This is a genomic window from Rosenbergiella nectarea (genome assembly GCF_900111105.1).
Taxonomy (GTDB): Bacteria; Pseudomonadota; Gammaproteobacteria; order Enterobacterales; family Enterobacteriaceae; genus Rosenbergiella; species Rosenbergiella nectarea.
This window is the reverse complement of sequence record NZ_FOGC01000015.1, coordinates 1-53,026: the sequence shown is the minus strand read 5'-3', so window position 1 is coordinate 53,026 and position 53,026 is coordinate 1. Positions and strand designations below refer to the sequence as shown.

Annotated in this window: 40 protein-coding genes and 1 tRNA gene; 10 read left to right on the top strand and 31 right to left on the bottom strand. The window is 48.8% G+C overall.

What is annotated here, in order from left to right:
- Nucleotides 1–5: 5 nt before the first annotated feature.
- Nucleotides 6–82: transfer RNA gene (locus BMX14_RS15060), tRNA-Met, on the top strand.
- 41 nt (nt 83–123) lie between these two features.
- Here the strand turns inward: BMX14_RS15060 and argS are convergent.
- From argS to adiA, 3 genes are all read right to left on the bottom strand, one after another.
- The gene (argS, locus tag BMX14_RS15055; RefSeq protein WP_092678174.1) at nt 124–1,866 is read right to left on the bottom strand and encodes an arginine--tRNA ligase; all 1,743 of its coding nucleotides are present in this window, start codon (nt 1,864–1,866) and stop codon (nt 124–126) included.
- Nucleotides 1,867–1,898: 32 nt separating this feature from the next.
- A complete protein-coding gene (argR, locus tag BMX14_RS15050) occupies nt 1,899–2,372 on the bottom strand; it encodes a transcriptional regulator ArgR (protein ID WP_092678172.1) in 474 nt (157 codons plus the stop codon).
- A gap of 276 nt (nt 2,373–2,648) precedes the next feature.
- Nucleotides 2,649–4,931 (bottom strand): arginine decarboxylase, encoded by a 2,283-nt coding sequence (adiA, locus tag BMX14_RS15045; RefSeq protein ID WP_092678170.1) that lies wholly within the window; start codon nt 4,929–4,931, stop codon nt 2,649–2,651.
- Between the two features lie 450 nt (nt 4,932–5,381).
- Between adiA and potE the strand changes: the two genes are divergently transcribed.
- Nucleotides 5,382–6,704 carry a putrescine-ornithine antiporter gene (potE, locus tag BMX14_RS15040; RefSeq protein WP_092678168.1) on the top strand — a complete coding sequence of 441 codons (1,323 nt, stop codon included), beginning with the start codon at nt 5,382–5,384 and terminating at the stop codon, nt 6,702–6,704.
- 45 nt (nt 6,705–6,749) lie between these two features.
- On the opposite strand, the gene BMX14_RS16480 is transcribed toward potE, so the two are convergent.
- Nucleotides 6,750–7,967, bottom strand: a complete 1,218-nt coding sequence (locus BMX14_RS16480) for an N-acetylmuramoyl-L-alanine amidase (RefSeq protein ID WP_177173181.1) — start codon at nt 7,965–7,967, stop codon at nt 6,750–6,752.
- 54 nt (nt 7,968–8,021) lie between these two features.
- Here BMX14_RS16480 and argA point away from each other — a divergent pair, with 54 nt between their 5' ends.
- On the top strand, nt 8,022–9,410 hold the full coding sequence (gene argA / locus BMX14_RS15025) for an amino-acid N-acetyltransferase (RefSeq protein ID WP_092678183.1): 1,389 nt from the start codon (nt 8,022–8,024) through the stop codon (nt 9,408–9,410).
- Between the two features lie 17 nt (nt 9,411–9,427).
- Here the strand turns inward: argA and recD are convergent, their stop codons facing one another.
- From recD to rppH, 13 genes are all read right to left on the bottom strand, one after another.
- On the bottom strand, nt 9,428–11,263 hold the full coding sequence (gene recD, locus BMX14_RS15020; RefSeq protein WP_092678166.1) for an exodeoxyribonuclease V subunit alpha: 1,836 nt from the start codon (nt 11,261–11,263) through the stop codon (nt 9,428–9,430).
- Entirely contained in the window at nt 11,250–14,798 is a 3,549-nt protein-coding gene (gene recB / locus BMX14_RS15015) for an exodeoxyribonuclease V subunit beta (protein ID WP_230527526.1), read from the bottom strand. Before recB ends, recD begins: the two co-directional genes overlap by 14 nt.
- The gene (gene recC, locus BMX14_RS15010; RefSeq protein WP_092678164.1) at nt 14,795–18,223 is read right to left on the bottom strand and encodes an exodeoxyribonuclease V subunit gamma; all 3,429 of its coding nucleotides are present in this window, start codon (nt 18,221–18,223) and stop codon (nt 14,795–14,797) included. Before recC ends, recB begins: the two co-directional genes overlap by 4 nt.
- Nucleotides 18,224–18,298: 75 nt before the next feature.
- Nucleotides 18,299–18,562: a hypothetical protein gene (locus tag BMX14_RS15005; protein ID WP_230527527.1), complete on the bottom strand. Its 264-nt coding sequence runs from the start codon at nt 18,560–18,562 to the stop codon at nt 18,299–18,301.
- 1 nt (nt 18,563) lies between these two features.
- Entirely contained in the window at nt 18,564–19,022 is a 459-nt protein-coding gene (locus tag BMX14_RS15000; RefSeq protein WP_092678160.1) for a DUF2509 family protein, read from the bottom strand.
- Nucleotides 19,023–19,574: a prepilin peptidase-dependent protein gene (locus BMX14_RS14995; protein ID WP_092678159.1), complete on the bottom strand. Its 552-nt coding sequence runs from the start codon at nt 19,572–19,574 to the stop codon at nt 19,023–19,025.
- On the bottom strand, nt 19,571–20,047 hold the full coding sequence (locus BMX14_RS14990) for a prepilin-type N-terminal cleavage/methylation domain-containing protein (RefSeq protein ID WP_092678157.1): 477 nt from the start codon (nt 20,045–20,047) through the stop codon (nt 19,571–19,573). The genes BMX14_RS14995 and BMX14_RS14990 overlap by 4 nt, the downstream gene beginning before the upstream one ends.
- Before the next feature lie 270 nt (nt 20,048–20,317).
- On the bottom strand, nt 20,318–21,133 hold the full coding sequence (locus tag BMX14_RS14985; RefSeq protein ID WP_092678155.1) for a Brp/Blh family beta-carotene 15,15'-dioxygenase: 816 nt from the start codon (nt 21,131–21,133) through the stop codon (nt 20,318–20,320).
- Entirely contained in the window at nt 21,130–21,840 is a 711-nt protein-coding gene (locus BMX14_RS14980; protein WP_092678153.1) for a bacteriorhodopsin, read from the bottom strand. The genes BMX14_RS14985 and BMX14_RS14980 overlap by 4 nt, the downstream gene beginning before the upstream one ends.
- A 295-nt stretch (nt 21,841–22,135) precedes the next feature.
- Nucleotides 22,136–22,930 carry a thymidylate synthase gene (thyA, locus tag BMX14_RS14975; RefSeq protein WP_092678151.1) on the bottom strand — a complete coding sequence of 265 codons (795 nt, stop codon included), beginning with the start codon at nt 22,928–22,930 and terminating at the stop codon, nt 22,136–22,138.
- Nucleotides 22,927–23,808, bottom strand: coding sequence for a prolipoprotein diacylglyceryl transferase (lgt, locus tag BMX14_RS14970; RefSeq protein ID WP_092678149.1), 882 nt, complete (start codon nt 23,806–23,808; stop codon nt 22,927–22,929). Before lgt ends, thyA begins: the two co-directional genes overlap by 4 nt.
- Nucleotides 23,809–23,929: 121 nt before the next feature.
- Nucleotides 23,930–26,185, bottom strand: a complete 2,256-nt coding sequence (gene ptsP / locus BMX14_RS14965) for a phosphoenolpyruvate--protein phosphotransferase (protein WP_092678147.1) — start codon at nt 26,183–26,185, stop codon at nt 23,930–23,932.
- A gap of 3 nt (nt 26,186–26,188) precedes the next feature.
- Nucleotides 26,189–26,716: an RNA pyrophosphohydrolase gene (gene rppH, locus BMX14_RS14960; protein ID WP_092678145.1), complete on the bottom strand. Its 528-nt coding sequence runs from the start codon at nt 26,714–26,716 to the stop codon at nt 26,189–26,191.
- 680 nt (nt 26,717–27,396) lie between these two features.
- Between rppH and mutH the strand changes: the two genes are divergently transcribed.
- The 3 genes from mutH to BMX14_RS14945 all read left to right on the top strand — a co-directional run bounded on the left by mutH (nt 27,397) and on the right by BMX14_RS14945 (nt 29,673).
- Nucleotides 27,397–28,074: a DNA mismatch repair endonuclease MutH gene (gene mutH / locus BMX14_RS14955; RefSeq protein WP_092678143.1), complete on the top strand. Its 678-nt coding sequence runs from the start codon at nt 27,397–27,399 to the stop codon at nt 28,072–28,074.
- A 326-nt stretch (nt 28,075–28,400) separates the two neighbouring features.
- Entirely contained in the window at nt 28,401–28,619 is a 219-nt protein-coding gene (locus tag BMX14_RS14950; protein WP_092678179.1) for a YgdI/YgdR family lipoprotein, read from the top strand.
- A 13-nt stretch (nt 28,620–28,632) separates the two neighbouring features.
- Nucleotides 28,633–29,673 carry an NADP(H)-dependent aldo-keto reductase gene (locus BMX14_RS14945; RefSeq protein WP_092678141.1) on the top strand — a complete coding sequence of 347 codons (1,041 nt, stop codon included), beginning with the start codon at nt 28,633–28,635 and terminating at the stop codon, nt 29,671–29,673.
- 9 nt (nt 29,674–29,682) lie between these two features.
- Here BMX14_RS14945 and lplT read toward each other — a convergent pair whose 3' ends face one another.
- The 7 genes from lplT to BMX14_RS14910 all read right to left on the bottom strand — a co-directional run bounded on the left by lplT (nt 29,683) and on the right by BMX14_RS14910 (nt 44,015).
- Nucleotides 29,683–30,876 carry a lysophospholipid transporter LplT gene (gene lplT, locus BMX14_RS14940; protein WP_092678139.1) on the bottom strand — a complete coding sequence of 398 codons (1,194 nt, stop codon included), beginning with the start codon at nt 30,874–30,876 and terminating at the stop codon, nt 29,683–29,685.
- Nucleotides 30,877–30,878: 2 nt separating this feature from the next.
- Nucleotides 30,879–33,041, bottom strand: coding sequence for a bifunctional acyl-ACP--phospholipid O-acyltransferase/long-chain-fatty-acid--ACP ligase (aas, locus tag BMX14_RS14935; RefSeq protein WP_092678137.1), 2,163 nt, complete (start codon nt 33,039–33,041; stop codon nt 30,879–30,881).
- A 122-nt stretch (nt 33,042–33,163) separates the two neighbouring features.
- Nucleotides 33,164–34,561: an efflux transporter outer membrane subunit gene (locus tag BMX14_RS14930; protein ID WP_092678135.1), complete on the bottom strand. Its 1,398-nt coding sequence runs from the start codon at nt 34,559–34,561 to the stop codon at nt 33,164–33,166.
- A complete protein-coding gene (locus tag BMX14_RS14925; RefSeq protein ID WP_092678133.1) occupies nt 34,558–37,662 on the bottom strand; it encodes an efflux RND transporter permease subunit in 3,105 nt (1,034 codons plus the stop codon). The genes BMX14_RS14930 and BMX14_RS14925 overlap by 4 nt, the downstream gene beginning before the upstream one ends.
- Entirely contained in the window at nt 37,659–40,850 is a 3,192-nt protein-coding gene (locus BMX14_RS14920) for an efflux RND transporter permease subunit (protein WP_092678131.1), read from the bottom strand. The genes BMX14_RS14925 and BMX14_RS14920 overlap by 4 nt, the downstream gene beginning before the upstream one ends.
- On the bottom strand, nt 40,850–42,073 hold the full coding sequence (locus BMX14_RS14915; protein ID WP_092678129.1) for an efflux RND transporter periplasmic adaptor subunit: 1,224 nt from the start codon (nt 42,071–42,073) through the stop codon (nt 40,850–40,852). The genes BMX14_RS14920 and BMX14_RS14915 overlap by 1 nt, the downstream gene beginning before the upstream one ends.
- A gap of 208 nt (nt 42,074–42,281) precedes the next feature.
- Complete coding sequence (locus BMX14_RS14910; RefSeq protein WP_092678127.1) at nt 42,282–44,015, bottom strand: penicillin-binding transpeptidase domain-containing protein; 1,734 nt, start codon at nt 44,013–44,015, stop codon at nt 42,282–42,284.
- A gap of 438 nt (nt 44,016–44,453) precedes the next feature.
- On the opposite strand from BMX14_RS14910, the gene galR reads away from it, so the two are divergent.
- Nucleotides 44,454–45,461 carry an HTH-type transcriptional regulator GalR gene (gene galR, locus BMX14_RS14905; RefSeq protein ID WP_092678177.1) on the top strand — a complete coding sequence of 336 codons (1,008 nt, stop codon included), beginning with the start codon at nt 44,454–44,456 and terminating at the stop codon, nt 45,459–45,461.
- 9 nt (nt 45,462–45,470) lie between these two features.
- Here galR and lysA read toward each other — a convergent pair whose 3' ends face one another.
- Complete coding sequence (gene lysA, locus BMX14_RS14900) at nt 45,471–46,742, bottom strand: diaminopimelate decarboxylase (protein WP_092678125.1); 1,272 nt, start codon at nt 46,740–46,742, stop codon at nt 45,471–45,473.
- Between the two features lie 110 nt (nt 46,743–46,852).
- Between lysA and BMX14_RS14895 the strand changes: the two genes are divergently transcribed.
- From BMX14_RS14895 to ykgO, 3 genes are all read left to right on the top strand, one after another.
- Nucleotides 46,853–47,773, top strand: a complete 921-nt coding sequence (locus tag BMX14_RS14895; RefSeq protein ID WP_092678123.1) for a LysR family transcriptional regulator — start codon at nt 46,853–46,855, stop codon at nt 47,771–47,773.
- 85 nt (nt 47,774–47,858) lie between these two features.
- A complete protein-coding gene (locus BMX14_RS14890; protein WP_092678121.1) occupies nt 47,859–48,128 on the top strand; it encodes a type B 50S ribosomal protein L31 in 270 nt (89 codons plus the stop codon).
- Nucleotides 48,125–48,265: a type B 50S ribosomal protein L36 gene (gene ykgO, locus BMX14_RS14885; protein WP_048913566.1), complete on the top strand. Its 141-nt coding sequence runs from the start codon at nt 48,125–48,127 to the stop codon at nt 48,263–48,265. Before BMX14_RS14890 ends, ykgO begins: the two co-directional genes overlap by 4 nt.
- Before the next feature lie 136 nt (nt 48,266–48,401).
- On the opposite strand, the gene BMX14_RS14880 is transcribed toward ykgO, so the two are convergent.
- From BMX14_RS14880 to BMX14_RS14845, 6 genes are all read right to left on the bottom strand, one after another.
- Nucleotides 48,402–48,896: a DUF2569 domain-containing protein gene (locus BMX14_RS14880; protein WP_092678119.1), complete on the bottom strand. Its 495-nt coding sequence runs from the start codon at nt 48,894–48,896 to the stop codon at nt 48,402–48,404.
- A gap of 183 nt (nt 48,897–49,079) precedes the next feature.
- The gene (locus BMX14_RS16655; protein WP_177173180.1) at nt 49,080–49,589 is read right to left on the bottom strand and encodes a hypothetical protein; all 510 of its coding nucleotides are present in this window, start codon (nt 49,587–49,589) and stop codon (nt 49,080–49,082) included.
- A 249-nt stretch (nt 49,590–49,838) separates the two neighbouring features.
- On the bottom strand, nt 49,839–50,438 hold the full coding sequence (locus BMX14_RS14865; RefSeq protein WP_230527525.1) for an adhesin: 600 nt from the start codon (nt 50,436–50,438) through the stop codon (nt 49,839–49,841).
- A 74-nt stretch (nt 50,439–50,512) separates the two neighbouring features.
- On the bottom strand, nt 50,513–50,965 hold the full coding sequence (locus tag BMX14_RS14860; protein ID WP_092678113.1) for a hypothetical protein: 453 nt from the start codon (nt 50,963–50,965) through the stop codon (nt 50,513–50,515).
- Nucleotides 50,966–50,967: 2 nt separating this feature from the next.
- Nucleotides 50,968–51,810: a VENN motif pre-toxin domain-containing protein gene (locus tag BMX14_RS14855; RefSeq protein ID WP_268993461.1), complete on the bottom strand. Its 843-nt coding sequence runs from the start codon at nt 51,808–51,810 to the stop codon at nt 50,968–50,970.
- Nucleotides 51,811–52,050: 240 nt separating this feature from the next.
- On the bottom strand, nt 52,051–53,026 hold a 976-nt coding region (locus tag BMX14_RS14845), incomplete at its 5' end, for a VENN motif pre-toxin domain-containing protein (RefSeq protein WP_230527524.1).

Genomic DNA, 53,026 nt, shown 5'->3' with positions numbered 1-53,026 from the left:
TCGGACGCGGGGTGGAGCAGCCTGGTAGCTCGTCGGGCTCATAACCCGAAGGTCGTCGGTTCAAATCCGGCCCCCGCAACCAACATAAGAAAGCTTATCAAGTTGACTTGATAAGCTTTTTTTTTACATCCTTTCTGGTACCCGAATTCCTAAGGTCGATAAACCTAGTGCCAAGACTTGTCCGGTCAACTGAGTCAGGTAGAGTCGATTTCTTCTTTTCTCCCCATCCGCTTCGGCTAAAATCGGTGTATTCGCATAGAAGCGTGAGAACAGTGACGCCAACTCAAAAAGATACTGACACATCATATTAGGCATCCCTTCCCTCGCCACTAAGTTTAAGCGCTCTTCAAGCTGTAAAATAGCTAATACAATGGCGCGCTCCTCGGCAGTCATCACGCTCAGTCCTTGAGTCTCCTGCCAACTCAAGCCTTGCAGCCGAGCTTTTTCAAGTAAAGAATGAATACGCGCTCCGGCATACTGAATATAGGGAGCAGTATTGCCTTCAAAACTCAACATACTGTCCCAATCAAAGATGTAATCGGTGGTCCTATTTTTTGAGAGGTCCGCATATTTGACCGCACCAATCCCAATAATCGTGGCTAACTCATCTAAGTCTGCCCCCACAATATGTGGCGATTTCTGCTCGATGAGCCGCTTCGCTCGACTGACGGCCTCCGCTAATAGTTCCGATAATTTTATCGTTCCCCCTTCGCGAGTTTTGAAAGGCTGTCCTTGCTTGTCCAACATCATGCCAAACTTATGATGTTCCAGAGCAACGTCATGAGGGACATAACCGGCCTTACGTACAATTGCCCAGGCCATCATAAGATGCTGATGTTGACGCGCATCGATGTAGTACAGCACACGGTCTGCGTTGAGGGTTTCATACCGATATTTCGCGCACGCAATGTCCGTGGTGGTGTAGAGGTAGCCACCATCTTGCTTACGGATCACCACGCCCATCGGCTCTCCCTGCTTATTTTTATAAGCATCAAGATAGACGACAACTGACCCCTGCTCTTCTTGCGCGATATGGCGCGCTAATAGATCATCGATAATGTCTGGGAGCATCTCATTGTAGGCGCTCTCCCCCCGGATATCGGCAGGCGTGAGTGAGACGCCTAAGAGATCGTAGTTTTGTTGGTTCTGCTGCATTGAGATCTCTACCAACTGCTGCCACATCCGACGACAATACTCGTCACCTTGCTGTAGCTTTACCACATACTGTCTGGCTCGTTTAGAAAAGTCATTATCCTGGTCATAACGTTTTTTCGCTTCACGATAGAATCCTTCCAGATCGGAGAGCGTGAGTCGGTCATGACTCTCCACGTCCTCTAGATGGGCAATCAACATCCCAAATTGCGTGCCCCAGTCGCCAATATGATTAACTTTCGTCACATTGTGCCCAAGAAAGCGCAAAGTACGAACACTCGCATCACCGATAATTGTCGAACGTAAATGGCCGACGTGCATTTCTTTAGCGACATTAGGCGAAGAGTAATCGATAACGATATGAGTGGGCGCCTGCAGCGCTACCCCTAATCGCGGATCCTCGGCCAATCCCGCTATCGCCTCCGCTAACCAACTATTATTTAACCTTATATTAATAAAGCCAGCGCCAGCCACCTCTACACTCTCAATCATCGTACTGAAGGGGGGATTTTTTCTCATCTGTTCAACCACTTGCTCCGCTAATTGACGAGGCGGCATCTGTAATTGTTTGGCAAGTGGAATCATGGAGTCGATTTGATAATCAGCCAATTCAGGGCGTAATGACACTTTAGCCGTAATCGGCACGCCAGGAGCGATCCCTAATTGGTGTATAGCCTCTTTGGCATACGTTGAGAGTATTGCTGATATATTCATATTTCCCTCTACACTAGATTTTTAATAACGTACTAATTATCATCAGAATTTAAAATCTGCATAACAGATTGATAGATTTCATTAATTTCCATGTCCATCACCGGTACGGTAAATATTGTGTCGTCACCCGCTACGGTACCGAGTAGCCCAGCGTTTCTTCCGCAGGAATCAAGTAACCGAGCAATAAGCGGGGCGGCACCGGGAACGGTATGAATAACAACCATCCATTGATTGTACTCAACACTTAACACGGAACTTTTAAGGGTGGTTTTAGCCGTTGGTACACCTCGTTCGGCGGGTAAGCTATAGACCATTTCCATACGCGCATTCCGCTTACGGACGGCACCATAACTGGTAAGCATTCTGGAGATTTTTGATTGATTGATATGCTCAAAACCTTGCTGTGTTAAATGTTCAACAAAATCTGATTGTGAACCGATACATTCATCTTCTAATAATTTTTTAAATACACGATCTAGGTCAAGACACTTATTTTTCTTCAACATAAAACTATTACCTTTTTACAATCGGTATGAATGAATACCACCCCTTCATTATTAATTACCCACGTTATTAAAAGAAGTCTTACTGCCCGAGGATTTTGACCTTAATCATAATAAGATTAATTAAAGATTTATTAATAATTACCGGTATTTTATTTAAAAATAATATTTTTGATCTTAATTAAAGTTGGGTCATTTAGTAAATAAAAAAGGGTAACAATTTAACTATTGTTACCCTGAGTCATTTATTTTTTAATGTGTTTTATCACAACTTGTCGACTATTGCTTTACACACATCACATGGTAAATACCGTCTTCTTTTTCAGCCCCTTCTGTTTCATGTTCAAATCCAGGGAAGGCATCATCCCAAGCCTGTAATGCTTGTAAGTAAGCAATTTGTGGGCTGTGCTGATCACCAAAGTTTTCCCCTGACATCAGCATTGGGATTCCCGGTGGATAAGGAATAACGGAGTTCGCGGCCGTACGACCCGCAAGATCAAAGATTGAGACAAGCTCAACATTATCTTTTACCAGTTGCGTGTAAGCATCGCGCGGTAACATATCCATTTGTGGCAGACTTGAATAAGCTTTATTCAGTTGGTCGCTTGGATTATGTTTCTTAAGGAATGCAATCATCCGGCGACCCAATTGTTGCATGGTCATTGTTCCATACAGAGCAGGGTCAGTTTCGACGAGCCCCGGTAACACTTCACTTAATGGCGCATCCGCATCGTAATATTTTTTGAAGGATAATAAGCTATTCATCAAGGTAACCCATTTGCCTTTGGTCACACCCATCGAGAATAAGAACATGACTTGGAAATCGGTGGTGCGCGTTGGGACAATACCGAGGCTTGAAAGATAAGCAGTCACCAGCGCGGCAGGCACTCCCTCTTCCTGTAACGATCCATCATCATTTAAGCCTGGCGTTAATAGGCTGACCTTAACGGGATCTAACATCACCCAGTTATCATCTAGTCCCTCAAAACCATGCCAGCGATCAGTCGGATTCAGCATCCAGCAGCTCTGCTCTTTCACTAATAAATCGCGTGGGGCTTCCGCAAAGTCATAGCTTTGCTGGGTACGCGGATCGGTCACGACTTCAGGGTTCCAAGGTTTGAAGAACCAGCTATTCTCAGCGTTCGCTTGCTGGTGGGCACGGGCCACCGCTTGACGGAACTCAACGGCTTCCTCAATCACTTCAGTTGTCAGGTTAATCCCCTGATTACCCTCCATCATCGCAGCAGCCACATCGTTCGACGCCGCGATAGAGTAAAGAGGAGAAGTGGTGGCATGCATCATGTACGCTTGGCTGAACTGTGCGGGTTTAATCGATCCCCGGCCTTCGCGCATGTGAATGTAGGATGCCTGTGATAACGCATTCAGTAGTTTATGGGTCGAATGGGTAGCAAAAATAGTCGGTTGATCAGCCCCGTGTGTCGCTTTATCGCCTCGCATTGCATGGAAGTGCTGATAAATCGGGTTAAAACGTGAGTAGCCGAACCATGCTTCATCGTAATGGATACGATCACAGCTTTCCCCAAGCAGTTGCTGAATAGCATCACCATTGTAGATAAGTCCATCATAAGTACAGTTGGTCACCACGCTGTAAACTGGACGGCTATTCAACGCCTTGCTTGCAAAAGGGTTATCAGCAATACGTTGTTGGATGGCTTTATGCGTCATTTGCGCTTTTGGAATCGGCCCGATGATCCCGTAAGCATTTCGGGTCGGTGTCATATAGACCGGTGCAACGCCTGTTAGCATTAATCCCTGTTCGATCGACTTATGGCTATTACGGTCACAAATAGCGATATCGTTGTCGGTACAACACGCCTGCATAATCGTGCGGTTTGCACCTGATGTTCCGACCACTAATGAGTAGGAACGATGCGCCCCGAATACCTCAGCGATATATTTTTCACTCTCACCAAAGGCCCCGGTATGATCGAGCATTGATCCGAGACAAGCCCGTTCAATCCCCATATCGGTACGGAAGATGTTCTCACCATAGAAGTCGAAAAACTTACGGCCAACAGGTGTCTTACAAAAACCAATCCCCCCTTGGTGACCAGGCGCAGACCACGAATATTCTTTTTCTTTCGCGTACTTCATCATGGCTGACATAAGCGGTGGCATAATAATTTTTTCATAACGCGCCACCGCCGCCTGCAGACGGCCAACAATAAAGTCGGTGGTATCATCGAGGACTAAAAACGTCTCAATGATATTACTCATCACCTCTGCAGGAATCGATTTGCCCTCATCATGGGTGTTCACCAGCAGAAACGCGGGGACCTTTTCATGGCGGATTCTTAACTGCTTAAGAAGATGACAAATGGCCTCTTTTTGTGAAGGAGTCCACTCAATCATAATACAGTCGATGGGTGCCATAGAACTGACGTAGGTTATCGCTTCTTGATAGTGGTGGGTAAATTTAACGTGCTCACCTTTACTGCGTAGTGAGTGGCTGATGGTATCGATCGTCTCTTCCAAAGGAGTCAGACTACTTTGTTGCGTTCTCGCCTGGTGTAAGGCGACTAGATAATTTTTGTCACACATATAGACCTCTTTATTATTTCAAATTAATTATTCCCGATTATTAATCTACCTATAAATAGAATTAAAATAATAAAAACCGGGAAGATGATAGAAACCTAACGCTAATTTAAAATAAATTCCAGCCCATTTTTCATCGAAAGATTATTTTTAGATAGTTATTAACTAATCATGATTTTAAATATGTACCACTCAACCGCAGCAGCTTTGCAAAAACCTAAAAAACAACGACTTACTCTTATTTTTAGCAAAAAGTTTCTTTTTGAATAATTATCTAAAAATAATTTTAGCGCTATTTAAATTGATATTAATCAATTACAAACCCCTAGGTAAGTCGTAATTTAAAAAGCATAAATACTCTTTCAATTATTAAAAAATGAATATTTATATGCCTAATTAAGAATATAAATTTCAAAATGAAAGGGACACTGTTTTAACATTAGGAGAAAGTTTATGACGACTAAATCAAAAAAAATGGGGGTGATGGACCTAACCGTGCTGGTTGCTGTTAATATGATGGGATCAGGCATTATTATGCTACCCGCCAGTTTAGCAGAAACCGGGGCGATTTCGGTCCTATCCTGGATGGTCACCGTAGTCGGTGCAATGTGTATTGCTTATACCTTTGCACGCTGTGGCGCCTTATGTAAGCGGTCAGGCGGGATGTCTGCTTATGCTTCCGAAGCTCACGGCAAATCAGCCTTTTTCATCGCGTCTTATACCTACTATATCTGTTTAGTCATCAGCTGTGTGGCAATTGCTGTTTCCGCCACGGGTTACATGGCGCCGTTTGCCCCTTGGATCAAAGAAACTCCGGTCCACACCTTCCTTACCGTCGTGGCAATTCTGGTAGTCACGATGGTCGCAAATTTCAAAGGGCCTAAGATCACTGGCCGCATCTCTAATATTACGGTATGGGGAATTATTATTCCGGTTGCTGGCTTATCGATTATTGGTTGGTTCTGGTTTGACCCAACTATTTTCAGCTCGGCGTGGAATCCACATGGCTTAACGACCGGTGGCGCTATTTCATCCGGTATCTCCCTGACGTTGTGGGCTTTCTTAGGAGTAGAATCCGCAGGAGCGAACTCTGATGCCGTGGAAAACCCAGAACGTAATGTGCCGCTGGCTTGTCTGTTCGGTACGGGTTTCGCCGCTATCGTCTATATTGCTTCCACGACAGTCATCCAAGGGATTATTCCTAATGCCGAGCTTGCGGCAAGTAATGCGCCTTTCGGATTGGTATTCGCTAAAATGTTTAACCCAACCATCGGTATGGTCGTAACTGGATTAGCCGTTATTGCCTGTATCGGCTCGCTATTAGGTTGGCAGTTTACCAATGCGCAAGTTTCTAAATCTGCAGCAGATGACCATTTATTCCCTTCTATTTTTAGCAAACTCAGTAAGGATGATGCCCCCATAGCCGGTATGCTCATCATGTTAGTCCTAGAGCTGTTACTGGCTTCAATGACCATCTCACCTAACTTGCTAAAACAGTTCAACATGCTGCTTAATCTTGCGGTCTTCATCAATATGGTCCCTTATGTACTATCAATGACCGGCCTGCAAGTGATGCTGCAAAAAAGCCAAGTCAGTGCATCGGAATACCGTATTGCGTCCATCGTCAGTACCGCCGCCGTGCTTTACAGCATTTACGGGGTGTACTCTTGCGGGGTTGAAGCGGTGTTTGGTGGAACTATCATCACTATGATTGGTTATATCTTCTACGGTTTCATCGCAGGACGTGAGAAAGAGCAACAACTCTCTCAACGCTAACCCCTACTTTTCTCTGCCCGCCTTCAGTAATGAAGGCGGTTTTTATTACTCATAACGTTTCACCTTATAGCCCTGAATTCCTACCAAAATCGCTTCTGCTACCTGTTGTTGATATCGCGCCGTCTTTAATTTCCGCTCTTCTTCAGGATGACTGATAAACGCAGTCTCCACCAAAATTGAAGGGATATTCGGGGCTTTTAACACCTCAAATCCCGCCCGTTCTACCCGAGACTTATGGAGCGGATTGATCTTGTGAAGCTGCTTAAGCACTGCGCTGCCAAGAATCGCGCTATCGTGCAAGGTTTGATGCTGCATCAGCTCCAGTAGCGTACTGTCCAGATAACTATCCCCACTACGACTGACCCCACCGATTAAATCTGATTCGTTTTGAGAGTTAGCCAAAAAGCGTGCCGCCGCAGAGGTCGCTCCCCGTGTTGACAGGGTAAAAACCGATGCCCCACGTGCCTGTCGATTGGCCACTGCATCGGCATGAATCGAAACAAAAATCGTTGCCTTCTGCTGCTGAGCTTTTGCCACCCGCATTGCCAATGGAACAAAATGGTCATCGCTACGCGTCATCACTGCGGCCATGTCGGGCTGCTGATCGATCAACCTTTTTAACCGTTGGGCGATTTGTAGGACAACATTTTTCTCTAGAGTTTTACGCAAACCATGAGCCCCCGGATCCTCCCCGCCATGCCCAGGATCGATCATCACGATAAACGGCGCTTTTCCGATGGGGGAAGTGAGCGGTTCGAGCGGACTGCGCACAGATGGCGTATTGGCCAAAAAAAGACTTAACGGATCTTTATCGCTATTCAACTTTGGGTAGAGATCGACCACGAGTCGATGCTGAAAGTTGGCTACGGGCTTTAAATTAAAAATATCCGTTCTGACCGGTTGTTTGAGGTCAACCACGACTCGTAACGTTTTGGCATCGAATTTTGCTACGCGGATCCGGCTAATAAAGGGATCTGACGCGTTAACTTGCTGGCTCAGTTTATGCAGTACGCGACTAAGCCTGAAGTCATCGATATCAATCACCAACCGGCGTGGTGACTCCAACATAAAATAGCGGTAGCTTGGCAGCGTTGCCGACTCAAACGTGAGGCGGGTATAAAGTGTAGAGGGCCATACCCGGGTTGCACTGAACTGCGGCCCTTCTGCTCCTTGTGCAGGTGGCATAATAGTGATGAGGCAAGCAAGCACAGCAAGGCCTAATCGCCAGTGTGGAGACCCGACGGATCCTTTTTGAAACAACATATCCTTTTCCCTAAAGATAAGTTTGTGATTTATCACAATCACAACTTGCAATTTATGCCTAATAAGCATAAAAATACACTTATAACGAATAAAAATTCACTTGGAGTCCCTGTGACAGAACGTAGCACTGAACTGGTTAGAGGTTTTCGGCATACCGCCCCTTATATCAACACTCATCGCAATAAGACCTTTGTCATCATGCTCGGTGGTGAAGCGATCTGCCATGAAAACTTCCTCAGTATTGTGAGCGATATTGGCCTATTACACAGTTTAGGTATTCGTCTCGTCGTGGTGTACGGTGCGCGCCCGCAAATTGATGCGAATCTACTCGAGCATAATATTGAGCCGACTTATCATAAATATACTCGGGTTACCGATGCGCAATCTTTGGAATTAGTCAAACAAGCGGCAGGTAGATTGCAATTAGATATCACCGCGCGGCTTTCCATGAGTCTGGGTAATACCCCACTGCAAAACGCGCACATCAATGTGGTCAGCGGCAACTTTATTATCGCTCAGCCTTTGGGTGTTGATGATGGGATCGATTACTGCCACTCAGGCCGTATTCGTCGTATCGATTACCAAGCGATTAATCAGCAATTGGATACCGGGGCGATCGTCCTGATTGGTCCCGTCGCGGTCTCGGTTACCGGTGAAAGTTTTAACCTGACTTCTGAAGAGATCGCGACGCAAGTCGCCATTAAACTCAATGCCGCGAAAATGATTGGCTTTTGCTCAGAACAAGGCGTTCCCGATGAAGAAGGGAAGATTATCTCAGAGATGTTTCCTGACCAAGCCCAACAACGGATTGAACAATATGAATCGTCTGGGGATTATCTATCAGGGACCGTGCGCTTTTTACGGGGCGCAATGCAAGCGTGTAAAAGCGGCGTGCCGGGTAGCCATCTGATTAGTTACTTGGAGGACGGTGCTTTACTTCAAGAACTTTTTTCTCGCGAAGGTATCGGAACTCAAGTGGTGATGGCTTCCGCCGAACAAGTCCGCAAGGCGACGATAGACGATATTGGTGGCATTTTGGAGCTAATACGCCCGCTCGAACAGCAAGGAATTTTAGTCAGACGTTCTCGCGAACAATTAGAGATGGAGATCGATAAGTTTACGGTTGTGGTACGCGATCAATTAACGATCGCCTGTGCCGCCCTCTATCCATTCGAGGAAGAAAAAATTGGTGAGATGGCCTGCGTGGCGGTGCACCCTGATTACCGTAGCTCTTCACGAGGCGATGTATTACTTCAACAAGTTAGCCACCAAGCGAGACTGGCTGGCTTAAAAAAGCTGTTCGTGCTGACCACTCGCAGCATTCACTGGTTCCAAGAACGTGGTTTTCAACCGGTCGATATAGCGTTTCTGCCTGAAAGTAAGCAGAAACTCTATAATTATCAACGACGTTCTAAAATTTTAATGCTTGACTTGAATCAGTAAGCTTGTCTCTGACTGCTTTAGCGTAAGGCGGCGGTGAGTCCACTGCGGCGCGAGGTTTGATTCATTATCGCGCGGTTAAGGATAGCCGCCTCACCATACAGCGTTAACTGCGATTTCGCTCGAGTGATGGCGGTATAAATCAGTTCACGAGAAAGCACAGGACTAAACTGCCGCGGCAGCACCAGTGCAGTATGGGTGAATTCAGAGCCTTGTGATTTATGCACGGTCATTACCCAAGCCGTTTCGTGTGCGGGCAATCGTGAAGGCTGCACCGCCCGGAGTTCACCGTCCGGCAGTTGAAAGTACACTTTTAGCTGCTGTTCGCTGTCTAATAAGGTAATACCCACATCACCATTAAACAGCCCTAACCCACTGTCGTTGCGGGTGATCATTATTGGTCGCCCGACATAATCTTGCTGCGTAGTGGCAGAGAGCAACCCCCGTTGACGTAAGGCGGTCTCGATACTCTGATTTAGCCCCTTTACACCGAAGGCCCCTTCGCGGAGCGCACACAGTAGCTGGTAATGAGAAAAGTGTGCAACAACTTGCCGAGGCGTATCACCTCGCGCTATCGAGGCTAAAAACGGCTGGTACCCCTCACACACTTCGTGCAGTAATGTTCGCCAGTCGGCCTCGTCGGCTAATCCACGCCAATGAATGTCTGGAAGTTCCGCGGTAAATAGCGCTTGCGCCTGCGAGGTATCGCCTTGATTCACTGCCCTAGCAAGCTGACCAATTCCGGATTTCGCATCGAACCGATAGCTATGTTTCAGTAGGCAGATATTATCTCGTAATTGAGGTGCCTGCGGCGACTCACCGCCCTCCACAAGGCAACCGGTAAGACGTGATAACTGCGCGGCACGCGCCACACTGAAACCATATTCCGCACTGCGGCAGATATCGCCCAATACCGCCCCCGCCTCAACAGAAGCAAGTTGGTCACGGTCACCCAAGAAAATCACCCGTGCCTGTTCAGGTAGTGCGGCAATTACATTGGCCATCATGGTCAGGTCAACCATCGAGGCCTCATCAACGATTAAAATATCCAGATGCAGAGGGTTATGCGCATGATAACGTAGTTGGCGGGTGGTGGCTTGCGCCCCCAATAAACGGTGAAGGGTGGTCGCTTCCCGTGGAAAACGTTGGCGAACCGTCTCATCAACCTGCAAGGCAAGCAAGGCTTTTCCCAGTGATTCGGTTAAACGCGCCGCCGCTTTACCGGTCGGTGCCGCCATTTGGATCCGCAGCCTCGTCGGGCTAAGCTGGATCATCGCCGCCAGCAGTTTGGCTACTGTTGTCGTTTTCCCTGTTCCCGGTCCACCTGAAATGATTGCATGACGCGCCGTCAATGCCACCGCGGCAGCCACTTTCTGATCGTTATGTTCCGACGATCCGAATAATTGATCGAGGATTTGGCGCGCTTGACGTTCATCCTTCAACCGTTGTTCAGGGAATGCGTTAAAGAAGGACGCGACCTGTTGCTCTTGGTGCCACGCACGCTGCAGATAAAGCTGCTGATCGACCAAACATAATGGACCAATCTGCGTCGCCGAGGAGAGCGCCGACCACGTGGCTAGCCGACTTTGCCACGCCTGCGCGTCCTCGGGCGCTTGACATAATTGCCAAAGTTGCTGAGCGGCGATCCGCTGCGCGCCCGTCCACAAGGCTTCAGGCGTCAATGCTGATAAGGCAAGGCACACATGCCCCTCACCGGCGCTGGCGCTGACGCAGGCTGCCGCAAGAAAATAGTCCGCCCGATCGCCTTCACACACCAACCGAGCAAATTGCAGATCCACTGATCGAAACAGCTGTGTGGAATGAGCGTAGGTCATCGCCTGTTCAATAAGATTCATTGATTTCTTCCTCTTGGCTGAAGAAACGGTCCAGCTGTTCAATCAAGGCAGCAGGCGGTCGCGTGTAATAGACACCATTTCCAGGAAGAGCATCAGCCATTCCCCGTAAAAAGAGGTAATAGACGCCCCCAAAATGCTGTTCATAATCGTAATGAGGGAGGCGGTGGCGTAAATAGCGGTGTAACGCTAGGGTATATAATTGATATTGGAAATCATAACGATGCTCGACCATCGCCTCTGCCATAGCGGCCTGAGTATAGGCCTGACTCTCTGCGCCTAGCCAATTCGACTTATAATCGGCAATGTAATATTTACCCTGCCAACGAAAAACAAGATCGATAAAGCCCTTTAACATTCCCTGTACCTCAGAGAAGACTAAGTTCGCCGCTTGCGCCGATAAAGGATCATAGCGCTTAATGCACTGGTCAAGACGACTGGCATTAAGGGGTTGCTCGATCGGGATCCAGAACTCCATTTCGATCAAGCGATCGCTATTGCGAATCGCAGAGAGCGATGTTTCTGATCCGGGGAGTTGTTGAGATAAGACGCGATCGATCCAATCCAGTACCACTGGCGTCCACGCCTCTTCATAGCCCCAAGCCAATAACTGCTCTGTCACCCACTTTGCCTCTGGGGTCGCGGTAAAATCCAGATGTTCGAAAAGGTGATGTAAAAAAGTTCCTGGCGCGGCGCCTTTTGGGAATTGATGCACTGTCGATAGCGACGAAAGCTCATCAGTACGCTCTGCAATAACTTCGGTGTCAAATCCTGGTACATACAGTTGACGGCTGCTGGCATGATACGTGAGAGCAGAGTAACTGGTGACACGCCAATTATCTTGTAGTGACCGTTGTAAAACTTTCGCCATAACCTCTGTCGATGCCGTGAGTTCGGTTTGATAGTGCGTAGCAGGCGGCTCGCTTGCAAGCACTACCTCACACTCACTATCCGCCATTTTTGCCAACGCTTCCGCCAACTGTTCTGCGGTAGCCGGTACACCTTGTTGCACCAAATATCCCACTGCACTGTGCTCCAACTCAGTAGGTCCTTGGTATTTACGTTTACGATAAAATAGCGGCGCAATACCGATGCTGCAGTGCCAAATCGCACGCGTTAAGGCCACATAGAGTAAACGTAAATCCTCTGCAAGTCGTTCTTCTTCCGCTAACGTTAAGCTCTCTTCATCACCCTGCAAATCAAGAATCGCCGAGAAATGCTGCCGGTCATGGTAAAGCGGCTGTTTCGTTTCGCGATAGCTAGCAATAAAAGGTAACCAGACGAGCGGATACTCTAAGCCCTTAGATTTATGGATCGTAACGATTTGGACTAGGTCGCGATCGCTCTCTAAACGTAATTGCTGATTACGGGCGTTATCATCAGGTTGATCCACTTGCTGAGCAAAAAAACGTAACAAGGCATGGGGTGTATCATGTTCCGATGAGGCCGTTTGTAACAGCTCACTCACGTGCATTAAATCGGTCAGCCGCCGCTCCCCGCGCGAACTTGATAAGACATTCTCGGCTAAAGCATAGTCGTGCAATAGTTGACGAAACATCGGTAAGAAACCAAATTTACGCCATTGCTGCTGCCATTCAGTAAACTGATCAGTCAACGCATCCCATTGCCCGCTATCGTGGTTAAGCGCTTCGATTTGAGCCGCTGAATAACCGAGTAGCTGAGTCGCTAACGCGGTCCGTAATAGTGACTCTTGCTGAGGATGTAAAATAGCCTCTAATACCCAGAGCAACTCTTGTGCTTCGACTGTTTGATAGACGCTATCGCGACTCGACAGATAGACCGAAGCAATCCCAAGTTGTTGTAGCGCATCGCGGATCAGACTCGCTTCAAGACGACTCCGCACCAGTACGGTAATATCCGCGGCACTGACGCTACGGCGTATTTCTCCTTTAACCAACCATGCCTGCCCCTGTTGTCCAGCCGTCAGCCATTGTGCAATATCATTGGCGCAATACTGCGCCATCGTCTGGTGGTAGTCCGATACACTGCACCCTTCCCCCTCTTTTAACCACCAGCGCATCGCCGGTTGCTGTTTACCCTCTCGCCACACACTAAGAGACTGATTGTTTGGGGCCGAGGCGACCGGTAAAAAGGGAATATCGGCAAATAGGAAGGGACGATCGACTTGTTGAAAGAGTCGGTTAACGGTCTCGACCATTCCAGGTGAGGATCGCCAGTTAGTATGCAGTGAATAGTGGTCCGTCACCTCATCACGGGCTTTGATATAGGTGAAAATATCTGCGCCACGAAATGCGTAGATCGCCTGTTTAGGATCGCCAATAAGCAGCAGAGCGGTGTCGGAGGGTTGCGCATAAATACGGCTGAAAATCCGGTATTGGGTCGGATCGGTATCTTGGAATTCATCGACCATAGCCACCGGATAACGTTGACGGATCGCTTCAGCGAGTGCTTCACCTTGGGGAGTTTGCAGGCCCCGATCAAGCTTTGTTAACAGATCATCGAAACTCAGCAACGCATAGCGTTCTTTCTCTTGACGTAGGTTTGCGCGGATATCTTGTAGCGCTAAGGTCACCAGCGGTTCATACAACGAGATTGGCGTAGCAAGAAAGTGATCTATCGCCTCGAAAATCGGCTGTTGGGGTGCTTGCCCCTTTTTGGTTTTGGCGAGTAGCTGCGCTTGACCAAATTTTTCCAGCTCCTTCTGCGGAAGCTGATAACCGGTATCGTCACTTTCTGCCCAGAGCGTTATCGCGTTGATCCAGTTGGGAACATGTAACGTAGAATAACTACGTTTATCGACATCAGAGTCCATCACCCACTGATAGACATCAGCAGAAACCTCGCGCCATTGCTGTTTCATCGCGAAGATCCGACGGCTATTCTCATGGTGACATGCGGTTAAATCTTGCGTAGGAAGCGGACGTTTCAGTTGAGGGGCATCGCCCTGCAACCATCCTTTAACAGAGTGTAGAAGATGCTCAGGGCCGCTGAACAGTGCCATAACCTCTTGCGCAATCGCCTCTTCCAAAGGGTAGCAATAGCGCCGCCAAAAATCCTCGGTCGCTTGCCGTAACAGCTGTTGTTCATCTTCTAAGAGCTGTTGTTGAAACAACATCCCCGATTCAAAGGCATTAAGATTTAGCATTCGCTGACAAAAACCATGGATCGTGTAGATGGCTGATTCATCCATCTGCCTTTCAGCCAGCAACAAGATCATCGCGGCTTGCGTTTTGTCCTGAATTTCCGCCAATAATTGGCCCATCACCGGATGGTCGGAATGACCACGAATACAAGCTATACGTAACTGATGAATATTGTCACGAATACGTCCCCGAAGTTCTTCAGTAGCCGCCTCGGTAAAGGTCACGACTAAGATTTCTTCCACCGATAATAACCGTGACCAGGCATTTTCTTTACCCAATCCCAAAAGTAATCGTAAATAAAGAATGGCCAGGGTAAAGGTTTTACCTGTTCCGGCGGAGGCTTCAATCAATCGCTGTCCTTGTAGAGGGAGCGTAAAAGGGTCGAGGATCATTGACGACGAGGAGTGACTCATGCTGCTGTCTCCGAAGTCTCAGGGCTGTGCGCCTGTAAAACCGGTAAATACCACAACTCTGCTTGCTGACAGATAGTTGTCACCTGTTCTGCGGTTAATTGGGGTGCTAAACGTTGTAGATAAGGATCGCTCCCCTCTCCGTCCATCAAATATCCTTCATGCCATGCACTGTGCAGCCGTTGTAAGGCCCGGTTTTGCGTGCTTTCCTGCCAATCAATCACCGGAGGCTGGCTATTTTTAAGCAATGCAGCCTGTAACCAACCGCCCCCACTCTCTTTCAATAACCAGAGCGGTTCGACCATGCCCTGGTAATAGCCTTGCATCATTCTTTCCAGTTGTGCCATTGCTTGGTCGACAGATAAGGGTAAAAAACGCCAGCAGGTCTCATCCCGCCCATATAATCGGCTGATACCTTGCCCCCCCATCGCACAATAGAGCAGATGCTCAATCCATAGTAACAACCCATCTGTCAGATTGAGCTTACCGGGACGCCAACGCAGAAGACCGTCTGCCTGGACCTGCGGTAACCACCCGATGACTCGGGTATCCAGTAACATCAGATCCACTTCTAGGCTATGCGTTGCATGACGTTGGGCCACTACCGTATGGGCAATCTTCTCCATCTCCGCGCATTGACGCTGCCAAAGGAGTCGACCGTAAGCACCATAAGGTAATTGTCCTGATAGACGATAATGGCGATAGAGCTGCTCGGCTGGCTGTTGGTCGATCAACGTATTTAATAGACGCTGATTGAGTTGATAACGGGTCAGATTATCGTGGATAAAAGGTTCACTCTCTGGAAGCCCCACCTCTTCACGTTGGAAATAAACGCCTAAGCGACGAGTGAACCATGCGCGAATCGGATGTCGCCAGAAACTGGAGAAGGCGTTAATGGAAAGCTCTTCAGGTATGGAAGGCGCAAGGGGCTGGGAAAAGAGTGGCTGAGGCGTGCCTTCACGATTGGCCGCGGCTGTCCATTGTTGGGCAAAGGAGTGCCAAGGATTCTGTTCACTGAAGTTTTCAATCGAGAACGGGGTACGAGCTTGGGCCAAGACGAGATGTTGCTGCACGCGCCGCGCGCTCTCGTCGACATCACACTGCGCATCCCCTTCGAGGTAAAAACTTTGTCCGATATAGTCGAGCAACTCCGTTACCAATACGGATGCTAAGCGAGGCTGATTATCTTGTATCGACCGCCCGACATAACTGACATAAAAATAGTGCTGCGCCGAGGTTAAAGCTTCTAGGAACAGGTAGCGGTCATCGTCCCGACGATTTCTGTCACCTTTTCGGGGTTGTTTAGGCATGAGATCAAAACCCGAAGGGAGTATGGTTCGTGGATAGACCCCATCATTCATCCCCAACAGACAGACGACCTTAAAGGGAATCGAACGCATTGGCATTAACGTACAAAAGTTAACCTGACCCGCTAAGAATCGTTGGCTAATACGCTGCTGTTCAAGCCTACCACGTAGTTCATCACGTAATAGCGTCATCGGGATATGTTGCGTGTACTGAGCCGTGATCCCTTCTTGGATCACTTTACGCCACTGTTCGTGGATCACTTCCAAAGCCGCTTGGCTCTCAGCATCGCCAATGAAAAAGCGTTCGGTTAATTGACGACAATAGGGTAACCACTCCGCAAGCGTATAAGACTGCGTAAGTCGTTCACGCCACTCGCTGAGTGCCGCAAGAAACTCGGCTAATTGACCGGCTAACTCCCCCATTAACCCAGCACTTTCATCGAACGGCAGTATGCCCTGCCAATCGCCCAGCGTGCTATCCATGGCGACCCCGAGCAACATACGTTGGATGCCGAACTGCCACGTGTGTTGACCGGTAACGGGCAGGGCGAGATCTGCAACGCTTTCATCATCTAAGCCCCAACGAATACCCGATTCTTCGACCCAATGGCGTAAGCGCTGCAACTGCTCTTCCGTAATCGCAAAGCGTTCAGCTAACGCAGGTACTTCAAGAAGGGCCAAGACCTGTTCTGATGTAAAGCGACTATCCGGTAACATCAGTAACTGAATAAATGCTTGAATCACCGGGTGTGCATAGCTGGCACTGCGATCCGAGATAGAAAAAGGTAAATAAGCGTCGTTATTCGCTCTAGAGAAAGCCGCTTGAATATAGGGAGTGTAAATATCAATGTCGGCAACCATCACAATGATATCTCGTGGGCTAAGATCAGGGTCCTGATCGAGCAGCGTAAGGAGATAGTCTCGAAGAACCTCGACTTCACGCTGCGCATTATGACAACTGCTTATCGTTATTGATCGATCATCGCGCGCTAACGGTCGCTTAGTCGTACTGGTCATAAACTGCTCAGCATTCAGCCCGACAACGGAGTGATCTTCCAGCAGTAAAATATCCTGCTGAAGCTGCGAAAGCAGATGGGTAGGTTCATTTTCCACAAAAGCATGGATCTCATCATTGACACTTTCCATCTGTGCAAGCAGATAGAGATTATCGCGTCCCTGCCGCCCCCACGAGGCGAGCAAAGGATTGGGGAGCGCTTGTTCGCCCTCTTCACTAAAGAGCTGTGAGGCAATTTCTGGCGCTTTAAATAAAGCACGCTGCTCTCCTGTTTCCTGCCACTGTTGTTGCTTTAGTGCATAAACCTTACGCCGCCGAGTCAGTAACCGAGCGAGGAAAGCTCGGTCTTGAATATCCCCCCAATAGTGTTGGCAGGGATTAGTAAAGAGCAGATGGATTTCACTGTGTCGGCCCAAGCCTTCAAGCGCCTGCAGGTAGATGGGCGGTAAGGAGGAGATGCCGCAGATAAACACGCGTTTAGGTAAGACCGCATCAAGTTTATCGTCGGCAAGACGTTGTATAAAACGTTGATACAGATTGGCACGATGCCATTCAGGCTGACCAATCTTCGCCGTATAATCGACCAAGGCTTGCCAAAGTGGCGCTTGCCATTCTTGGGCGCTGCCTAATTCCGCAACACGATCCCCTTGCTGCCATAATGCTAACCAGTCGGGGCGATAGACGAGGTAGTGGTCAAAGAGGTCAGCGACTTGGGCACAGAGTTGATACAGCTTGCGCGGATCAGCGTCTTCGGCAAGATAATCACTAAGAACCTGAAAGGCTGGCTCCTCACGTAAGGAAGGCAGAAGATGCATCAGTTTCCAGCTCATGGCACTTTTGGTGAAGGCACTTTCAGCGGGAATATTGGGTAACACGGCAACGAACATCTGCCAGATAAAGGTTGCAGGCAGCGGAAAATGGATATTCGCAGCAATACGCGAATGGAAGCCTAAGGCTAATTCCATTTGTAGCCATTGCGCCATGCCGGGGCTTTGTACCAAAACCACTTCCTGTTCAAGGGGATCAGGCAGTGGATCATTCTCCATTATCGAGGTGACCAGATCTTTCAATAAATCAAGACGATTTGAATGCCAAACACGAAACATAGTGACCTCTTCTCCTACAACCTATCCCAGCAGTATACCTTGCCTCGTCCCTAATCACGACCTACTGATACATTTCTACGGGCAACGTAAACGCTGCAAATACTGTGGCGAACTATTCGCTACTTGCCAAGTGACTCGTTGCCAATAACAGCCATTCGTTGCCGTAATCTGTTGTTCTTCCAGTGTACTGACAGGCGGCTCACTCCCCTCAAGCCTTTGCGCTAATTGCTGCCATACTTCGCGGCGTTGCCACTGAGTCTGTTCACTGAGTTGCAAACTGCCGATAGAGTGCAACATCAGTAAGCTACTGATCGACAATAGTGTTAAGGCAATCAACACCTCAACCAAGCTTATCCCCTGGCAATTTTCCGCCACACTGGTCGGCTGACAGTGGGCAGTCATCGATCCAGCCGCGAGGGTGTCGCTGTAGCCGTAAGGGCGATACGTCACTGAAAATAACTCTCTGCCATAGTAACCACTCACTTTTTTCGGAAGCACCTCGTAACCAGCCATCCGTTTGCGAAGCACGCCAAAAACAGACAGTAAAGGAGGTTGAGGGCGATGAAGGGCATTGCCACCCTTGTGTCGTCGACCACGAATGCGTTCGCCCCCAAGCCAGAGCAGACTGTGCTTGGTAAAACGCGCGAAGATAATTTTTTTCATCATTAACCTGCTGCGCCCCATAACGAAGTGAATCACTGGTTAAACGCAAAATGCCACTGGCTAACGCCATGGTGACTAAAACCATTAACAAGGTGGTATTCCCTTGCTGTGATGAAGAAAAAGATAGACTGTTCATCTAGTCATTCTCTCGATTAACCCTGTGTTGCCGGTTAAGTGTGTACTTACCTGCTTTAAGAGTCAGTTGTACATCTACCTGCCGAGCAACCGCCTTGACCTGAAAATCGAGCACTTGCACCTGTGCGGGCTGATTTAATCGCGACCATTGGCCTGAGGAGCAATCAGTGACCCCCCTCGCGCTTTCTATCGCTAGCCCCCGATGTCGATAACCAAAATAATCGCTGTGCTGATGGCTTGGCCCTTCCCATTGACCGTTAGCATTATCGTCCCAGCGTAAAAGTAAACACTTACCTCCCTCCATGATCTCCATACTGATCCCTCTACAACTCTCACCATGACAAAAACCTGCACGACGAATGGCTTTTTCGATTAACAACAGCAAGCGCTGCATCTCAGTTCGGACCCATTGTCGATGCTCCATGGCAGTCGTTTGTTGCCATAAAAGTGGTAACACACGTTCTGCGCTGAGTAAAATTATTGCCCCGAGCGTGAGCGCTATAAGTACCTCAATCAGGCTAAAGCCCGCTTGAGGATGGGTTATCGGCTTCATTGACACCCCTTTTCATGACTCTCGCAGTAGCGGACTCTGCCATGAGTAGAAATAATGATTCGCCAGCGTGTAACCTGGTTCCCCACCTCGAAGCTCCCCGGCCATGCAGTGCCATGCTTCCCAAAAAAACGCGGCTCACCGACCATTGCCAACAGCTTGACTTGGGAAGCGCACGGTTTCCACGTCCATCGCTCTGTCTTCCCCGCCCGAGACTCGCTGGTCGCCCTCACGACTGATTCGCCGTTGTTTAACGACCGCGCGAACGAAATCGTTAAGTGATAGCCATTTGCCTGCTGACGTAGCCGATTCAAAAAGTGCGTTAAATCACTCGCAGTGGCCTTAGCCTGTTGACGGTGCTGCCACCGCGTAAGCGACTGGCTGCCTAAGCCCGTCAATATCGCGGTGATCACTAGGACAATCAGTACTTCTAATAAAGAGAACCCTGCGTGTGAAGAGTAAGAAGATAATCGCATGGATAAAGCTTACGACGGTTACGTCAATCAAGCAGGCCTCTCCTTATCGTTCTGCGAGGAGGATTAGAACATTTACTCCTCTCATCAAATATTTTCACTTTTTATGAGGGGTAGATTGGAAAAAAGGGATCACGTCGGTATAGCCGCTCACTCATTAGCCTTGAATAGGGGGGAGATAGAGCTGGTGGGAAATAAAAATTTAATGAAAAAAATATTTCAGTTCATTATTAAAAATAATGGTAGTCATTCACGAAGCCAGAAATAAGGAAATCAATTATTTTCATTCGATTCAAAAAGAGGGGTAATTAATAAATGCGGCAACGCTAAAGCCGTGAGTAACGTAAAGAGTGTTCGTACGGGTTTTTGTGCCTCAGGAAAGACGAATATAATCGCCAGCAACGAGAAAACTAATGCGCCACATAATATAGGCCAAGTTAATCGTAGATAATCATAATAATTTTCACAGCCCAAAGCACGGCGACGGTCGTGAGTTTTCGGGAGAGCATGGAGGATTAAAAAACCCACTGAAAAACCTATCAACGGCGGAACAAATAGCAGTGACATAACCCCCGTAAGGGTTCGATAATCTTTTCTTACTAACGCAGGAATAAATATTAACACGGCGCAAAGTATACCTATGCCATGCATAACACTTATGGCCGATGCAAGAGAATGAGGTGAGGATCCTGTATAGCTGAGTAGGAGTGCCGTATCGGTGCGGTAGAAGACCGCTGGAATAGTCACCAACCCTAATCCTAAAGCAAAACGCCTAAGCCAACCGCTCTGCGACGGTTCTTCAACCGTAAAGTGTACCGCTGAAGCGAGTAGAAAAACCGGTAATGCGCCGGCTGGATAGATTTGCCAGACTAGCAGACAGAGCACCATTAGGGTTAAATACCCACTGAGGAATAGCACTCTTTTTCCACGGCGAACCACGGCTAAGTCGCTAGCACCATGTGCCATACCTAGTATACCAATCACCACTGTGGCAAATAAGAGTTGAAAAAGCATCGGACAAAAAGAGGCAGCAAGCGCTGCCCCATACAGTAGTGCCCAACCACTTTTTGGCCCTAGGTTTTCGATCATACCGTAGTGCTATCAATCGTCGTCGTTTGGAAGGACTTCGCTAAGACTCTTGCCGCATAAAAAGCGTAGAAGACTTTCGCTATGACATCTAAAACGAGGAAACTCCATACCGACGCGGCGTCGCTAACAAGATGTAAGCCTTCAGGTCCAACAAGGAAGACAACCGGATAAAGCAGCCACACCAGGGTCAACAAGGTAATATTTTTATAATATCCGCCTGCAGTGGTCAGCGCGCGGGTAATGGCAATTTTACGTAAGGGTCTCCACAATAAGAATAGCACCCCGAGAAAGGCCATACAGGACCATAGATACCAGATTGCTTTAACCATAAAGGTATCGGCAAGTGAGGATAATAAGCCTGTGACAACCATAATAATATCTAATCCAATAATCGCCGTTAAATATCCATTCATTTGGCTCGAGGGACCATACTCATGGAAGGCAATCATCACTAATCCTGCCAATAAAATAGGCGTAGTGACAGTCCAATCAATATATCTTGCGAAATAAATAGTGGTTCCATTATCAGAGAGATAATTGCCGACACCTAATGCCATCGCTAAATAAGCGGTTGCGGCAATAAAGGTGACCAGAGCATGCATCATAACGTGATTTTTAATTGCGGCCTTCTTTCTTCCAGAAAGGTAAATTAACAATGTCGACAATGACATTATCGTAAAACCGGTAATAAGTGGGACGTGCTCCATTAAAGTTTCTCCAAACAGATTTATAATAATAAATATTTAAATTATAAATAATAAGCCTGATTATTACTTGATGCTAAGTATATGAGGGGATCTGTTTTCTGCAAATTTACACAGTGATTTACTAAAAAATAAATACTCTTTCTATAACTTGATTTAATGAAGATTGTGGATTAAGAATTGGCTATTAAAAGAGACGGGTAGAGTCGAGGAACAGTAAAAAAAGCCCGAAACCTTAAGGAGGTTACGGGCTTTAGCGCTTATCGCTCTCTAACCGTTAACTTGGACTAAGCACGACTTAAATCGCGACAGGGGCTTTGATCGCAGGATGCGGATCGTAGCCTTCAATCTCGAAATCTTCGAAACAGTAATCGAAAATGGTCTCAGGCTTGCGTTTAATAATCAGCTTAGGCAGCGCACGTGGCTCACGGGTTAACTGTAACTGTGCTTGTTCTAAGTGATTGGAATAGAGATGAGTATCGCCGCCCGTCCAGACAAAATCCCCGACTTCTAGGTCACACTGCTGAGCAATCATATGGACCAGTAAAGCATAACTGGCAATATTGAAGGGCAATCCTAAGAAGACATCACAGGAGCGCTGGTAGAGCTGGCAGCTTAATTTGCCATTCACCACATAGAATTGGAAAAAAGCATGGCAAGGTGCCAAGGCCATTTTATCCAACTCCCCGACATTCCACGCAGACACTATGATACGGCGCGAGTCAGGGTCCTGTTTAATCTGACGGATCACTTCGCTAATTTGGTCGATATGGCGTCCATCGGCAGCAGGCCAGCTACGCCATTGTTGACCATAAACAGGACCTAGATTTCCCTGTTCATCCGCCCATTCATCCCAAATTGTTACCTTATTTTCTTTCAGGTAAGCAATGTTAGTGTCCCCTTTTAAAAACCACAGTAGTTCGTGAATAATCGAACGTAGATGGCATTTTTTCGTGGTGACTAAGGGAAAGCCCTGTTGCAGATCGAAGCGCATTTGGTGACCGAAAATGGATAAGGTTCCAGTACCGGTACGGTCGTCTTTTACCGCGCCTTCAGAATGGACTTTCTGCATCAGTTGTAAATATTGATTCATTTTACTTCACTCGTTACAGTCTTTGACTGGCGTTGATACGCCCAAATCATCATTATCATTCCAGCGACAATCATTGGGATAGATAAAATTTGCCCCATGCTAATCACTCCACCAAATAACCCGAGCTGTGCGTCAGGCTGGCGGAAAAACTCGACGATAATACGGAAAGCGCCATAGCCTATCAGAAATAGGCCGGAAACACTGCCCATTGGACGCGGTTTGCGAATAAACAGATTCAGAATAATAAATAATACCACGCCTTCTAACGCTAACTCATAGAGCTGCGAAGGGTGACGAGGTAGCACCCCATAGGTGTCTAACAGAGATTGCCACTGCGGATGGCTCGGGATTAAGGCTAAATCTTCATCGCGCGAGCTGGGAAAGAGCATGGCCCAAGAGGAGCTTGGGTCAACGCGTCCCCATAACTCGCCATTAATAAAGTTACCTAAGCGGCCGGCGCCTAAGCCAAAAGGAATTAACGGAGCAATAAAATCAGAAACTTGGAAGAAAGTCCGTTTAGTTCTGCGGGCAAAAATTAACATCACCACAATGACGCCAATCAACCCACCGTGGAACGACATACCACCGTCCCAAACCTTAAACAGGTAGAGCGGATTTTCTAAGAAAAGCGGTAAGTTGTAAAATAACACATATCCGATGCGGCCACCTAAAAACACCCCTAAGAAACCGGCATAAAGTAGATTTTCAACTTCGTTTTTTGTCCAACCACTGCCGGGCTTATTGGCACGACGAGTGGCCAACCACATGGCAAAAATAAAGCCGACTAAATACATCAAGCCATACCAGTGAAGGGAGATTGGACCGATAGAAAAAATTACCGGGTCAAATTGTGGAAACTTAAGATAGCTCGCAGTCATCTTGCACCATTGGTTGTTAAATCAATCACTCGCGCCTCATTATTGAGGGGGTGAACAAATAGGTTGGGCGAAATCATAGCATAAGCCCGCGAGATTGCGGGCCAGTAAATGTAGCCGAGTATTAACGACCGCCGCGGATCAATCCGCCCAGTCCACGACGTTCCATAAAGACCGAGATTTGGTAGCGGACCTCACTGGTGGTGCTGGACTGTAAAACGTGTGCCGCGAGTTGTTCGGTTTCGTTACATTCCAAGTGTCGCAACAGGTATTTGACCCGAGGAATGTTTTTTCCATTCATACTGAGGTGGCGGTAGCCCATCCCCACCAATAGTGGAACACAGGTCGGATCACCCGCCATTTCCCCACATAAACTGACCGGGAGATTGACGCGAGTGGCCAAGGTCATGATGCGGTAGAGTGCCTGTAAAACCGCTGGATGTAGGGCGCTGTATAAATTCGCCACCCGGGTATTATTGCGATCCACCGCTAACAGGTACTGCGTCAAATCGTTAGTGCCCACCGAAATAAAGTCGACCTTTCGTGCCAATTGCGGGATCAAAAAGATCATCGACGGCACTTCCAGCATTATCCCGACTTCCGGCGAGGGGATTTCATACCCCAGTAGTTCCTCGACCTCATAAATCGCGCGGTCAATCAGGTGGCGCGCATCGTCGATCTCTTCGATACTGGTGATCATCGGCAGCAGGATCCGCAAATTACCCGATGCCGCGTTCGCCCGTAACATCGCGCGGATCTGGACGAGAAAGATTTCTGGTTGATCTAAGGTTAAGCGAATCCCCCGCCAGCCTAAGGCCGGATTTTCTTCACTGATGGGCATATACGGCAGCTGCTTATCCGCACCGATGTCGAGGGTTCTTAAGGTGACCGGTTTTTGATGGAATAACTGTAACATTCCCTGATACTGCGCCACTTGTTCCTCTTCCGAAGGGAAGCCACTTTGCAGCATAAAGGGGACTTCGGTGCGATAAAGGCCGATCCCCTCGACCCACTTGTCTTGATCGAGCTCCAGCTCTGCGCTTAACCCGGCGTTAAGCATAATAGCAATATGCTCGCCGCTCTTGAGTTCGCCAGGCAACTCAGCCGCCGTTTCTGCGGTCTTACTGAGCGCATTCTCCTCCTTGAGCAGCCGTTGATATTCCTTAATCAGGATCGGCTCAGGCTCGATCAGGACTTCCCCGCGATAACCGTCCACAATCAGCTGATGCTTATCGAGTTGTTCAGGTCGGATATCTACGCCCATTACAGTCGGAATACCCATAGCACGGGTTAAGATCGCCGCATGCGAGTTCGCCGCACCATCTCGCACGACAATCCCTGCCAGACGGTCCTGCGGGATCTCCGCGAGGGAGGTGGCGGTTAATTCATCCGCGACGAGGACAAAACGTTCGGGCCAGCTATTGCTACCCTGTAAGGAGTCGTCGAGATGAAAGAGTAAGCGCTGGCCTAACTCGCGTAAGTCGTTGGCTCGGTCACGTAAATAGTTATCTTTTAGCTCCAAAAACTGTGCAGCAAATTTTTCGATAACGACTTTGACCGCCCACTCGGCCACAATGCCTTGCTCAATCTCGGCCAGCAGGCTTTTTTTCAACCTTGGTTCGCTCAGTAGATGCGAGTAGAGGTTAAAAATTTCTGCGCTCTCTTTCTGCGCACTGCCTGAAAAGCGTTTACTGTAACGCCGAAATTCTTCACCCGCTTCGGACATCGCCTGTAGTAAGCGCTCTTGCTCTTGCTCAATATCGAGCGCTGAAGCGCGCGTCACCTGTTCCAACAAGGGTTGTACTTGATCGACCCAGCCCGGGGCAATAGCTACCCCAGGGGAAGCCGCAATCCCCTGCAGGCGGCTTTGGCGGTACAGACCGAATAGCTGGCGAAGTTGTGACGGCGAAAGGAGTGTAGCGACCTGCGTAGCCAGCGTCACCAAGAAAGACTCTTCGCTCTCGTCATACTGGCGTGGTTCACGCTGTTGAACGACCAGTACACCTAATACGGTTCGCCGAGAGACAATGGGCGCGCCGAGAAAAGCACGGTAGTGCTCCTCATTGACGGAGGGAATATATTTGAAACTCGGGTGTGAAGGGGCATCGGCTAAGTTAATCGGCTCTGCGAGACGCCCCACCAAACCGACGATCCCTTCATCGAGGGCGAGGGTAATATTTTTGCCACGAGGCTTTTTTAAGCCCCGCGTTGCCATCAAGTAATAGCAACCGCGCTCATGATCAGCCAAATAGATCGAACAGACTTCTGTTTCCATCGTATGACAAATCTCATTCACGAGAATTTCAAGTGCATCATTGAGTCGCGGCGCACTCGCGACTTTTTCAACAATATCTCGTAACTGTGTGAGCTTCAGTGCCATCGATCATCCCCTTTTACGCCGCCCTGAGAAATTCGAACGCTGCCCTCCCCCTTCCGGTTGGGCCATTAACGATGTTGCAAATTCTTTCATTACCCGTCGATAGACATCCCGTTTAAAAGAGACCACTTGACGGACCGGATACCAAAAACTCACCCAACGCCAACCATCGAATTCCGGGGTACTGCTCCGCTGGACATTGACGGCAGCATCTTGACATTGGAGTTGCAACAGAAACCATTTCTGCTTTTGGCCAATACACACTGGCCTTGTATCCCATCGCACTAAACGTTTGGGTAATTTGTAGCGCAACCAATTACGCGTCGAAGCCAGGATACGCACATCTTTACGATGCAACCCCACTTCTTCAAATAATTCACGGTACATCGCCTGCTCTGCCGTTTCTCCTGGATTAATTCCGCCTTGCGGAAATTGCCAAGAGTGCTGACCAAATCGTCGTGCCCAAAGCACCTGTCCTTGACGATTACAAATCACGATACCCACGTTAGGGCGGTAGCCATCATCATCGATCACTGGACTACCTCGATATTCTTTTTAGATAACCTGATTGTTTCACACTCCACTCGGGCGGTAAACCATTGCCTTACGCCAATAATTGTCGACGTTAGTGGGATAACTTAGGGGTAAAAGTAAAGTTATAAACAAATTACCACGAAGTTAGCCTAATTTATTCACCTTTTCTGTGGATAGCTTTGTGAAAAAGATGGGATTCAGTTGAATAATCATTTTCAAACCCCACTTTTAGCTCTCTAAATTAATTTTATAAAGACCTTAAATTACATGAAGTTATCAGGTTTATAAACAACATTTTATCAGGTTTTTCTCGCGTTCACGCCTAAACACTTAACGCATCGGTTAAAATTTAGTCATTTTATAAATTATCCACAGAACATGCCTGATTGTTACGCATAAGTCGAGAAAAAACTGAACAGAACCCGCTGTCAAGGCTGTAAATAGAAACAGTACTCTTTAAATTAAGGAGTTATCCAGTTTTTCTGTGGATAAGTAGGGTGACAAACCTGTTTATGAATCCCTTAAAACTGGGATAACCCAGTAGAGGTCCGCAAACTCTCTGCAGGATTGACTTAAAAAACCATGGTTTTTCATGCTATTATTCGCAATCTGCCTGATTAGAAGGTTCGTCCTAACACCCCCTACTTGATACTGGTTATTTTTTATACAAAGAGTGAACGATGTCTATTGCTTACCTTGCGCCACCCGAATCCGAAGCCGAACTGATGCGCCGTGCACAACAGATCGCTGGAAAAACCTTTGCGGAGGTTGCGAGTGAACGGCAAATAAAGGCGCCAGCAAACCTGCAACGTAACAAAGGGTGGGTAGGAAATTTGATTGAGTTGGCCTTAGGGGCACAAGCAGGCAGCAAAGCGGAGCAAGATTTTGCCCCTCTCGGTATTGAGTTAAAAACTATTCCGATTAACGCTCAGGGCCAGCCCTTGGAAACCACTTTTGTCTGTGTTGCCCCCCTAACCGGCAACATTGGGGTGACGTGGCAGTACAGCCACGTTCGTCAAAAACTGGCCAAAGTATTGTGGATCCCGGTAGAAGGTGAGCGGCATATCCCCCTTGCCGAGCGGCGAATTGGCGCACCGCTGCTGTGGCAACCTTCTGAAGAAGAAGATCAGCAATTGCAAGCGGATTGGGAAGAGTTAATGGAGATGATTGCGCTAGGGCGTGTTGAGGCGATTACCGCCCGCCAAGGTGAATATCTGCAAATTCGTCCCAAAGCGGCTAACAATCGTGCCCTGACCGAAGCAATTGGACCATCGGGCGAGAGAATTCTTACGCTTCCACGGGGCTTCTATTTAAAGAAACGTTTCACGGCCCCCTTACTCGCTCAACATTTTGGGTAAGTTCCCGTTTCACCAGGCTTGCCAAATAGGACATTTGGCTTTAGCTTATTGAAGTGTAAGCGTAATAATTCCCTTTGTGATCGCATTATTGCGATCCAGTAAGACATATCTCTTTACGTTTTTATCTCGAGCGTTTTCTCTCGGCACCCAATATTTTTTTATTTAAATTTCAACTTATTAAGTTGTTATACTCGACAAAATATTGACCCGCCATGTCGGTTATCGAGGCCCCGCTCCTCTTGCTCAGAGGAATACAGACAATTCTGGTTTATGCTAACCGTTATCATCGCTTAACTGTTGCGCTAACGAAAAGAGGACGAAAAGAGATGATTAAAGTTGTTTTACTATTAGTCGGCGTAATCGGCAGCCTATTACTCAGTGGGTGTTCGAGCGATTACGTGATGGCAACCAAAGATGGAAAAATGCTGCTGACCGAAGGAAAACCCATCATCGATAAAGAGACTGGGCTAGTCGAATATACTGATCAGCAGGGCCATACTACCCAAATAAATAGCGACGATATTTCCAGTATTATTAAAAAATAATAAGGATTTCAGCATGCATTATCACCGTATCCCCCATAGTAGTCTTGAGATCAGTCAATTAGGCTTGGGTACCATGACCTTCGGTGAACAAAACAGCGAAGCGGACGCTCATCAACAGCTCGATTATGCGCGTGAGCGTGGCATCAATCTGATTGATACGGCCGAAATGTATCCTGTGCCCCCCCGCCCAGAGACACAAGGGCTAACAGAAAGCTATATCGGTAGCTGGTTAAAGAAAAGTGGCCAACGGGACAAGATTGTGCTCGCCAGTAAAGTGGCAGGCCCGGTTCGCGGAAATGATGCCTCGATTCGTCCGCAACAGGCATTAGACCGGAAAAATATCCGTCAGGCGTTGGAAGCCAGCCTTAACCGTCTGAATACTGACTATCTTGATCTTTACCAGTTGCATTGGCCTCAGCGTCCAACCAACTGTTTCGGTAAGTTAGGGTATCAGTACAGCGAAGAAAATGTCCCCGTGACTCTGTTGGATACGTTGGAAGCCCTCTCTGAGCATGTTCGTGCAGGTAAGATCCGTTATATCGGCGTATCGAACGAGACACCTTGGGGAGTGATGCGTTATCTTCACCTCGCAGAAAAACATGACCTGCCACGGATCGTATCGATTCAAAATCCGTACAGTCTGGTTAATCGCAGTTTCGAGATTGGCTTATCAGAAATCAGTCAATTCGAAGGGATTGAGTTACTGGCTTACTCTTCCCTAGCATTTGGTACATTGAGTGGTAAGTACTTGGCGGGGAAGCGTCCAGAAAAGGCCCGTAACACGCTGTTTAGTCGCTTTACGCGTTATAACGGTGAATATACTGAACAAGCCATCGCGCAGTATGTTGCGTTAGCTCAGGCGCATCAGCTAGCCCCCTCACAGATGGCATTAGCCTATGTTCGCCAACAGCCTTTCGTTGCCAGCACACTTTTAGGGGCGACGACCTTAGCGCAGCTTCAGCAAAATATTGATAGTTTTGAGGTGACGTTAAGTGAAGAGGTGTTGGCGGGTATTGAGGCGATCCATCGCCGTTTTCCTAATCCTGCTCCCTGATAGGCAAGGTTAAGCTTTTCGTTTTAACTGCCACAACCATAAACAGGTGATCGCTAACGCAAATAAAATGCCGAAAGCGACACCTGTCACGACTGCCGTCGCCCCCAGCCAGATCGCCACGCTATACAGTACCAGCATCGCCAGCATGACGCTGTTTTCTCCTAAGTTTTGCACGGCGATGGCACTTCCGGTACCCACCGTTTGCTGCCCACGCTCTTGAAGGAGTGCATTGAGGGGAACAACGAAAAAGCCACCAAAGATGCCGACCAATACTAATAAACCGTAGGCGGGCAACAGATGAGTTTCAAGTGCAAATACCACCACTAATAGCCCTACCGCAATCCCCGCCGGTAACGCTTTACCTGCATGCTGCAAGGAGACCCATTTCGCCGCCACAAATGCGCCAACCACAATTCCTATGGCGACCATCGCATTCAATGTTGTCGGCGTGGTGTTATCTTGAATACCTAAGGCTACCGGTACCCAGATCACCAATAGGAAACGCAAGGTGACGCCTGCGCCCCAAAACATACTGGTCCCAATCAACGAAAAACGACAAATTTTATCTTGCCACAAGGTCTGACACGCCTGAAAAAACTGATCTACCAAGCGTTTCGGGTGGTAATTGCCGTGGGGCCGAGCCGCATCCAACTTGGGGATCATCACATTCGCCATCACCGCTAATGCGTAGATTATGGCACAGACCAAAAGTGCGGTAGAAACATGCCAATCCGCCAGAATTCCTCCGCTGACCGATCCGAACAGTATGGCGGCAATGGTCGAGCTTTCCATGAGACCATTCCCTTTCACTAGTTGTTTTGTCGGCAGCAGCTCGCCCAATATGCCATATTTGGCCGGGGAATAGGCCGCAGCCCCAATACCGACCAAGCTATAGCCAAGAAAGGGACTGATGTTTACCCCAATAGCAATGACGCCGATTAGCTTAATACTGTTGGCCACCATCATCACCCGACCTTTTGAAAAGCGATCCGCAAAATGGCCGACAAAGGGTGCCAACAGGATATAAGCGATAACAAACACCATTTGCAGGATCGGCTGACTCCAATCAGGATACGCGGCATTTTTTAGCATGGCTAAGGTGGCAAAGAGCAGCGCATTATCCGCGAAGGCGGAGAAAAATTGCGCCAGTAAAACCGGGCGGATCCCCGGTACGTTAAGGGGTGATTCTGCAGATAATTTCATTGTTACCCATTGTGAGAATGTGAACGCGCTGGCTCTGCTGCCATTGCTTTAAGAGAAACATAATCGGGTTTGCCACTGCCTAATACCGGTAAACTATCGACTACACGGATATCACGTGGCACCAGTAATTCGCTATGTCCTTTAGCCTTGGCTTGATTCAATAACGCGTCACGCTGCAATTGCGCGTCGGTCGTAAAGAGGACTAACGCCTCCCCTTTCTGCGAGTCCTCCTTTACCGACACCGCATGCTGTTTATCAGGAGAGACCGCCATCACTAAGGATTCGACGCTTTCCAGTGAGACCATCTCGCCGGCTAATTTAGCAAAACGTTTCACGCGCCCTTGGATCCGGCAGAAACCCTCTTCATCGAAGCTAACGATGTCGCCCGTATCATACCAACCGGCGTCAAATTGCCCTTCGCCATTGTCCGCGGCGGGCGATTCAATATGACCCGGGTTGTCGACGCGTAAATAGCCTTTCATAATATTGGGGCCACGAACCTGTAAGCGGCCGCCTTGCTCAATGCCTGGTACGGAGATCAGACGAAAGTCCATGGCGGGCAGTAAACGGCCAACGGTATTAATCTTAGCCGCCATCGGCAGATTTATCGATAAGACTGGAGCGCATTCTGTTGCACCATAGCCTTCTAGGATACGGATACCAAATTTCTCGGCATAAAGCTGGCGTACATTCTCTTGTAGCTTCTCCGCCCCGGCGACCACATAGCGTAGGCGGGCGAAATCATATCCCTCCGCGAAGCGCCCGTAATAGTTTAAGAACGTCGAGGTCCCGAACAACACGGTACAATCTTGGTCATAGACCAGTTCAGGGATAACACGATAATGCAATGGGCTTGGATAGAGAAACGCTTTGGCCCCAGTAGAAAGGGGTAAGAGTAAGCCTACTGTCAGGCCGAAAGCATGAAATAGCGGCATTGCTGAGAGGAAACAGTCTCTCGGCAAAAAGTCGGCAACAGTCCGGATCTGCTCAACATTGGCCAATAAACTTTTATGGCTGTGTACCACCCCTTTAGGTACGCCCTCTGAACCAGAGGTAAAGAGGATCACGGCCGCGTCTTCTGGCTGCTGGGAAACTTGAGCGGCTTTAGGGAAGAACAGATGTTTCGCCACCCACCACTTATCTTCGCCCGTAAGGGTTTCTTTTAAATCTTCAAGGTACAGCCAACGAACATGCGGCGCATTCTCGACCAAATAGTGGTATTTCCCTTTATCGAGAAACTGGCGGGAGGTAAAGATGGTGGTGATCTCCGCAGCCTTGAGGGCAGCATGCAGACCGCTGTTCCCCGCTGAATAGTTAAGCATGGCAGGGACCCTGCCCCGTGCGGTTGCCGCCAGCAGTGTGGCGACAGTGACCACGCTATTAGGCAGTAGCAAGCCGATGTTTTGCCCCGGCTGGGTCTCTTTTTCAAGAATACAGGCTACACCTAATATTTTCTTGAGCAGTTGCCGATAGCTGTTAACGGAAAAATTAATATCGTCCACACAGCCGTGGGACCAGCCAAAACACTGGGCAGCATGGATAAAGGCCTCATAAAGCGTTTCACGTGGACGCACAGCCATCCGCGCTTCGTGCATGATATGCGCCAAATGTTCACCCGCTAAGACACGTCGCTGTCGGGCTTTGGCGTCTTGCGGCATAGGGATATGGGTTGAGGGTAAGATGAAGAGGCGGATCTTAGGGAATAGACGGCGTTTAGCCGGTAAGCGACTAAAAGGGGTATATTCCGCGCCCTCGATACGAATAGGGATGACCGTAGCCTCGGTTTTCGCGGCAATAAACCCGGCTCCGCTATACACCTTCATTAACGATCCCGTGACGGAGATACGTCCTTCAGGGAAGATAATCACCGGTCGACCAGTGTTTACCTCTTTAATTAGGCGCTTCATGGTCATTGGCCTGGCTGGATCCAGCGCGACGACATCGACCCAGCGTTTTACCCCGCGCAGCGCCCAATGGTTGGCGTAGGTTGCCGTAATGGCGAAGACCGGTCTAACCGGTAAAAAAAGCGCGAGGAGGATACCATCGAGAAAGGAGACGTGATTCGGAGTGATAATCACTTTTTTGGAAGTAAAACCTGAAGTCTCTCCCTGTACTTCAACGCGCCATACGAGTTGGCACACCCACCGCAGAAATTTGAGCAACATGTTTTCCCTGTAAAGATCAAAGGTATCGGAGTTCGATACCTTTGATTAAACACGTTTAACGCTCTGCTGACAAATTTTGTCGTTAAATATAAGTTAACTTATTTAATGACTTACTGTGATAATCACTGATCGGTCGCATGCCAACCGCCGCCCAAGGCGGCAATTAATGCGACGCTACTCACCCACTGCTGGCTTTGTAACTGCAGTAACGATTGTTGCTCGCTGAGACTACTGTTTTCGGTGGTCGCCACATCGAGGTAATCGATCATTCCAGCATCGTATTGATTACGGGTGACTTGAGCTGAGGTCATCGCCGCCTGTGCCGAGGCTTGTTGAGCGGTAATCTCCTCGCCCAGCGTATTCAATTCAACCAAATTATCTTCGACATCCTGCATCGCGGTTAACACGGTTTGTCGATAGTTAGCGACTTGAGCATCATAGGCGGCGCGTGCTTGGGCAACGGAGGCTTTGGTCGCACCGAAATCCAAAATGGTGCCACTCAGTTCAGGCCCAAGTGACCATACCCGATAAGGTAGCGAGAACAGGTTGTGCAGTTCGCTGGCACTGGTCCCGCCGGACGCACTCAGCGTAAGATCAGGGAAATAACCGGCAATCGCGACACCAATTGCTTCGTTCGCCGCCGCCATCGAGCGTTCGGCTACCGCAATATCGGGGCGGCGCTGTAATAGCTTAGAAGGCACCATCACCGGTATTGTCGGTAAGGTTGCGGTGAGCGGCGCGGCAGCTAAGGAGAACTCCGCCGGGGTTTTACCCAATAGCACAGCAATAGCGTGTTCGTATTGCGCCCGTTGCCACGTTATCCCGAGCAAGGTCGACCGTGCGCTCTGTAATTGCATCTGTGCTTGAGCAACCGTCGCTCTATTTTCACTGCCCGCTTGATATTTATTATTGATGATCCGCAAATACCTTTGGTAGGCATCGATACTTTTCTGATAAAGCGCGATACGCTGGTCTAGGATCCTCAATTGGAAATAGTTTTGCGCTAACGTACTTTGTGCGCTGAGGGTAGCGTTGGCGAGATCGGCTTGGCTTGATTGCGCACTCGCCCGGTCTTCAGCGGCTTGACGGCGCAATTTGCCCCACAAGTCCAGCTCCCAGCTGGCACTAAGTTGTGCCGAATGGCTGTTACTAGTGGTTCGTTGCCCCGAGCTGGCGCTGCCACTGCGCGTCGATTGCACATCACCCGTGACGGTCGGATAGAGATTGGCCGTGGCTTGATCGGTAAGCGCCAGGGCTTGCCGATACTGTGCGGCATACATGGCCACGTTTTGGTTATAGATCGCCACTTGGGAAAGTAACTGATTCAGTTGCGGATCTTGATAGATCTGCCACCACTCCCCTTTTTGTACGGTATCCTGTGGCTGTGCTTGCTGCCAGCCTTTTGCCTCTTTAAACGCTAACGGCATAGACTGCGTGGGCCAATGATAGTCTGGGCCGACCATACACCCGGTTAGCATCAGCAACATACTGAGAGTCGAGATTTTACAAGCTAATTTCATGACGCATTTCCTGAATGACGAAAACGGTGCCAGCGTTGACGAGTCACCTGACTCAATTTGTCTAGCCATAGATACACGACTGGCGTTGTAAAGAGCGTTAAGAGCTGGCTAAGCGCTAGCCCACCGGCAATCGCAATCCCCAGCGGGCTACGGAGGTCAGCATCGCCGCCACTCCCTAGTGCCATCGGCAGGGCCCCGAAAAACGCCGCTAAGGTGGTCATCATAATCGGACGAAAACGCTTTAAGCAGGCTTCGGTAATCGCTTGTTGCGACGTCATACCGCGTCGCTCGGCATCCAGCGCGAAATCGATCAACATTATGGCGTTCTTCTTCACAATACCAATCAGCAAGATAATGCCGATCAGCGCGATGACCGTCAGCTGGGTATTCGTTAAGATTAACAGTAACAGTGCCCCGACCCCGGCAGAGGGTAGCGTCGATAAGATAGTGAGCGGGTGAATATAGCTTTCATACAACATCCCGAGAACGATATAGACCGCAGCCAAGGCCGCTAGGATCAACCAAGGTAAGGTCGCCGTTAACTGGCTAAAGGCTTGCGCTGTTCCTTGGAAACTGGCGGCGATGGTATCCGGTACGCCGATCTTCGCCATGGTCTGTTTAATCACCGCCTGCGCCTGTTCCAGCGAGACGCCATCGGCTAAGTTAAACGCGAGGGTACTGGTTGCCGATTGCCCTTGGTGCGCGACCGATAATGGCGCATTCGCGCCACTAAACTTCGCGATAGCGGAAAGCGGAATGCGGTCGCCCTCATCGTTGAGCACATAAATCTTCGACAGTTCATTCGCGTCCTGTGTGTTGCTGCTTTGCAACATCATCACTACCTTATATTGATTTAAGGTTTTATACAGGGTCGCAATTTGCCGCTGACTGAAGGCATTATTCAGCATAGTGTCCAGCATGTTGACGTCCACGCCAAGTCGCATTGCCGCATCACGATCGATGGTGATCATCACCTCTTGGCCACCCGTTTGCGAATCGGAGTCGACACTGGTCAATTGCGGTAACGCACTAAATGCCTTTTGAACTTTTGGCGTCCACTCGCGTAATAGCGCCAGATCGTCGGCTTGTAGGCTGTATTGATACGAGGCATTCGCACTCCGCCCACCTACCCGTAAATCTTGCGCCGCCATCAAGAACATCTGGGCACCGGCGACCTGACTGCCCTTCATACTGAGTCGGTTAGCGATTTCCGTCGCGGATGCCTTGCGTTGATCCAGCGATTTAAGTTTCACAAAAAAGGTCGCTGAACTACGCGATCCAAACATTCCACCGCCGCGAGAGGACATCACTGCATCGACATCCGGATCCTGTAAGATCAGCTGAGTAAACTGATTGACCTTCGGCGTCATCGCCTCAAACGAGACACTCTGGTCAGCCCTGACCATCCCCATCAACATTCCGGTATCTTGGTCGGGGAAAAAGCCTTTCTGTACCACAGTGAAAAGGTAGAAGTTCAATAACACTGTCGCCAACAGCCCTATCATGGTTATTTTTTGGTGGGCAAGTACCCACTTCAATCCACGGCTATAGAGATTTAATAACGCGGTTAATCGACGTTCAATCCATTGAAAAACCGGATGAGGACGATGCGTCACCGGTGGACGACGTTTGAGTAAGCGTGCGCAGAGCATAGGGGTAAGACTGAGCGAAACAAACATCGAAATGACTAACGAGACCGATAAGGTGACCGCAAATTCTCTGAATAGCCGCCCAACGATACTGCCCATGAGAAGAATAGGAATAAATACGGCAATGAGTGATGCGGTCATGGAAAGTACCGTAAAGCTTACCTCTTTCGCCCCGCGGATCGCCGCCCTTACCGGGCTTAACCCCTCTTCGATATGTCGAATAATATTTTCCAATACCACTATCGCATCGTCGACCACGAAACCGGTGGCAATGATCAATGCCATCAGCGACAGGTTGTCGAGGCTATAACCGAGCAGATACATAACGATGCAGGTACCGATCAGCGATACGGGCAAAGCTAACGCGGGGATCAAGACCGAACGCCAATCCCTTAGGAAGATAAACACCACCGCGACCACTAACATCACGGCGACTAGCAAAGTCTCTTCTGTCTCGTATAAGGAGGCGCGTACATTTGGCGAGCGGTCTAAGACTAGCTGCAAGGAGGTATCCGCTGGTAATTGTTCGCGCAGTTGTGGCAGCTTAGCTTTGATCTCGTCAATAGTCACCAGCATGTTAGCCCCCGCTTGGCGGGTCACCCCAAGCATCACCGCAGGGTTACCATTGAGCGCACCGGCGACATATTTATCCTGTACTCCATCGTAGATGGTCGCGACATCTTTTAAACGTAACGCCTTACCGTCCTGGTAACGGATAATAAGATCCTGATAGAGCGCGGCGTTATCTAACTGGCTATTACTGTCAATCGACCAGGAGAGATGGGGACCCTGAATGATCCCCTTGGGTAAATTGGAGGTACTATTGGCGACCGCTTTACGCACTTCATCCAACGAGACGCCGTACTGCGTAAGCTTGTTGGGTTGTAAATCGATCCGCACTGCCGGTAAGGCACTGCCCATCAGCGACACTTCACCCACCCCACTCACCTGCGCCAAAACTTGCTCGATTTTGCTCTCGGCAATATCGTATAACTGCCCTGTAGTGCGGGTCTTCGACGTTAGGGCCAATAAGACGATCGGCGCATCCGAAGGGTTGGCCTTACGATAGGTCGGTAACGACGGCATACTGCTAGGGAGCAGGCTGCGTGACGCGTTAATCGCCGCCTGTACATCACGCGCCGCACCATTGATATCACGGTCGAGATCAAACTGTAACACGATTCGGGTAGAGCCTTGGGAACTGCTGGAGGTCATCTCAGACACCCCGGCAATTTGCCCTAATGCTCGCTCCAATGGCGTCGCGACCGTGGCTGCCATGGTCTCAGGGTTCGCCCCCGGTAAGCTTGCCGACACCATGATGGTGGGAAAATCAATCTGCGGTAATGGCGCGACCGGTAACAGTCGATACCCCAAAAAGCCGAGCAAGACTAACGCCAAGGTCAGTAATAAGGTGGCGACCGGACGGAAAATAAATAAGCGTGTAATATTCATCGTTCATCCTGACGACGTTGCTGTTTCTTAGCAATGAAACGGCGTCCACGTTCAGACCAGTGATCGAACCAGAGATAGATGACTGGGGTAGAGAATAACGTTAACACTTGGCTGACAATCAGGCCGCCGACAATTACCAGTCCCAGAGGTTGACGTAGCTCCGCCCCTGAGCCACTGGCTAACATTAACGGTAAGGCCCCCAGCAATGCGGCCATCGTGGTCATTAAGATGGGGCGAAAACGCAGTAAACATGCCTGGTGTATCGCCTCACGCGGCGATAGATGCTGTTCATGCTCAGCCTGCAGGGCGAAGTCGATCATCATAATCGCATTCTTCTTGACGATACCGATCAGCAAAATCACCCCAATCAGCGCGATCAAACTAAACTCGCTGCCACTCAAGAGGAGTGCCAACAACGCACCGATCGCCGCCGAAGGCAGGGTCGAGAGGATGGTGACCGGATGAATAAAGCTCTCATAGAGGATGCCTAACACGAGGTACATGGTGAGCAGCGCCGCGAGAATCAACCACAATGTATTGCTGGTGGCGCTCTGGAACGAGGAAGCCTCACCTTGGTACTGTAAGGAAATACTGTCTGGTAGCGAGAGCTGTTGGCTCACCTCACTGATGGCCTGCTGTGCCTCTTCAATCGAGTACCCCTCCGCCAAGTTGAAAGAGACCATGACCGCCGGATATTGGTTGAGACGCATATTCATTAACGATCCGAGGCGTTGATGAACCGTCGCCACCGCGGTCAATTTGACCATGCCGCTATCGGTAGACGTCGAAGTAGAGGTAGACGAAGTGGTTGAGCTTGAGCTCGACGAACTTGAGCTGCTGGACGTGCTGCTTGAGGTCACCGAGCTTTTCAGCCAAATATCATCCAGTGAAGCCGGAGTTTGCTGATATTGTGGTGCCACTTCCATCACGACTCGATATTGGTTGGACTGGGTAAAGATCGTCGAGATTAAGCGCTGACCGAAGGCATTATACAGTGCCGTATCGACGTCCGACGCGGTGATCCCTAAGCGCGAGGCTTTATCTCGGTCCAAATCGACATAGGCAATCCGGCCTTGGTCCTGCAGATTACTGACAACATCGCTAAATTCTGGCCGTTTGGCGAGTGCCGCGATTAACTGTGGTGTCCACTTTACCAAGTTCTCGCTACTCAGATCCGTCAGCGTGAATTGGTATTGGTTTGGCGTCACTTGGTCATTGACGGTTAAATCTTGCGACGACTGTAAATAAAGCTGGATACCGGGTACCTGTTTAGCCGCCTGTTTGAGTTCGGTAATCACCTTATCGGCCCGCTCGCTCCGGTCTTCAAACGATTTCAACGTAATTTGTAAGTGCCCACTATTAAGGCTGGTATTAGTGCCATCGATACCGATGGTCGAGGTTAAGGCATCAACATTTTCATTCTTGAGGATAATCGCGGCCAATTGCTTTTGACGTTTGGTCATCTCTTGAAACGACACGTCTTGCGAAGCAATCGTAATCCCTTGGATCATTCCGGTATCTTGCTGAGGGAAGAAGCCTTTCGGTACCACGACATAGAGCAACGCGGTCAGCACAAAGGTGCCGACCGCCACCAGTAGCGTCAACTTCTGATGATTCAGCACCACGCTGAGTAACCGGTCATAGCCTCGCACAATCTTCTCGAACCATTGCTCGCCTTTCTGCGCGAAGCGTGACTGCTGCTCGGGAGGCGTGTGCTTCAGTAAGTAAGCACAAAGCATCGGCGTCAAGGTTAAGGAGACAAACATCGATACCAATATCGATACCGCAAGCGTAATGGCAAACTCACGGAATAAGCGCCCCACCACATCGCCCATAAACAGCAGCGGGATTAAGACGGCAATTAATGAGAAGGTTAACGAGATGATGGTGAAACCAATCTGTTGCGAGCCTTTTAAGGCCGCTTGCATCGGGGACTCGCCCTCTTCGAGACGGCGCGAAATATTCTCCACCACCACAATGGCATCATCAATCACGAATCCGGTAGCAATGGTTAACGCCATCAAAGTGAGGTTGTTAAGACTGAAGCCCAGCAGGTACATTACGCCGAAGGTGCCAATCAGCGAGAGAGGCACCGCAACACTTGGGATCAGCGTTGCCGCAATGTTGCGTAGAAACAGGAAAGTCACCATCACCACTAACGCAATGGAGAGCACCATCTCGAATTGGACATCACTGATCGAGGCACGGATGGTCTGGGTGCGGTCTGCAACAATCTGTAGTTTTACGCCATCGGGTAAGGTCTGCTGCAATGTTGGCAGCTGTGCCTTGATATCATCAACCACCTGAATAACGTTAGCACCGGGCTGTCGCTGCACGTTCATAATGATCGCTGGGTGGTTATCCGCCCAAGCCGATTGGAAGGTGTTTTCAGCCCCTTGGGTGATAGTGGCAATATCTTTTAACCGAAGCGCTGCGCCATTCTGCCAAGTGATAATAAGGTTAGCGTACTCTTCAGGGGTACGCAGTTGATCGTTGGCATCGAGGGTGACCGAGTGGTATTTTCCATCGAAGCCGCCCTTAGAGCCATTGACATTACTGTTGCCCACCACGGTATTCACCTCTTCTAACGTGAGGTGATGGGCGGCCAGTGCCGTTGGGTTCAACTGGATACGGATCGCTGGCTTGTTGCCCCCGTCTAGGCTGACCAAGCCCACGCCGGAAATCTGCGAGAGCTTTAATGCGACTCGCGTATTCAGTAGGTCTTGTACGCGGGTTAAGGAGAGGCTATCAGAGGTCGCGGCAACGGTTACGACAGGCGTATCCGCTGGGTTGACCTTTTTATAGGTTGGCGGATTAGGCAGATCACTGGGTAATAAACTATTGGCCGAGTTAATGGCCGCTTGCACTTCTTGCTCTGCTACATCAAGCGAGATGGTTAAGCCGAAGCGTAGCGTGATAAGTGACGAACCGGAGGACGAACTCGAGGTCATGGCACTTAAGCCACTCATCTCGCCTAATTCACGCTCTAACGGGGCTGTCACCGAGGTGGACATCACTTCCGGGCTAGCACCGGGATAAAGCGTGGTCACTTGGATTGTTGGGTAATCAACTTGGGGCAACGCCGACACCGATAAGAACCGATAGGCAAAGATCCCAGATAATAGGACTGCCACCATTAACAGTACGGTGGCGACCGGGCGTTGGATAAAAAGACGAGATGGATTCATTACTCAGCCTTATTTTCTGCAGCCTGAGTCTCTTTTGCATCAGCAACCGTCACCTTGCTACCCGTCGTCAGTCGATCAATACCATCAGAGACTAATTTATCGCCAGGCTTCACCCCAGATAGAATGACTTGCTGGTCATTACCATATAACGGCCCCGTTTTCACGGCTTGACGCACCACGGTGTTATCCGGTTGGATAATAAACACAAAGCTGCCATCGCTACTGAGTTGGATCGCTTGGGTCGATACCACCGTCGCCTGCTTTAATAGGTCAATTTGCAGACGTAAGTTCACGAACTGATTAGCGAATAGCGCTTCATTCTGATTAGCGAACATCGCTTTCAGGGCGACACTCCCGGTGCTGGTGTCGATGGTATTGCTGATAAAGCGTACATCGCCCTGTGCCAAGACCGTCGAACCGTCTTGATCGAGCGCGGTGGCCGGTAACGCTTGGCCTTGATGTAACTTACTGGCGAGTTGCCCCACATAACTTTGTGGCACACTAAAAGTGACCCCTGCGGGTTGCATCTGGGTAATGGTCACAATGCCGGTGCTATCACCACTCTGCACTAAGTTCCCCGCATCGACCAGACGCAAGCCAACCCGTCCGGTTACCGGGGCGGTGATCCGGGCATAACTGATGCTGACCTTAGCGTTATTGATCTGCGCAATATCTTGTTGCACGGTGCCCCGATACTGGCCAACCGTGGCGATTTGGCTTTCAAGATCTTGCTTAGAGAGGGAGTCCTGAGCGTAGAGCTTACGGTAGCGGGCTAAGGTTAACTCGGCGTTTTTGAGAAGCGCTTGGTTCTCCGCTAAGGCCCCTTGATACTGCGCTAAGGTTGCTTGGTAGTCTCGATCATCGATCTGCGCCAGTAACTGCCCTGCCGTCACCTTTTGCCCCTCAGTGAAGAGGACCTTATCGAGCTGACCGGTAATGCGGCTGGTGACCGTCACGCTGGCATTAGGAACGACGGTACCCGGCGCCGATACGTAGACCGGGACATCTGCTTGTTGGGCATTCACCGCATGGACGATGGTAGCGCTTCCCGCCCCCATCCCTGGCCTCATCGAATGTCTTCCCGATGGCGCACCGCCTGCTGTGGATGAAGAGTGCGTAAAGAATAGACGCCAAGCGATCACTGCCAGCACAATAACAATAAGAATAACGGCCAGTTTTTTGAGCCAAGCACGACGCGCCGGTCGCTGAGAAGTATTGGTCATGGTTCTTCTTAATCATCAGGAGACACAAACAACCTTCTGTCGCGCAGAGGCTAACAGCGAGGTCAAAGTAGCCTTCATTATTAGCAAGCTGGCGCTGAGTTGCCAGAATAAATTAGTAAGGAAGACGTTAAATTATTTCTGCCAGCGTAAACATGGCGCAGAGAAAAGAAAAGGACGGTCAGCTGACCGTCCTGAACACACCGAAAACTTAGTGTTGCGCTTGAGGATCTAGCGGGGTGTAGAGGGCATCTGGCGCAATATTCATATGCTTCAATACGGGGCCTATAATATTCCCGAATACCGGTGCCGCGACGCTTCCGCCGAAGTGGTCGCCTGCGGTGGGGTGGTTAATCATAATCACTAAGGCCACCACCGGATGACTGGCGGGGGCAACCCCTGCGGTGTAGTTGATGTAACCGCCATCATATTTACCGTTACTGCCCATTTTTTCGGCGGTACCCGTCTTAATCGCTAGACGATAGCCGGGTACTGCTGCGCGAACCCCTGAACCACCGGGTAAGGCATCACTTTCCATCATATGTACGACACTGCGTACCACATCTTCGTCCGCTACGCGGGTGCCAACAACCGGCGGCGTTACCTTAGTGATAGAGAGCGGACGATACAGCCCAAACGAACCGAGTGTGGCGTATTCACGAGCAATTTGCAGCGGCGTAACCCGTAGCCCATAGCCGAACGAAAAGGTGGCCCGCTCAATATCCGCCCAGCGTTGACGGTGCAGTGGGAAGTAACCCACACTTTCTCCAGTCAATCCTAAGCCCGTTGAGCGGCCGAGCCCAAAGGAACGGTAAGTGTTCACCAACACATCCGCAGGCATCGCTAGCGCGATATGCGACACCCCGATATCACTCGATTTTTGCAATATGCCGGTCATGGTCAGACGTGGCCAGTGGCCGACATCGCGAATTAAGTGTCCGTTGACACTATAGGGCGTGGTATCCAACACCGAATCCGGACGCACTAAATGACGCTGTAGCCCTTCCATCACTACCAACGGTTTTACGGTTGACCCCGGTTCAAAACTGTCGTTAATCGCCACATTACGCATCTGCGCGGCATTTGCCCCTTCGTAATTATTCGGGTTGTAGGAGGGATAAGAAGCCATCCCTAACACTTCGCCGGTATCCACTCGCACCATCACGGCCGCGCCAGAGTCGGCCTTATTTAGCACGACACCATCACGTAATTTCGAAAACATGGTGTATTGAATAAATTTATCGATACTCAGTTGCACGGTCGGTGGCTGAGTCGGTGGCTGGTAGCTGAGCATGGAAATAATATTGCCATGGCGGTCTTGGCGGTATTTCTCTTTACCCGGCACACCTTGTAGCAAGGTGTCGAAACTATGTTCTAAGCCATTCAGCCCTTTATTGTCGGCACCGACAATACCAATCAGCGGTGCGGCCGCCTCCGCCATCGGATAATATCGACTGTCATCGTAGACCGAGGTCAAACCTTGTAAATGCAAACTAGAGATATCTTTAGCGATGCCCAATTCAACTTTACGTCCCAGGTAGAGGAACCGTTTTTTGGCGTTAGCCATGATTAGGTTAGCCAGCTGTTCTGGACGCATATTTAAGGCATTAGCCAAATAGGCCCACTTAGGGCTATAAAAATCGGGATTGGCTTCGAGAATTTTTAACGGATCGGCGATGATATCGCGTGACGGTACACTTAAGGCAACGGTTTCACCATTACGGTCCAATAAGGTCCCGCGGTTGGTCGGTAAGGTTACCGTTCGTAGGGAGCGCTGGTCAGCTTCATGCTCCAGCATCGGTTGGTCGACTAATTGTAGATCGCCGACACGTAACAGCAACAACCCTAAGCAGGCCACGACCCCGAGGCAGACCAGACGAAACCGAAATGAGTTAAACGGCGATTTGGCTGAGTCCTTTCCTGTTTTCTTTTTTATCCGGGGCATAGCAATCCGATAGGTTTAAAGTAAAGATAAATTTATTAGTAGTTTACCTTAAAAAGCCGTTATTCGGTCCGAAAACTGTGTTTCAGTTCGTAATTGATGGAATAGGCGAGATGTAAGGGCTTGAAAATTATAAAATAACTGGTTTTTCAGCTAAAAAAAAACCTGCGCTGACGCGCAGGCTGGTGTAATCCATGGATAGATGTTCACCGATTAATACCTCTGGGAGAATTACTTTACTGAAAACAGACAAGAAACCGCCAGCCTTAAAACGCAACAGAATCCCGCAAAATGTAACTAACATTAAGTATGGTAACGTTTAAACGCCAATTCCTCTGACTTTAGAGCGAAACTGAGATCTACGCGGCGTTTGTCGAGGTTACATAGCCTGATGATTGGCGTAACATAATGGAGTGTAAACGTTTACCCTGGAAGTTTATTATGGCTACTATCAAGGATGTCGCCCGATTAGCGGGGGTTTCCGTCGCAACGGTATCGCGTGTCCTCAATCAATCCCCGAAAGCTAGTGCTCACTCACAAAAAGTCGTGGCTGAAGCCATGACACAGCTAAATTATATTCCTAATGCCAATGCCCGCGCCCTTGCCCAGCAATCGACCGCCACCTTAGGTTTGCTGGTCAATGATGTGTCGGATCCCTTTTTCGGCGCGATGGTTAAGGCGGTCGATCAAGTCGCGATTCAGACCGGCAACTTTTTGTTGATCGGTAACGGCTATCATCGCGCCTCGCAAGAGAAATTAGCCATTGAGCAGCTGATCCGCCATCAATGCCAAAGCCTTGTGGTGCATGCAAAAATGATTAGCGATGAAGATCTGCAAGCGATTATGCGACAAATTCCTGGAATGGTGGTTAATAACCGCGTGGTAAAGGGGTTCGAGTCGCGCTGTATCGCCCTCGATAACCGTTATGGCAGTTGGCTAGCGACGCGGCATTTGATCAGTCAGGGTCATCAAAAGATCGCCTATATCTGCTCTACCCATTCGATTTCAGATGCCAAAGAACGCCTTGAGGGTTATCAAGACGCGCTGCGCGATCACGGATTAACGCCACAAACCGAGTTTATCGCTTATGGCGAACCGGATGAGAATGGCGGCGAGCAAGCGATGGTGTCACTGTTGGCGCAGGGCCGACACTTTACGGCGATTGCGTGCTATAACGACTCGATGGCAGCGGGTGCGCTCGCGGCCTTGACCGATAATGGTTTACAGGTTCCTGAACAGATCTCGATTATTGGCTTCGATGATGTCCACGTTTCCCGCTATGTTCGCCCACGTCTCACCACCGTTCGCTACCCTGTTGTCGCGATGGCACAGCAGGCGGCGCGCCTAGCGTTAGCGTTAGGGAATGGTTTAGCGCCACCGCCGGTGACGCATCTTTTCCAACCAACCTTAGTCATTCGCCACTCGGTGGCACGCTTAGACGAGCTATAGCCTACGCCCTCAGCAGTTTAGAGGCTGAGCGTGCTCTAGCGCGAGAAGCTCATCGACCGTTTGCCGACGACGGATCTCGATAGCACGTCCTTGATCGAGCAAGACTTCGGGGATTAACGGGCGGCTGTTGTAGTTCGAAGACATAGACGCCCCATAGGCTCCGGTGTCGTGAAAGACTAAATAGTCCCCGACCTGAGATTGCGGCAGGTCACGCGGTTCAACTTCTCCGCCCGCCAGCTGAGTAAACACGTCCCCGGATTCGCAGAGCGGTCCTGCAACCAGTGTCTGTTGAGGGGGGCGCCCGCTGGCATCACTCCCGTCCGCAGGCATTAGCGAAATATGGTGATAGCTACCGTACATCGCTGGACGCATCAGATCGCTGAATCCCGCATCGACTAAGGTGAAGTGACGGTTCCCCATCCATTTAGTGCCGCGCACTTCACTGACGAGTACGCCTGATTGCGCGACAAGGAAGCGTCCCGGTTCGATCTCGAGGGTCACCCGATGCCCAAGATGTGCAGCGATGCGCTGACGCGCCTGATCCCATAAAGAGAAGTAATGCGCAGGATCGATCTCCTGTTCTTCAAAGGTATAAGGGGTCGATAAGCCGCCGCCTGCCGAGATAGCCTGCAGGTCACAACCGCTAGTCAGCACTTGCTCGACCATCGCATCACACACCTGTTGCAGATGTTGATAATCCACCCCTGAGCCAATATGCATATGTAAGCCTTCAAGCTGCAAGCCGGCCTGATGGATCACCGCCAGCGCATCCGGCAGTTGTTGGTACCAGATACCGTGCTTACTGTTCTCGCCACCGGTATTGGTTTTCTGACTGTGACCGTGACCAAAACCAGGGTTAATGCGTAACCAGACGCGATGCCCCGGCGATAGCGCAGCCAGTTGCTTGAGCATATCGATGGAGCCGGTGTTAACCGTCACGTTGAGCTCGACAACTCGAGCCAAGCCTTCCCGATCAAGGAGGTCAGCGGTAAAGACAATATCGTTACCTTGCGGTTGATAGCCAGCCTGTAAGGCGCGAGTCAGTTCCCCCACGGATACTGAGTCGACCTTAACCCCTTCTTCTCGCATTAGGCGCAGAATATGCGTATTCGAGCAGGACTTCTGCGCAAAACGGATCACATCAAACTGACGCAGCTTAGCGATTTGCTGGCGAATAATTTGGGCATCATACGCCCAGAATGGCCCTTGATAATGCTGGGCTAACGCTAGAAGTTGAGTCTGGTGTAAGGCGGTTGCGGGGTCGGTGATCGGGGTGGGCATAATGTTCTCCTTAAGCAATACCCTCAGTAAGCCATACTCTTTCTATATTGAAAAATATCATTTAATCGATACTCTATTCATTTTTGATATACCTAATAACGAGAAGCGTGATGACTCCATTGAGCTGGCGACAAATTGAAATATTCCATGCGGTGATGACTCAAGGCACCTTAACCAGTGCGGCAGCGCTATTACGTACCTCCCAGCCCACCTTAAGCCGAGAGTTAGCGCGTCTCGAGCATCAGTTAACCGTGCCGTTGTTTCGACGCAGCCAAGGACGCTTACACCCAACTCAGCAAGGATTCCGATTGTTTGAGGAGGTCCAACGTAGCTGGTATGGCCGTCAGCGTATCCAAGAGACCGCCGCCGGGTTGGCACAGTTCGACCAATCAGAAATGACCATCGCCTGCTTACCGGCTTTTTCACAATCTCTACTGCCCCATGCCTGTGCAGAATATCTACGCGACTACCCCGCCGCCAGTATGACCATCACCCCGCAAGAGTCGCCATTACTTGAAGAGTGGTTGACGGCACAACGTTTTGATCTCGGGATTACTGAGACGCAATCGGTGCCTGAGGGCTGCGAGATTGATAATTTACTAACCGTCGATGAAGTCTGTGTGCTGCCCGGCGATCATCCCTTGGCTTCTCGTAAAGTGCTTCGCCCCCACGACTTTAGCGAACTGCCTTTTATTAGCCTGTCACGCACCGACAGCTATCGACAGCTGCTCGACCAACTGTTTCAAGCAGAAGGTGTTTCTCGCCACCTGGCCCTCGAAACTCACAGTGCCGCTTCGGTGTGTGCCATGGTTGGACAAGGCTGTGGGGTGTCGATCATCAATCCGCTGACCGCTGTCGATTACTTGGCCCATAACGTGGTGATGCGCCGATTCAGTGTCTCGGTGCCTTTTACCGTCAGCGTTGTGACCCCGCGTCACCGCCCCGACTCCGCCGCCCGTAACATGTTTAGTCGCTATTTAAGGATGACGAGCGCTACCTTGCAGCAGCGCATCGACCAAGCGCTAACCTGATAATCGAATAATTTTGAACGAAGGGCTTGCACCGCTTATAACGATCCTTTATTGTTATATTATAACATTACATTTAGGAGCGACTATGAAACCCGCTATCCACCCCGCTTATCGTCAAGTGGTGTTCCACGATTTAGGGGCCGATCACTATATGGTGATCGGATCAACGATTAAGACCGACCGCACGGTCGAATACCAAGGTAAGGTTTATCCCTACGTCACGTTGGATGTCTCTGCCCACTCGCACCCTTTCTATACCGGTAAGCAGAAAGAGTTTGCCAAAGAAGGCAGTGCCGCGCGCTTTGCCCAACGCTTTGGCCGTTTTTTCGATCACAGCAAAAAGGATAAAGAATGAAAGTCCTCAGCTCACTAAAGTCCGCTAAACAGCGTCACCCTGATTGCAAGATCGTCCGTCGCCACGGTCGCGTCTTCGTTATCTGTAAAAGTAACCCACGTTTTAAAGCGGTTCAGGGTACGAAGAAAAAACGTTAAACTTTTCAACGATAAAAGCCAGAAGGTTTCTGGCTTTGTTTGAAGGGTCGATACAGTAGTGTGAATAATTAATCGTTGGGGGTGTTACTAATACAGGCTTCACGTTAGCGGTAATAATATCAACTAATCAGATCGACTACCGACAAAAAACGGTATTAATTCTTTTGGAAAGCAAAAAGTAAGGGATCCATATTACAACCCCAAAAAGCCCATTCAATATTATCCCTATATCTTCCCTTTCATATTGAGTGTTATCAACGACAACAGGAAGAACAGAAAAATATAACGCGCTGATCATCCCTATCAGATAGTAAATTATCATGACTTTTCGAGTGTTTTTCTTGCGTCTAAAAAAGGACAAGGATGCATAAAGTGGGGTAAGAAAATCAACGATCAGGAACGTAACTGCCGCCATGGCGTCAAAAGACAAGAAACTCGTTTCTTCGAAATGATCAACTACAATCATAGTGAAACTGCAAATGTCCTTTGTACTACGAACAATTCCTAGGATAAGCCCTATGGCAGGAAGATACAGCAGTCCATTGATTTTTCTCGACTCTATATTTTCACAGGCATCACAGAGTCCAGACTCTTTGTTTGCTTCTGAACAGTTACATTCTATACATTTCATTTCTCACTCCATTTTTCATCCATGGTATGGTAGTAATATCTTTGATAATTTTAACGGGTAGATAGGGACTTATAGTATTTTTAGTAAAAAACTGTCTACTTTCGAGCCACCTGCACCGATAACATTAAAAATAAAATCATATATAGGGTTAGTCGCAAATATTTTTGCCACAGCATTGGCCGTTTAATTATTAACTGCTCCGCTCATAAACCTCATATCGGAACCATCCTTAAACACCGCACCGCCTACCGCTATTCCAACGTTCTGCTGGATACTACGCCCAGGTGCCAGTGCCCCAGTAATTCCTGACGCTATACTACTTTTTTTAGTCCAACGCTTATTTTCATTTCCGGGTTTGCTCAGGTCAAACCACTGATAAGAACTATTAGCGATTTCCGCAATCACTGCACCGCCCTCAACTTTACCTACTGATGCTGCAGGCCACAGATACCAAGCACCCGGAATCAGCAAACCATCCGTATAACCCTCAACAATGGCTTTTGTGATATTCGCTCCCTCCGGCAAATCCCCTTTCACATGCTGACTGAGCGCTGTATTGATTTCATCTGGGGTTGCGCCTTGCTGAGCCATAGACATTGCTAATGAAGACGCTGACTGACCATAATCCGCCATTCCCGATGGCAGACTCAGTGCATTATTCTTAACGACAATCCCGGACCGATTGGCTAACATTGGCAAGGTTACTCAGGTTCGGAGGGAGGTTTTTTGCGGAAGTTAAATTTACCTATCAAATTAAAAAAAATTGCAGCTAAGGTAATAGCGCCCCCCGATATACAACTAAATACTAAGGTTCTTTTTACGTGATAAAGTGGGTAAAAAAAGTATCCATTATTAAGGTAATTTATAAAAGCTACGACTCCAGTCAATACGAAGTAGACGATGCTACAAAAAATGCATGAATAACCCAAAAGTTTTAGATAATTAATCATTTTTTGTATCCTTCGAGTTTAATTTACTTTCCTGAGAAGCTTTTATCATATCTTTAGTAAACCCGCCAACTACCTCCGAACCGCCAGCACCGATAACATCATAAATAAACTCAGGTATATGGTTCGCCCCGGTTATTTTCCCCACAGCACCAGGAGCTAACCCCCCAAATTTTCCTCCGGCCCATGCCCCCAAAGCAGCACCACCAACAGATCCCATATCAGGCCCATCCGTAAACACCGCACCGCCTACCGCTATTCCAACATTTTGCTGGACAGTTCTTCCCGGAGCAAGCATTCCCGAAATCCCTGAGCTTACGCTACTTTTCCAGTCCCAGCTTTTGTTTTCGTTACCTGGACGGCTCAGGTCAAACCATTGGTAGCTTCCATTCGCTATCTCTGCGATAATTCCTCCGCCAATCACTTTACCCACCGATGCTGCAGGCCCCAGATACCAAGCACCCGCAATCAGCAAACCATCCGTATAACCCTCAACAATGGCTTTTGTGATGTTCGCTCTCTCCGGTAAATCCCCTTTCACATGCTGACTGAGCGCTGTATTGATTTCATCTGGGGTTGCACCTTGCTGAGCCATGGACATTGCTAATGAAGAGGCTGATTGACCATAATCCGCCATTCCCGATGGCAGACTCAGCCAGTTATTCTCAACTATCTCTCCAAACGTTTTAATGTGTGAAAAAAATCATCTATATCGAAAAAATACTGCCAATGTTCATATTTTGTACATTTCGATATTTCATATCCATTATCTGATTTACCTATATATATTTCAGAAATATCCGTACCTCGACAGGCAAATCTCAGACAATGTGACGCCCGATAATCAAACATTTTATCAACCAGATAATCTTTATTTATATCTAAGCTTTCGTAAAAATGTTGAACTTTTTTTGCTAGAGACTCTTGATTTCCTTCACTTACAGGAAATTTTTCATTTCTAATAACACCTTCATTTTCCACAAGCCAATCAATAAGTTCAGATAATTTTAGTTCCCCAATATATAAAGAGTAACTTATGTTATCGATTTTAATAGATAATGAAATTAACTGAGATTCGTTATCCAAAATTTCCTTAAGAACAATGATACTTAGTTTATTCATCATTATTTTCCTTTAATCATTTTGTTGTAATCAGCTTTACTGATATTTCCTTGTGAAAGTAACTCGCGTAATACTTTTGGTGGAGCTTCATTGCCTGGAATTGGATAGCCATGCCAACCTCCAGCATTATCCGGCTGGAATTCATATAATTTACCATCACTCATTCCGTAGCGTTGTTTACCGCCTTGGATTGAGTTATCTATAACCTCTTGGGCTTTTGTATCACTCAAATCCATTTTAGTCCCCCACCCCCCAGAAGCATGCTTAGGACTAGGTATATATTTGTTACTACCCTCAGACAAATAAGCCAAATCATCCTTACTTGGCCCATCCGGAAGCGGCGTTACTGTACTCGTGCCACCCGTATTGACTAAACCATCACTATTACCTGTATGTGTCGGACCTGACGCTAAGGGCTGATTGTTACCCGTATTGACTAGCCCTTGTTGGTCGCTATGACCCGGATTAATCAACTTACTGTCTGTCAGTTCTCTATCCGGTTTCGGGAAGACCGTGATTAAGCCTTTTTGATCCTGCCCTACCATATAATTATAGGCAGCCCGTTGTTCCGGGGTCAGTCGTTCTATCAGATCAGCCTTACCAGACATTGCTACGCTAAAGACATAATCCCGTTCAGAGGAGGAAAGGTTATCTAGCGCGGTTTTTGCTGCTCCGATACCCAGTAATGCACCGAGTCCTTTCTCCACGACCATATTTCGACATGTGGCGACCTCAGCACATGCTGTGACGCCGAGTCGTGCCACGGCTGATAAATTATTATTCTCAACCGTCACCTTCCCCGCCTGCATCCCTGCCATGGCGCTGGCCATTTCGCCGCCGACCAGTCCGACCGCTAACTCTTCGACTAATATCGGACATCGAATTTCCAGAACACGAAGCCCGCAGGAATACCTAACAGACTGATCTTTAAGATCGTAATCATCTCATTTTTTCCAAAAGGGAAAGATTTATCAAAATCCCAGATTAACCAGCCTTTTAGAAGATAGGAGAAAGTTCCTATCATAATTAAAGCTATGCACATTAATAAACACATCAAAAATAATGTCCATATCGGCTTTTTAGGACTATTTAGTTTCATTTTTACCTCCAGATACAGCTTTTTCTAAAGCGTCTCCGGTTACTCCTGAAACAAAAGTGTCGCCTAAATTACCCATGACTGATGGTACAGAACTTTGTGGCGCAGGCTTTGTTATTGTCCAGACTCCTGTTGGAACCCATTCATATTGTTTTGATACTGGATTTAGAATCTTGTCCATTGGTACTTTAATAACATTACCCGCAGAAAAACCTGCTGAAGCACCAGCCTTACTCAGCAGCGCTGCCATAAATGGATCATCGCCGCTAATTTCAGCCTGGTAGTAACCACCTGCCGCATTCCAGGCCATTGTCGGGTTATAACCTTTACCAGCAGTAACGGCACCAATAACACCAGAGCCAATTACATCCGATAGTTTCACTTCGCCTGTCGTACCATATTGAATACCAGCACCCAGCCCGGCACCCACACCCACAGCAATAAGCTGCTCTTTGGTATTATTCACGGCATTGGTGATGATGGCTTTTCCGCCCATGATTGCCACCGGCCACGATGTAGGATCCATAACTACAGACATCACCCGATCGCCCGTGGTTATATTATCGTTAAGGAATTTCAGATCCGAACCGTTAAGATATTTCACCATGGCGGCCGCATCAGGATCTTTCAGTTTCTCACTCAATCTTACCTGATATCTGTCAGCATCCAGGGCAACGTTAGTATCGGCCTGTATCAGCTCTTCCCATGTCACGCAGGTCACACCACCGCCGGTACAGGCATTCTTAAGCTCTTTGCTGTTTTTGTTGCTGATATCAATATATTTCTCGACAACCTTCTGGCAGTCACCGCCTGATTTCTTGCAGTCCTGCATTTCCTTGTCGAGCTGACGGGATTCATCTTCATGCAGATAGTTATTCTCAACCGTCACCTTCCCCGCCTGCATCCCTGCCATGGCGCTGGCCATATCGCCGCCGACTAACCCGCCCGCCAAACCGGCGGCAAGG

What these genes read in the sequence shown, in the direction of transcription:
- BMX14_RS14865 (WP_230527525.1), bottom strand. Translation starts at nt 50,438, where the DNA reads ATGGCTCAGCAAGGTGCAACCCCAGATGAAATCAATACAGCGCTCAGT.
- BMX14_RS14980 (WP_092678153.1), bottom strand. Translation starts at nt 21,840, where the DNA reads ATGGAGCACGTCCCACTTATTACCGGTTTTACGATAATGTCATTGTCG.
- BMX14_RS14895 (WP_092678123.1), top strand. Translation starts at nt 46,853, where the DNA reads ATGACTCCATTGAGCTGGCGACAAATTGAAATATTCCATGCGGTGATG.
- BMX14_RS14950 (WP_092678179.1), top strand. Translation starts at nt 28,401, where the DNA reads ATGATTAAAGTTGTTTTACTATTAGTCGGCGTAATCGGCAGCCTATTA.
- recD (WP_092678166.1), bottom strand. Translation starts at nt 11,263, where the DNA reads ATGAATCTTATTGAACAGGCGATGACCTACGCTCATTCCACACAGCTG.
- potE (WP_092678168.1), top strand. Translation starts at nt 5,382, where the DNA reads ATGACGACTAAATCAAAAAAAATGGGGGTGATGGACCTAACCGTGCTG.
- mutH (WP_092678143.1), top strand. Translation starts at nt 27,397, where the DNA reads ATGTCTATTGCTTACCTTGCGCCACCCGAATCCGAAGCCGAACTGATG.
- BMX14_RS14985 (WP_092678155.1), bottom strand. Translation starts at nt 21,133, where the DNA reads ATGATCGAAAACCTAGGGCCAAAAAGTGGTTGGGCACTACTGTATGGG.
- BMX14_RS14925 (WP_092678133.1), bottom strand. Translation starts at nt 37,662, where the DNA reads ATGAATATTACACGCTTATTTATTTTCCGTCCGGTCGCCACCTTATTA.
- argA (WP_092678183.1), top strand. Translation starts at nt 8,022, where the DNA reads ATGCCTAATAAGCATAAAAATACACTTATAACGAATAAAAATTCACTT.
- thyA (WP_092678151.1), bottom strand. Translation starts at nt 22,930, where the DNA reads ATGAATCAATATTTACAACTGATGCAGAAAGTCCATTCTGAAGGCGCG.
- BMX14_RS14995 (WP_092678159.1), bottom strand. Translation starts at nt 19,574, where the DNA reads ATGAAGCCGATAACCCATCCTCAAGCGGGCTTTAGCCTGATTGAGGTA.
- BMX14_RS16480 (WP_177173181.1), bottom strand. Translation starts at nt 7,967, where the DNA reads ATGTTGTTTCAAAAAGGATCCGTCGGGTCTCCACACTGGCGATTAGGC.
- BMX14_RS14880 (WP_092678119.1), bottom strand. Translation starts at nt 48,896, where the DNA reads ATGAAATGTATAGAATGTAACTGTTCAGAAGCAAACAAAGAGTCTGGA.
- BMX14_RS14990 (WP_092678157.1), bottom strand. Translation starts at nt 20,047, where the DNA reads ATGCGATTATCTTCTTACTCTTCACACGCAGGGTTCTCTTTATTAGAA.
- recB (WP_230527526.1), bottom strand. Translation starts at nt 14,798, where the DNA reads ATGAGTCACTCCTCGTCGTCAATGATCCTCGACCCTTTTACGCTCCCT.
- argS (WP_092678174.1), bottom strand. Translation starts at nt 1,866, where the DNA reads ATGAATATATCAGCAATACTCTCAACGTATGCCAAAGAGGCTATACAC.
- ptsP (WP_092678147.1), bottom strand. Translation starts at nt 26,185, where the DNA reads ATGGCACTGAAGCTCACACAGTTACGAGATATTGTTGAAAAAGTCGCG.
- galR (WP_092678177.1), top strand. Translation starts at nt 44,454, where the DNA reads ATGGCTACTATCAAGGATGTCGCCCGATTAGCGGGGGTTTCCGTCGCA.
- aas (WP_092678137.1), bottom strand. Translation starts at nt 33,041, where the DNA reads ATGTTGCTCAAATTTCTGCGGTGGGTGTGCCAACTCGTATGGCGCGTT.
- ykgO (WP_048913566.1), top strand. Translation starts at nt 48,125, where the DNA reads ATGAAAGTCCTCAGCTCACTAAAGTCCGCTAAACAGCGTCACCCTGAT.
- recC (WP_092678164.1), bottom strand. Translation starts at nt 18,223, where the DNA reads ATGTTTCGTGTTTGGCATTCAAATCGTCTTGATTTATTGAAAGATCTG.
- adiA (WP_092678170.1), bottom strand. Translation starts at nt 4,931, where the DNA reads ATGTGTGACAAAAATTATCTAGTCGCCTTACACCAGGCGAGAACGCAA.
- BMX14_RS14920 (WP_092678131.1), bottom strand. Translation starts at nt 40,850, where the DNA reads ATGAATCCATCTCGTCTTTTTATCCAACGCCCGGTCGCCACCGTACTG.
- argR (WP_092678172.1), bottom strand. Translation starts at nt 2,372, where the DNA reads ATGTTGAAGAAAAATAAGTGTCTTGACCTAGATCGTGTATTTAAAAAA.
- BMX14_RS14945 (WP_092678141.1), top strand. Translation starts at nt 28,633, where the DNA reads ATGCATTATCACCGTATCCCCCATAGTAGTCTTGAGATCAGTCAATTA.
- lgt (WP_092678149.1), bottom strand. Translation starts at nt 23,808, where the DNA reads ATGACTGCGAGCTATCTTAAGTTTCCACAATTTGACCCGGTAATTTTT.
- BMX14_RS14860 (WP_092678113.1), bottom strand. Translation starts at nt 50,965, where the DNA reads ATGAATAAACTAAGTATCATTGTTCTTAAGGAAATTTTGGATAACGAA.
- lysA (WP_092678125.1), bottom strand. Translation starts at nt 46,742, where the DNA reads ATGCCCACCCCGATCACCGACCCCGCAACCGCCTTACACCAGACTCAA.
- BMX14_RS14910 (WP_092678127.1), bottom strand. Translation starts at nt 44,015, where the DNA reads ATGCCCCGGATAAAAAAGAAAACAGGAAAGGACTCAGCCAAATCGCCG.
- BMX14_RS15000 (WP_092678160.1), bottom strand. Translation starts at nt 19,022, where the DNA reads ATGAACAGTCTATCTTTTTCTTCATCACAGCAAGGGAATACCACCTTG.
- BMX14_RS14915 (WP_092678129.1), bottom strand. Translation starts at nt 42,073, where the DNA reads ATGACCAATACTTCTCAGCGACCGGCGCGTCGTGCTTGGCTCAAAAAA.
- BMX14_RS14890 (WP_092678121.1), top strand. Translation starts at nt 47,859, where the DNA reads ATGAAACCCGCTATCCACCCCGCTTATCGTCAAGTGGTGTTCCACGAT.
- lplT (WP_092678139.1), bottom strand. Translation starts at nt 30,876, where the DNA reads ATGAAATTATCTGCAGAATCACCCCTTAACGTACCGGGGATCCGCCCG.
- BMX14_RS16655 (WP_177173180.1), bottom strand. Translation starts at nt 49,589, where the DNA reads ATGTTAGCCAATCGGTCCGGGATTGTCGTTAAGAATAATGCACTGAGT.
- BMX14_RS14930 (WP_092678135.1), bottom strand. Translation starts at nt 34,561, where the DNA reads ATGAAATTAGCTTGTAAAATCTCGACTCTCAGTATGTTGCTGATGCTA.